At 39.9% G+C, this 57,671-nt stretch carries 54 protein-coding genes and 1 pseudogene (1 of these 55 running past the window's edge); 30 read left to right on the top strand and 25 right to left on the bottom strand.

Translation table 11 applies throughout. From position 1 onward, the window contains the following. Positions 1 to 413: 413 nt before the first annotated feature. The 6 genes from D0T60_RS07045 to D0T60_RS07070 form a co-directional block, all read right to left on the bottom strand. Positions 414 to 1,790 carry an aldo/keto reductase gene (locus D0T60_RS07045; protein ID WP_163217454.1) on the bottom strand — a complete coding sequence of 459 codons (1,377 nt, stop codon included), beginning with the start codon at positions 1,788 to 1,790 and terminating at the stop codon, positions 414 to 416. Positions 1,791 to 1,955: 165 nt separating this feature from the next. Next, positions 1,956 to 3,464: a 4Fe-4S binding protein gene (locus tag D0T60_RS07050; protein WP_163217455.1), complete on the bottom strand. Its 1,509-nt coding sequence runs from the start codon at positions 3,462 to 3,464 to the stop codon at positions 1,956 to 1,958. Between the two features lie 298 nt (positions 3,465 to 3,762). Beyond that, a complete protein-coding gene (locus D0T60_RS07055; protein WP_163217456.1) occupies positions 3,763 to 4,353 on the bottom strand; it encodes a hypothetical protein in 591 nt (196 codons plus the stop codon). Between the two features lie 10 nt (positions 4,354 to 4,363). After that, positions 4,364 to 4,942: a hypothetical protein gene (locus D0T60_RS07060; RefSeq protein ID WP_163217457.1), complete on the bottom strand. Its 579-nt coding sequence runs from the start codon at positions 4,940 to 4,942 to the stop codon at positions 4,364 to 4,366. A gap of 238 nt (positions 4,943 to 5,180) precedes the next feature. Beyond that, on the bottom strand, positions 5,181 to 5,606 hold the full coding sequence (locus tag D0T60_RS07065) for a hypothetical protein (protein WP_163217458.1): 426 nt from the start codon (positions 5,604 to 5,606) through the stop codon (positions 5,181 to 5,183). A 50-nt stretch (positions 5,607 to 5,656) separates the two neighbouring features. Next, entirely contained in the window at positions 5,657 to 6,805 is a 1,149-nt protein-coding gene (locus D0T60_RS07070; protein WP_163217459.1) for an SMI1/KNR4 family protein, read from the bottom strand. A 115-nt stretch (positions 6,806 to 6,920) separates the two neighbouring features. On the opposite strand from D0T60_RS07070, the gene D0T60_RS18800 reads away from it, so the two are divergent. Next, positions 6,921 to 7,316: a hypothetical protein gene (locus D0T60_RS18800; protein WP_239059514.1), complete on the top strand. Its 396-nt coding sequence runs from the start codon at positions 6,921 to 6,923 to the stop codon at positions 7,314 to 7,316. Then, on the top strand, positions 7,297 to 8,205 hold the full coding sequence (locus D0T60_RS07075) for a transposase (RefSeq protein WP_370524399.1): 909 nt from the start codon (positions 7,297 to 7,299) through the stop codon (positions 8,203 to 8,205). Before D0T60_RS18800 ends, D0T60_RS07075 begins: the two co-directional genes overlap by 20 nt. Before the next feature lie 211 nt (positions 8,206 to 8,416). Here D0T60_RS07075 and D0T60_RS07080 read toward each other — a convergent pair whose 3' ends face one another. The 8 genes from D0T60_RS07080 to D0T60_RS07115 all read right to left on the bottom strand — a co-directional run bounded on the left by D0T60_RS07080 (position 8,417) and on the right by D0T60_RS07115 (position 15,633). After that, positions 8,417 to 8,962 (bottom strand): hypothetical protein, encoded by a 546-nt coding sequence (locus D0T60_RS07080; RefSeq protein WP_163217460.1) that lies wholly within the window; start codon positions 8,960 to 8,962, stop codon positions 8,417 to 8,419. 332 nt (positions 8,963 to 9,294) lie between these two features. After that, a complete protein-coding gene (locus D0T60_RS07085) occupies positions 9,295 to 10,455 on the bottom strand; it encodes a sodium ion-translocating decarboxylase subunit beta (RefSeq protein WP_163217461.1) in 1,161 nt (386 codons plus the stop codon). A 2-nt stretch (positions 10,456 to 10,457) separates the two neighbouring features. Beyond that, positions 10,458 to 10,889, bottom strand: a complete 432-nt coding sequence (locus D0T60_RS07090; RefSeq protein ID WP_163217462.1) for a biotin/lipoyl-containing protein — start codon at positions 10,887 to 10,889, stop codon at positions 10,458 to 10,460. Between the two features lie 67 nt (positions 10,890 to 10,956). Further along, on the bottom strand, positions 10,957 to 11,868 hold the full coding sequence (locus tag D0T60_RS07095) for an OadG family transporter subunit (protein WP_163217463.1): 912 nt from the start codon (positions 11,866 to 11,868) through the stop codon (positions 10,957 to 10,959). 96 nt (positions 11,869 to 11,964) lie between these two features. Next, positions 11,965 to 13,518, bottom strand: coding sequence for an acyl-CoA carboxylase subunit beta (locus tag D0T60_RS07100; RefSeq protein ID WP_163217464.1), 1,554 nt, complete (start codon positions 13,516 to 13,518; stop codon positions 11,965 to 11,967). A 125-nt stretch (positions 13,519 to 13,643) separates the two neighbouring features. Beyond that, a complete protein-coding gene (gene mce / locus D0T60_RS07105) occupies positions 13,644 to 14,048 on the bottom strand; it encodes a methylmalonyl-CoA epimerase (protein WP_163217465.1) in 405 nt (134 codons plus the stop codon). A 188-nt stretch (positions 14,049 to 14,236) separates the two neighbouring features. Then, positions 14,237 to 15,217 carry a GNAT family N-acetyltransferase gene (locus D0T60_RS07110; RefSeq protein ID WP_163217466.1) on the bottom strand — a complete coding sequence of 327 codons (981 nt, stop codon included), beginning with the start codon at positions 15,215 to 15,217 and terminating at the stop codon, positions 14,237 to 14,239. A 23-nt stretch (positions 15,218 to 15,240) separates the two neighbouring features. Beyond that, positions 15,241 to 15,633 carry an AraC family transcriptional regulator gene (locus D0T60_RS07115; protein WP_163217467.1) on the bottom strand — a complete coding sequence of 131 codons (393 nt, stop codon included), beginning with the start codon at positions 15,631 to 15,633 and terminating at the stop codon, positions 15,241 to 15,243. Positions 15,634 to 16,172: 539 nt separating this feature from the next. Between D0T60_RS07115 and D0T60_RS07120 the strand changes: the two genes are divergently transcribed. From D0T60_RS07120 to D0T60_RS07145, 6 genes are all read left to right on the top strand, one after another. Next, positions 16,173 to 16,709, top strand: a complete 537-nt coding sequence (locus D0T60_RS07120; protein ID WP_163217468.1) for a nitroreductase family protein — start codon at positions 16,173 to 16,175, stop codon at positions 16,707 to 16,709. Positions 16,710 to 16,718: 9 nt separating this feature from the next. Then, a complete protein-coding gene (locus tag D0T60_RS07125) occupies positions 16,719 to 17,510 on the top strand; it encodes a Rossmann-like and DUF2520 domain-containing protein (protein WP_163217469.1) in 792 nt (263 codons plus the stop codon). Positions 17,511 to 17,727: 217 nt separating this feature from the next. Then, positions 17,728 to 18,249 (top strand): HAD family hydrolase, encoded by a 522-nt coding sequence (locus D0T60_RS07130; protein WP_163217470.1) that lies wholly within the window; start codon positions 17,728 to 17,730, stop codon positions 18,247 to 18,249. A gap of 30 nt (positions 18,250 to 18,279) precedes the next feature. Continuing rightward, positions 18,280 to 18,855 (top strand): Maf-like protein, encoded by a 576-nt coding sequence (locus D0T60_RS07135; protein WP_163217471.1) that lies wholly within the window; start codon positions 18,280 to 18,282, stop codon positions 18,853 to 18,855. A gap of 166 nt (positions 18,856 to 19,021) precedes the next feature. Next, positions 19,022 to 19,315 carry a type II toxin-antitoxin system HigB family toxin gene (locus tag D0T60_RS07140; protein WP_163217472.1) on the top strand — a complete coding sequence of 98 codons (294 nt, stop codon included), beginning with the start codon at positions 19,022 to 19,024 and terminating at the stop codon, positions 19,313 to 19,315. A gap of 12 nt (positions 19,316 to 19,327) precedes the next feature. Then, a complete protein-coding gene (locus D0T60_RS07145; RefSeq protein WP_163217473.1) occupies positions 19,328 to 19,693 on the top strand; it encodes a type II toxin-antitoxin system HigA family antitoxin in 366 nt (121 codons plus the stop codon). Between the two features lie 33 nt (positions 19,694 to 19,726). On the opposite strand, the gene D0T60_RS07150 is transcribed toward D0T60_RS07145, so the two are convergent. The 3 genes from D0T60_RS07150 to D0T60_RS07155 all read right to left on the bottom strand — a co-directional run bounded on the left by D0T60_RS07150 (position 19,727) and on the right by D0T60_RS07155 (position 21,334). Beyond that, positions 19,727 to 20,215 carry a DUF6169 family protein gene (locus D0T60_RS07150; protein WP_163217474.1) on the bottom strand — a complete coding sequence of 163 codons (489 nt, stop codon included), beginning with the start codon at positions 20,213 to 20,215 and terminating at the stop codon, positions 19,727 to 19,729. Next, positions 20,184 to 20,330, bottom strand: a complete 147-nt coding sequence (locus D0T60_RS18640; protein ID WP_203558302.1) for a hypothetical protein — start codon at positions 20,328 to 20,330, stop codon at positions 20,184 to 20,186. The genes D0T60_RS07150 and D0T60_RS18640 overlap by 32 nt, the downstream gene beginning before the upstream one ends. A 167-nt stretch (positions 20,331 to 20,497) precedes the next feature. Then, positions 20,498 to 21,334, bottom strand: coding sequence for a hypothetical protein (locus tag D0T60_RS07155; protein WP_163217475.1), 837 nt, complete (start codon positions 21,332 to 21,334; stop codon positions 20,498 to 20,500). 629 nt (positions 21,335 to 21,963) lie between these two features. Between D0T60_RS07155 and D0T60_RS07160 the strand changes: the two genes are divergently transcribed. The 8 genes from D0T60_RS07160 (at position 21,964) to D0T60_RS07195 (ending at position 25,801) form a co-directional block, all read left to right on the top strand. Continuing rightward, positions 21,964 to 22,287 (top strand): SH3 beta-barrel fold-containing protein, encoded by a 324-nt coding sequence (locus tag D0T60_RS07160; RefSeq protein ID WP_163217476.1) that lies wholly within the window; start codon positions 21,964 to 21,966, stop codon positions 22,285 to 22,287. Further along, the gene (locus tag D0T60_RS07165; RefSeq protein ID WP_163217477.1) at positions 22,287 to 22,589 is read left to right on the top strand and encodes a hypothetical protein; all 303 of its coding nucleotides are present in this window, start codon (positions 22,287 to 22,289) and stop codon (positions 22,587 to 22,589) included. The genes D0T60_RS07160 and D0T60_RS07165 overlap by 1 nt, the downstream gene beginning before the upstream one ends. Before the next feature lie 132 nt (positions 22,590 to 22,721). Then, complete coding sequence (locus D0T60_RS07170; protein ID WP_163217478.1) at positions 22,722 to 23,549, top strand: helix-turn-helix domain-containing protein; 828 nt, start codon at positions 22,722 to 22,724, stop codon at positions 23,547 to 23,549. Then, positions 23,485 to 24,183: a hypothetical protein gene (locus D0T60_RS07175; protein ID WP_163217479.1), complete on the top strand. Its 699-nt coding sequence runs from the start codon at positions 23,485 to 23,487 to the stop codon at positions 24,181 to 24,183. The genes D0T60_RS07170 and D0T60_RS07175 overlap by 65 nt, the downstream gene beginning before the upstream one ends. Before the next feature lie 126 nt (positions 24,184 to 24,309). Continuing rightward, positions 24,310 to 24,603 carry a D-Ala-D-Ala carboxypeptidase family metallohydrolase gene (locus D0T60_RS07180; RefSeq protein ID WP_370524400.1) on the top strand — a complete coding sequence of 98 codons (294 nt, stop codon included), beginning with the start codon at positions 24,310 to 24,312 and terminating at the stop codon, positions 24,601 to 24,603. Between the two features lie 296 nt (positions 24,604 to 24,899). Continuing rightward, the gene (locus D0T60_RS07185; RefSeq protein WP_163217481.1) at positions 24,900 to 25,409 is read left to right on the top strand and encodes an HU family DNA-binding protein; all 510 of its coding nucleotides are present in this window, start codon (positions 24,900 to 24,902) and stop codon (positions 25,407 to 25,409) included. A 61-nt stretch (positions 25,410 to 25,470) separates the two neighbouring features. Then, on the top strand, positions 25,471 to 25,677 hold the full coding sequence (locus D0T60_RS07190) for a DUF4248 domain-containing protein (RefSeq protein WP_163217482.1): 207 nt from the start codon (positions 25,471 to 25,473) through the stop codon (positions 25,675 to 25,677). 28 nt (positions 25,678 to 25,705) lie between these two features. After that, on the top strand, positions 25,706 to 25,801 hold the full coding sequence (locus tag D0T60_RS07195) for a smalltalk protein (RefSeq protein ID WP_370524401.1): 96 nt from the start codon (positions 25,706 to 25,708) through the stop codon (positions 25,799 to 25,801). Between the two features lie 114 nt (positions 25,802 to 25,915). Here the strand turns inward: D0T60_RS07195 and D0T60_RS07200 are convergent, their stop codons facing one another. Beyond that, positions 25,916 to 28,366 carry an FAD-dependent oxidoreductase gene (locus D0T60_RS07200; protein WP_163217484.1) on the bottom strand — a complete coding sequence of 817 codons (2,451 nt, stop codon included), beginning with the start codon at positions 28,364 to 28,366 and terminating at the stop codon, positions 25,916 to 25,918. 320 nt (positions 28,367 to 28,686) lie between these two features. Between D0T60_RS07200 and D0T60_RS07205 the strand changes: the two genes are divergently transcribed. The 3 genes from D0T60_RS07205 (at position 28,687) to dnaA (ending at position 32,545) form a co-directional block, all read left to right on the top strand. Beyond that, positions 28,687 to 29,868, top strand: coding sequence for an N-acetylmuramoyl-L-alanine amidase (locus D0T60_RS07205; RefSeq protein WP_163217485.1), 1,182 nt, complete (start codon positions 28,687 to 28,689; stop codon positions 29,866 to 29,868). Between the two features lie 11 nt (positions 29,869 to 29,879). Then, positions 29,880 to 30,782 (top strand): MlaD family protein, encoded by a 903-nt coding sequence (locus tag D0T60_RS07210; protein ID WP_163217486.1) that lies wholly within the window; start codon positions 29,880 to 29,882, stop codon positions 30,780 to 30,782. 353 nt (positions 30,783 to 31,135) lie between these two features. Further along, positions 31,136 to 32,545 (top strand): chromosomal replication initiator protein DnaA, encoded by a 1,410-nt coding sequence (gene dnaA, locus D0T60_RS07215; protein WP_163217487.1) that lies wholly within the window; start codon positions 31,136 to 31,138, stop codon positions 32,543 to 32,545. Positions 32,546 to 32,646: 101 nt separating this feature from the next. Here dnaA and D0T60_RS07220 read toward each other — a convergent pair whose 3' ends face one another. Next, the gene (locus D0T60_RS07220) at positions 32,647 to 33,384 is read right to left on the bottom strand and encodes an NADPH-dependent oxidoreductase (RefSeq protein ID WP_163217488.1); all 738 of its coding nucleotides are present in this window, start codon (positions 33,382 to 33,384) and stop codon (positions 32,647 to 32,649) included. Positions 33,385 to 33,727: 343 nt separating this feature from the next. On the opposite strand from D0T60_RS07220, the gene D0T60_RS07225 reads away from it, so the two are divergent. From D0T60_RS07225 to folB, 5 genes are all read left to right on the top strand, one after another. After that, entirely contained in the window at positions 33,728 to 36,265 is a 2,538-nt protein-coding gene (locus tag D0T60_RS07225) for an adenosylcobalamin-dependent ribonucleoside-diphosphate reductase (protein ID WP_163217489.1), read from the top strand. Between the two features lie 225 nt (positions 36,266 to 36,490). Beyond that, positions 36,491 to 37,708, top strand: a complete 1,218-nt coding sequence (locus tag D0T60_RS07230) for an AAA family ATPase (protein ID WP_163217490.1) — start codon at positions 36,491 to 36,493, stop codon at positions 37,706 to 37,708. Next, the gene (locus tag D0T60_RS07235; protein WP_163217491.1) at positions 37,705 to 38,223 is read left to right on the top strand and encodes a hypothetical protein; all 519 of its coding nucleotides are present in this window, start codon (positions 37,705 to 37,707) and stop codon (positions 38,221 to 38,223) included. The genes D0T60_RS07230 and D0T60_RS07235 overlap by 4 nt, the downstream gene beginning before the upstream one ends. A gap of 39 nt (positions 38,224 to 38,262) precedes the next feature. Next, positions 38,263 to 40,965, top strand: coding sequence for a 4-alpha-glucanotransferase (locus D0T60_RS07240; RefSeq protein WP_163217492.1), 2,703 nt, complete (start codon positions 38,263 to 38,265; stop codon positions 40,963 to 40,965). Between the two features lie 380 nt (positions 40,966 to 41,345). Then, positions 41,346 to 41,714 (top strand): dihydroneopterin aldolase, encoded by a 369-nt coding sequence (gene folB, locus D0T60_RS07245; protein WP_163217493.1) that lies wholly within the window; start codon positions 41,346 to 41,348, stop codon positions 41,712 to 41,714. Between the two features lie 3 nt (positions 41,715 to 41,717). Here the strand turns inward: folB and D0T60_RS07250 are convergent, their stop codons facing one another. After that, entirely contained in the window at positions 41,718 to 42,446 is a 729-nt protein-coding gene (locus D0T60_RS07250; protein WP_163217494.1) for an HAD-IA family hydrolase, read from the bottom strand. 125 nt (positions 42,447 to 42,571) lie between these two features. On the opposite strand from D0T60_RS07250, the gene D0T60_RS07255 reads away from it, so the two are divergent. Beyond that, positions 42,572 to 43,057 carry a DUF5035 family protein gene (locus D0T60_RS07255; protein ID WP_163217495.1) on the top strand — a complete coding sequence of 162 codons (486 nt, stop codon included), beginning with the start codon at positions 42,572 to 42,574 and terminating at the stop codon, positions 43,055 to 43,057. 57 nt (positions 43,058 to 43,114) lie between these two features. On the opposite strand, the gene D0T60_RS07260 is transcribed toward D0T60_RS07255, so the two are convergent. The 3 genes from D0T60_RS07260 to lysS all read right to left on the bottom strand — a co-directional run bounded on the left by D0T60_RS07260 (position 43,115) and on the right by lysS (position 47,279). Next, positions 43,115 to 44,452 (bottom strand): glucose-6-phosphate isomerase, encoded by a 1,338-nt coding sequence (locus D0T60_RS07260; RefSeq protein WP_163217496.1) that lies wholly within the window; start codon positions 44,450 to 44,452, stop codon positions 43,115 to 43,117. Positions 44,453 to 44,535: 83 nt separating this feature from the next. Next, a complete protein-coding gene (locus D0T60_RS07265; protein WP_163217497.1) occupies positions 44,536 to 45,531 on the bottom strand; it encodes an NAD(P)H-dependent glycerol-3-phosphate dehydrogenase in 996 nt (331 codons plus the stop codon). Positions 45,532 to 45,548: 17 nt separating this feature from the next. Beyond that, positions 45,549 to 47,279, bottom strand: a complete 1,731-nt coding sequence (lysS, locus tag D0T60_RS07270; RefSeq protein ID WP_163217498.1) for a lysine--tRNA ligase — start codon at positions 47,277 to 47,279, stop codon at positions 45,549 to 45,551. A gap of 206 nt (positions 47,280 to 47,485) precedes the next feature. Between lysS and D0T60_RS07275 the strand changes: the two genes are divergently transcribed. From D0T60_RS07275 to scpA, 4 genes are all read left to right on the top strand, one after another. Next, positions 47,486 to 48,850: an MATE family efflux transporter gene (locus D0T60_RS07275; protein WP_163217499.1), complete on the top strand. Its 1,365-nt coding sequence runs from the start codon at positions 47,486 to 47,488 to the stop codon at positions 48,848 to 48,850. 64 nt (positions 48,851 to 48,914) lie between these two features. Further along, complete coding sequence (locus D0T60_RS07280) at positions 48,915 to 49,556, top strand: AAA family ATPase (protein ID WP_163217500.1); 642 nt, start codon at positions 48,915 to 48,917, stop codon at positions 49,554 to 49,556. 158 nt (positions 49,557 to 49,714) lie between these two features. Continuing rightward, positions 49,715 to 51,610, top strand: coding sequence for a methylmalonyl-CoA mutase small subunit (gene mutA, locus D0T60_RS07285; protein ID WP_163217501.1), 1,896 nt, complete (start codon positions 49,715 to 49,717; stop codon positions 51,608 to 51,610). A 105-nt stretch (positions 51,611 to 51,715) separates the two neighbouring features. After that, positions 51,716 to 53,863: a methylmalonyl-CoA mutase gene (gene scpA / locus D0T60_RS07290; protein WP_163217502.1), complete on the top strand. Its 2,148-nt coding sequence runs from the start codon at positions 51,716 to 51,718 to the stop codon at positions 53,861 to 53,863. A 61-nt stretch (positions 53,864 to 53,924) separates the two neighbouring features. Here the strand turns inward: scpA and D0T60_RS07295 are convergent, their stop codons facing one another. Both D0T60_RS07295 and D0T60_RS07300 read right to left on the bottom strand, forming a co-directional pair. Next, positions 53,925 to 55,031: an MBL fold metallo-hydrolase gene (locus D0T60_RS07295; RefSeq protein WP_163217503.1), complete on the bottom strand. Its 1,107-nt coding sequence runs from the start codon at positions 55,029 to 55,031 to the stop codon at positions 53,925 to 53,927. 301 nt (positions 55,032 to 55,332) lie between these two features. After that, the gene (locus D0T60_RS07300; protein ID WP_163217504.1) at positions 55,333 to 56,331 is read right to left on the bottom strand and encodes a hypothetical protein; all 999 of its coding nucleotides are present in this window, start codon (positions 56,329 to 56,331) and stop codon (positions 55,333 to 55,335) included. A gap of 409 nt (positions 56,332 to 56,740) precedes the next feature. Between D0T60_RS07300 and D0T60_RS07305 the strand changes: the two are divergent. Further along, positions 56,741 to 57,671 (top strand): annotated as a pseudogene (locus tag D0T60_RS07305) (DNA topoisomerase 3) (its annotated part continues 963 nt past the right edge of the window); the annotation flags it as partial.

Raw genomic sequence — 57,671 nt, forward strand, 5'->3', positions numbered from 1 at the left:
AAGACTAAGGAAAGTGTGCTCAGACAGACCGTTAGCCTTGTGGGTGGAAACCCCACACAAGGCTAACGGAGACATTTATAGGAGAAACTTACATAAAAAGAATGATTTATAAACGGGTTGAATAAAAAATAATTAATAAACACGGAGTCACAAAGATACAGAGAAAGAATATAAACTCTGTGTCTTTGTGACTCTGTGTTCATTTTATTTATAGAGGAAAATTATATAGATTATTTCATAAGTGGATGTTCATAATTAGTTCGTATAGGTTCGGAAATGATTGAATTTGAACCGCAGAGTTACGCAGATTAACGCAGAGGATTAAGTTTTATACAGCATTGTATTAAAAACTCTGCGTTAATCTGCGTAACTCTGCGGTTCAATATAACTCAAAATTAAATTCAAAACGATTTTTATAACGTCTCCTGCTTCAACTGTTCCACAAACTTATCTATCCGTTGCAATTCTCTCACTATATTAATTTTTTGCGGACACGTAGGCATACACTTCTTGCATCCTATGCAATGGTTTGCCTGGCGAAGCTTCGGCACACTGCGATCATACCCCACAAGGAAGGCACGACGCGCTTTCTTGTAGTTATCATCTTCCTTACTTTTGGGTGTGTTTCCTTCGTTTACACATTTATTATAGTGCAGAAGAACGGCAGGAATGTCGATACCATACGGGCAAGGCATGCAATATTTACAATCATTGCAGGGAATGGTTGGGTATTTAAGCATTAACTGTGCAGTTTCTTCCAGAAAATCTTTATCATCGTCGGTTAAAGGCACGAGTGGCGAGTACGTGCGGATGTTATCTTGCAAATGCTCCATGTACGTCATACCGCTTAACACCGTTAGCACATGCTCCGGAGAACCTGCAAAGCGGAAAGCCCAGGATGCCACACTACCTTCGGGGTTACGCTGCTTGAGGCGAGTGATAATGTGATCGGGCACCTTAGAAAGACGACCTCCCAGCAACGGCTCCATGATAATGGAAGGTATATCGCGTTTCGTTAATTCGCTATACAGATAATCTGCATTCACATTTCTGCCCGTAGCATGTTTCCAGTCTGCGTAATTAAGCTGAATTTGCACAAAGTCCCAATGTATCTCATCGTGCAGAGTTAGCAAATAGTCAAACCCCTCTATAGTGCCATGAAAGGAGAATCCAAGTTTACGGATACGACCCGCCTCGCGTTCTTTGAGCAGGAATTCCAGCAAACCATTATCTACATATCGCTGCTTAAAAGCCTCTGCACCTCCATTACCAAGAGAGTGTAGCAGGTAATAATCAATGTAGTCCGTCTGTAAATCTTCCATCGACTTACGGTACATAGCCAGACCACTTTCTCGCGAATGATCGCGGAAGTTAGATAGCTTGGTAGCAATAAATATCTTCTCGCGCGGATGACGTTTCAAGGCAATACCTGTTGCCTTTTCCGACAACCCCTGAACGTATACAGGCGATGTGTCGAAATAGTTTACACCGTGAGCAATGGCATAATCTACTAACTCGTTTACAGTCTCCTGATCAACGATGTCTCCCTTTCCATTCGGCGAAGGAATGGTAGGCCAACGCATACAGCCATAGCCCAGAAGAGACACTTTATCTTTTATCTTGGGGAAAGTACGGTAAGTCATTTTATCTGTAGGCACGGGGGCAGAAGCATTATAAGCTCCTCCCGGTTCTCCTTTCGGACTGCATCCATAAAGCGCAGCCGTAGTAGTGGCTGTGCTGATACCTACAATCTTTAAAAACTCTCTACGGTTTATATTTTTGTTTTTCATTTTGGGTTAGTTATGAGTTACAAGTTACGAGTTACAAGTTACGGGTTACGAGTTACGGGTTACAAGTTATGATTATAAGTTCAAGTTTTTACAATTCTGCATAGAACTCGTAACTGGTAACTCGTAACTGGTAACTGGTAACTGGTAACTCATAACTCATAACTCCTAAATTACACGATGCATTCTGTTTCCTTCCACGTAAATGGCACTGAATGGGCGAGACGGACATAAATTCTCACATGCTCCGCAGCCAATACAACGCTCTTCGTTTACTACGGGTATTTTGGGAGAATTTTTCTTATCAGCATCCAAAGGAACCATCAGTATGGCTTCTGCCGGGCAATGACGGGCACAGTTACCACATTCTACCTCGTCGGTTAGTACCACGCAATTTTGTTTAATAAATACGGCACGCCCAATTTGTATGGCCGATTTCTCGGCAGTGTCTATCGGCTTTATCGCTCCTGCAGGGCATACTTCCGAGCATTTGGTACATTCGGGGCGGCAATAACCTCGTTCGTAAGACATTTCGGGCTGCATCAGTGTCATTAAGTTGTTCGAAGGGCGCAAAACCTGATTCGGGCAAGCCGATACACACAATTGACAACCGGTACAATGTTGAGCCATATTGCGCAAACTCAAAGCCCCCGCAGGCACAATAGGGGTGGTACGTTTGGGTATTTTCTTGTCGACGATAACCGCCAGTCCGCCATCTCCCTTTTCCTGCGCTCTCAATAGAGAGGTAGTTGCCATTAAAGCGGCTACAGAAAGAAAATTGCGACGGGTTTCGTTTTGTGGCTCAGAAGATTCTGAGCTGCCAACTACTTCTGCCTCTACCTGCTTTGTTGGGGTTTTAGAATAGCGAAATTTATAGCCGATGGCATCACGGTTACACTTCTCAAGGCAATTTCCACAGGCCACACAACGACTGTTATCTACTTTATATTCTTTAAAATTGATGCAGGAGGCTTTGCAGTTTCGGGCGCAGAGGCTGCATTTGTTGCATTTATCCGCATCAATCCGAATCTGAAATAAGGAATAACGAGAAAGGAAACCAAGTGTTGTACCTACCGGGCAAATGGTGTTGCAGTACGTACGTCCGTTTCTCCAAGCCAGTATAATAAGTACAATGAATGTGCCAACGGTAATCAGGAATGTTGGTATACTTTTGATCCACACATCAGTTCGATAGAAAGCATAACTATCGGCACGTTCGGCCAGGTAAGCCAGGAAGTTGTTCCCCCATTGCCAAAGAGGGGCAAAGAGGTTGTTGGCTATACGTCCGTAAGCACTGTATGGCTCCAACAAAGCGGCAACAGAGCCTATACTGGCCACCAGTGCCACGATGAACAGAGCAAGCATTCCATAGCGCAACCACGAAAGAGCAGGCGAGTAAGAGTAAGGAAGTTTTTTGCCTCTTTTCCCCATGCGTGCAATCACGTCCTGAAATACACCCAACGGGCAAATAACCGAGCAATAAATACGACCAAATACCAAGGTTAGCAATACCAACCCCACAAAAATGCCTACATGTAATGCCAACAGTGCGGGTACAAATTGTATTTTTGCCAACCAGCCAAACCACCCGTGTAGGATTCCTGTAAAGTCGAGAAACAGCAAGGTAATCAGGGTAAAGCAAAGAATAGCTAAAGTTAATCTGATTTTTCGTAGCATATTTATATTGTTTTTTATATAATGAAGGCGAATTAGTAGGATATGTTTCAAATGTACATAAAAAGAATGATTTATAAACGAGTTGAATAAAAAATGATTAATGAACACAGAGGAAATATAGCTATTCCCCAACCTCTTATGGGGCTTCTGACCAGGTTTTTGATTTAACCTATTAACGCCAAAGAGTAGAGCCGTCAAGTATAAAGAGTACACGCGTCAAGTATAAAGAGTAGAGCCGTCAAGTTTGGCAACTTGATAGCTGTAGTTTTCGGGGTGATATGGGGTTATTCACCCATATTTACTCCTCTACGCGAAACCATAAATTATTAAAATATCGAACAAGTTCATTTTCTTCGTTTTGTATATACCATATAGGATCGCATTCATTTAATAGAACATCTATTTCTTCATCTGCTCCTCTTTCTTTAAATCCGATAGAACTTTGAGTGCCTAAATTTAGATACATTTCAGCTTTTAAATTCATTTTGCTGCAACGACCTATAAAGATATAACCTACATAAGTTTTGTTATTATACCAACTATATGAATTTCTTCCACGAGGAATCATATAAGTATCTTCGCGACTTACTATCTCGTCGTCTGTAATACTAAAACGTTTCCTTGTTGCTCGCGTAGATTTTAAGAACATGCACGTTGTATATGTATGTAAAGTATCTATACGGGGAGTTAAGGATAGAAAATGGTGAATCATCAATTGTTTTAATTCCATTTTATCTTTCGGTACATTTTCTATCAGAATATAATTATTAAATCCACGAGAATCACTGTGTATTTTCTCCTTGCTATCTACTAATGTAAAAATAGGTTCTTTCTTTTGGCATGAAAAAAGCATGCATAACAAAATCAATACTAATAGTTTTTTCATCATATTGTTCTCTCTAATTATCGTTGTGTTCTTTTGATGTTTTGTCACAAGAAATATTTGATTCTATTTTAGTTTTTCTTATACTTAACAATAAGCGTTCAACAGGGATGCATATTTCATTTGTTTCGTGGACTGGAGCAAACATTTGAACAAAAAACACCTTGCAGTATACTGGTTCTTTTATCTCGGAAAGCGTCCCTTTTATATTAAACATAACTCTGTAAGAATATAGTTTTCCTATTTGTTTCTCGAAATATACATCACCTGTCATTATGATAATATTTGCACATTTATTTTTTTCTCTACAATGTATATCTTGATAAGTAAAATTGGGCTTATCTGTGGCCACAAAAAACAACATATATTCATATCCTGGATTGAATAACTCTAAGTTTTTATCTGATAATATTTCTATAACACCTTCTTCTCTTATATCTATCTTATCATAATCATTGACATCAAGTATGGTTTCAGATAGTTTTATATTTGGTGTTTTTTTTAATCCTATATAAAAAGGAATTGAAGTAAATGTATATAAAAATATAAATAGAAAAATAGTGAAAAGACTAAGTGATAATCTGTACTTTTTCATCAACAGACATAATATTGATATTGCAATATTCACAATGAGTATAATCAATATTAATAAAAACATTACTTCGAATTTTTAATGGATTCTTTTAAACATCCCCTTTGGATTCATCCCAATTATCATCATAGACCATTAGTAAGAGGCCTAAAATTAGGTAAACAAAGACATCCAGAGTGATGATTGCTGTACCGAGGAGAATATGTTTGGGGCATATTTTCATTTCAAACTCATCTATTTATCAAATATAGCTGATTTTCAACCAACAGTCTATTTCCAGTGTTTCGGTGGTGTATGGTTTAGCATAACCGTCTTCAACTACTATTCCTTTTATCGAAATATGAACACTTTCGTTGTGAATATCAATTATTTTCAACTGGTATTTGACAAAAGGCTCATGTTCGTAAAGATAAAATGTATCCTCTCGTTCATCGGATTCTTCAATGGTTGAAACCGTTACTTCCATTCCAATGAGTTCACTAATGTCGTTTTTTTCTGTTTCAAACCAGCGAATATCAATAGAAGGTGCATGCTCTTCGTTGTGATATTCTTTATCCTTTGTAGAAATATCCAGAGAAAATTGTATCAAATCATTTTCTCTATCAATATAAAAGCATGATTCGCTTTCGTCTATTTCAAAATCAGTTGAACCAAGTTTAAACATCATATTTTCAGTGTTATTATTTGAAGGTTATATATTTCTTCGGATATTATGCTTCATAACGTCATCCTTCTTTTTACCAGATTCTCAATAAATTCCTGATAGTTCTTATTTTCATTCTTTATATGTGGGAATCCGCCCCAGTCAAAGCAGAGGCGTAGATAGTCAATGAAATATAAATCACCGTATGGAGTGTTAAGCAGTCGGCTGTCGATTTGAGGTTCTCGAGTTATTTCGATTCCATAGGGCATCCCGCCGCTTACGTTGTCTTTATGGTAATAATCGGGGGAGATTTCAAGGTAAAGCGGAGAATCGTCTTCCTCCTCATCCCATTCGCGCGCTTCTGCCAGTACGATGATTTCGTCGATGTCGGCTATATATAGAGAGTCGGCGTATTGATAGGGTAATTTTGACTTCCACGAGGGGATGAAATTGACACTTCCTGCGTATCGGAGGAAAAACTCTAGTGACAGGGGGAGATAGCCGTAGGGTTTGATAAGGTTTTTCAGTGTTTCTATTTTACTTTCGATTTCCGCATCGGGTTCTTTTACTGAGGTTTCGGAGTTGAATTGATATCCACAGGCTTGCAATTGTCCGAAAATGATATTAATATTGATCTTTGCCATGCGTATGGTTTCTTTCAGTACTGCATGGATGTCTTTGAGAGGGAGTATGGCTTTGGATAAGTTATTGTTTGCCATAAGTTCTTCCCAGATTTCGGCTTGCCGTCCGTCCCGATACTCAAAGAGGTAATAATTGATTTGATTTAATCCTTCCAGAAATTCGGTGAAGCTGGCGCAATGGTATTCCCAATCGCCTTTGTGCAGGTTGTATTCTCCTTTTACATATTTGGGTACACGTACAAAGATTTGTCCGTAGTATTCTTCGCTAAGATCGATGCAAAATACATCTTCAATCTCTATGACGGCAAAGGGTATTTTTGTTCCATAGTTGAATCCTATATTATCAAACTCTTGCAGTTTCTTTTCAATGGTATCTTCTCCATAGGTTATGGGGAGGAATGATTCAAAGGGGTAGTTGATTTCTACTCCTGAACTCCAGTTCATATTCGGATAGCCGCCATTGTGTTTTTTGTAATGTGCCACGAAGTCTTCGGGAAGCTTGGCTCCTAAACGGTTCTCTAAGTTGGTGATATCTTGATCGGCCAATACTTGCTCGCATTTTCTGAAAGTTATTTTTTTCATTTAAATGGTGTGTTTGTTGGGTTTTTCATTGGCTCAAAGATAGTAATTATTTGATAAAATAGTATGCCACTCACAGCTAAACCAACGACACAAGATTCCACCCAACAACATATTGTTGAATGGTATCGAACTAATTCTCCATAAAGTTTTCAACCTCATAGGTTTTAATCAAATCCAGGATGAGGTACTCAGGCATCTGGTCACTACCCGCCTTTCCCAACCTATGAGTAAAGCAGCCACAGTGGATTATCTAAAATCTCATTTTGACCAGGATATACAGCTCCACAAGATATATCGTTACTTGGATAAGTTGGGCAACACTCAACAAGACCTCATTCAGCAAATCAGCGTAGAACATACCCGTAAGATTTTGGGCGGTAATATTGGTTTGGTGTTTTACGATGTGACTACCCTTTACTTTGAATCAGACTATACTGATGGTTTTCGTGAAACAGGTTTTTCTAAGGACGGTAAACATAGCCAACCACAGTGTGCTTGGTTTATTAGTTAGTGGTGGAGGGTATCCACTTTCATACTCTCTATTCAACGGTTCCCAATACGAAGGCAGAACCATGATGCCTATCATAGAAGATTTTGTTCACAGGTTCGATTTGGAGGATTTCGTTGTTGTTGCCGATTCCGGTTTGATGAATAAATCCAATCTGGAGCTTTTAGAGCAGAGCGGTTATAACTATATTATTGGTGCCAGAATAAAGAATGAGACTGATGAGGTAAAGCAATGGGTCTTTTCATTAGAGAAAGTTGATGGTGTGTTTTATGAGCACTTCAAAGGGGAAAGGAGATTAATCGTTTGTTATTCGGAGAAACGGGCAAAAAAGGATTATTACAACAGGCAGAAAGGAATCAGGCGTTTACAAAAGGCGTATAAGAATGGCAGTATAACAAAAGAGAACATCAATAAACGAGGATATAACAAGTTCTTAGACATCTCCGATGATGTGAAAGTAACTATTAATTCAGAAAAGATAGGCATGGATGAAAAGTGGGATGGCTTAAAGAGGTATATCACTAACACCAATCTTGCTCCGAAAGACGTTTATGCACAATATAATGAACTTTGGGTTGTGGAACGCGCTTTTCGTGTCACAAAGGGCACGCTTGAGGTCAGACCAATGTTTCATTTCAATCCTGTGAGGATAGAAGCACATGTCTGTATTTGCTTTGTGGCGTATAAAGTATATAAGGAACTGGAACGAATAATACGCCTAAAGCAAATCAATCTTAGCATAGACAAAGTATTGAGCATCGCCAGAACCATAACAACCATAAAAATTAATCTACCTACAAGTGGAAAGGTGATGAGTAAGACCATGATTTTGACGGAACAACAGAGAAGCATTGCCAGCCTTTTCGATGAAAAATTTTGGGAGAATTTATAGGGTGTCCCAGTGTCAAAGTCAGGAAAATATACTTAATCTATCCAGTGGTGATATTTCAAATTTATCAGCATCAATTGTTTCATTCCTAAATTTTCCCAAAGTATAAATTCGATAAAAAACAGTATTTTTGGATAAATTTATAGATTCCAAGCTTACTCAGTGATTAGGGATAGAAAAGATGTCTTTTTTATGATTGTGTTAGCATTAGCACCTAATCCTCATAAAAATCACAATTTTCACATTGTTTATAAATATATGTAATGATGAATTTTTTGCAGACTAAATTTTTAGGTATATCATCAGCTATGTTAAATTCCCAATCAGTCCACTTCAACAACAATTGATATTTAGAAATATCATACTCTGTTAAATACAATGTGTCATTCAATATTTTTATATTAAATTCCACAGTTGGGCTGTTCCTAACCAATTCTTTGTACAAAAAACGATCGTTGTCTAAGATATAAGAGATTGGATAATCAAAACTGGATTTATCTTTGGTATAAGCTTTACCATTCTCGTATGTGTGAAATTTGTATACTGTTTTTGCTTTCAATTTGGAAATCCAATCATCCAATACTTTAAATGTTAGAGAGTCAATCATCTCATAATTAGATTCTACCTCTGCTATAATATCTATATTCTCCCAACATCCAAGAATTTTTTTTGAATAGTCAATTTGAGATTGTGCAACTTGATTTTGCCCAAAGGAATAAGAAGATAATGATAATAGTATAAAAAGTAAATAACACTTCATTTTATATAGATTATTCAGAAACCGTTTTGATTTAATAAAAACATTTATCAGTAGGTAGTTTTTCTGTTTTAGTATCTTATTTGTAAGTACCACATTACTTAAATAAGATGCACCAAAAAGCTTACTCAACTGACCTGACTGATAAACAGTGGCAAGTTATATAAAAATGAGTAAATTCGGAAGCACGTAGACGAAAACATTCTTTACACTCTATCTAAGATGCGATATTTTATACTATTATTATCGCAAATAACACATCATTACTGATACATATATCAAAAAAAGCGGCCCCATCCGGAACCGCTTCTTTATACTATTTGATAAGTGAACTATTACATCAAGAATCCGAGTAAGATACCCGCAGCCACAGCTGAGCCGATTACACCTGCTACGTTCGGACCCATTGCATGCATCAACAAGTAGTTAGTTGGGTCATATTCCAAGCCAATTACTTGTGAGATACGCGCGGAGTCGGGCACAGCAGATACACCGGCATTACCGATAAGCGGATTAATCTGATTGTTTTTACCCAGGAACAAGTTGAAGAACTTCACGAACAACACCCCTGAAGCAGTGGCGATTACGAATGAAGCAGCTCCCAAACCGAAGATCAAAATAGAATCTAAAGTTAAGAACTGAGATGCCTGAGTAGAAGCACCCACTGTTAATCCTAACAGAATGGTGATGGTATCGATCAGCGGACCGCTGGCAGTGGTTGCCAAACGACGGGTTACGCCACTTTCTTTCAACAGGTTACCGAAGAACAGCATACCCAACAGCGGAAGACCGGAAGGCACCAGGAAGCAAGTGAGCAACATACCGATAATCGGGAACATTACTTTTTCTGTATGAGATACCACGCGGGGAGGTTTCATACGGATCAATCTTTCTTTGTTGTTGGTAAGCAAACGCATGATAGGAGGCTGAATCACAGGTACCAATGCCATATAAGAGTAGGCCGATACTGCGATAGCACCCATCAGGTTAGGAGCCAGTTTAGAAGAAAGGAAGATAGCCGTAGGACCATCAGCACCACCGATGATACCGATTGCCCCTGCCTGGTTAGGTTCAAAACCAATTAATAAGGCAATGATGTATGCTCCGAAGATACCGAATTGTGCAGCCGCACCAATCAGCATCAGTTTAGGGTTAGATATCAATGCCGAGAAGTCCGTCATGGCCCCAATACCCAGGAATATGAGTGGCGGATACCAGCCGGAAGTTACACCCTGATAAAGGATATTCAATACAGAGCCTTCTTCGTAGATACCTACCTGAAGCCCGGCATCCAGATTGAAGGGGATGTTACCGATAAGCATACCGAAACCAATAGGAATCAGCAACATAGGCTCAAATTCTTTGGCTACTGCCAAATAGATAAATAGAAGCCCTACCAGGATCATGATGATATGCTGGTATGTAGCATTCGCAAAACCAGTATAATCCCAGAAAGCAACTAAGTTATCTCCTAAAAACGATAAAAACTCTCCCATAATTATTCAATGATTATGAGGTCTGTACCTTCAAGAACAGAATCTCCGCTTTTAACATTAATAGCTGCTACTTTACCATCTTTGTGCGCGTTGATGTTGTTTTCCATCTTCATGGCTTCGAGGATAAGTACAGTTTGTCCTTTCTTCACTTCGTCTCCTTCTTTCACTTTGATATCGAGGATTACACCCGGAAGTGGAGATTTTACACCATCTTTTTTCGCTGCTTTCGGAGCGCTGGCTACCACTGGGGCACCGCTGCCTGTTTTCGGAGCAGAAGCCGGACGTTTAATCACTTTAGGAGCAGCAGGGGCAGGTTTGTCGAGTTCCACTTTATAAGGAGTTCCGTTTACCTCTACATGAGCGATATTATCTTCAACGTCTTTAATTACTACGTTGTAAGGGTTACCGTTGATTTTATATTTATATTCTTTCATTGTTATTTTCATTTATGATTCGTATCTCTCTGTTCCCTCTCCTTGGGAAAGGGTTAGGGAGAGGCTGTTATTTTCTTGGATTTTCGCGTAAAGTATAAATCTTCGAACTCCAGGGCGAGTAGGTACGTTTCACTTTATTGATGGTGATAATCATATCTTCAATATCGTGAACATCATCGAAGTACTCGTGCATAGCCATCGAGATAGCGGCAAATTCTTCTCCGGAGCGTTTTCCGAAGCCTTGTTCTTTCGCCTCTTCTTTATTTGTAATGCCATGTGCTTTCATTGCATTACGTTTACCCAGTTTAACGGAGATGTTACCCACGAGTTTAAACGATAGAAACAATAGAATTAAACCGGTAAACACAACGGTCATTGCCGTAAGAGCCATACCGAATCCGCCTGCGTCGTGTTCTTTGAACTTTTCTATCTTCTCGTTCTTGTCCAGCGTCAGGTTGTTGGTGCTTGGAGTTACATAGCTATTGCCACCTCCTTTTTGCATCCACTCTTTGCTACCATCTTCTACGCGTGCCCAAGAATGATCGGCAATTTGTCCGGCCGGAATGATAACTTCATCAATCAGCGTTTTACCATTCGAATCATACAATGCGATATAATTCTCTTTTGTGGGGTCTAACGTAAAGTTTACGTGGAATGTTCCCCGGCTGGGTTGTCCATCTGCCCAGAATAATGTGTGCTGACGTGGTTTGATGAGCGTCATCACATCTCCCTTAGGTATCGGATATTTTTTTGGATTGTCTTTATCATTCGTTAAATAGCAACCACCCATATTTACAGAAGCAAAAGAGGTGTTGAAGATTTCAATCCAAGCATTATGCAATCCGTAGTCGTCTTGATAGTTTTCTTCGTTGACTACCAGAATCTCATTAATGCGAAGACTTTTGGCACCTTGTGCCTGTATGTTCAGGCAAACGGCTGCTATTAACAAGATAAATATCCCAAGTTTTCTTTTATTCATAACTTCTTTTTAGTTTATAGTTCTGGAGTTTTTAGTTTATAGTTTTGGAGCTTTTTTCAACTTCAAACTATAAACTTATTAACTTCAAACTTAAATTTATAATGGAATATTACCGTGCTTTTTAGCCGGATTCAATAGTTTCTTGGTTTGCAACTGTTGTAGGGCGCGAATGATGCGGAAACGAGTGTTTCTTGGCTCAATTACATCATCAATATAGCCATACTTCGCTGCATTGTATGGATTGGCAAACAGTTTGGTGTATTCTGCTTCTTTTTCTGCCATGAATGCTGCCGGGTCTGGCGATTCTGCCGCACCTTTGGCATACAATACTTCTACAGCACCTGCACCACCCATTACGGCAATTTCCGAAGTAGGCCATGCGTAGTTCATATCACCACGAAGTTGTTTACAGCTCATCACAATGTGCGAACCACCGTAAGACTTACGCAGGGTAACTGTTACCTTAGGCACAGTAGCTTCGCCGTAAGCGTAAAGCAATTTGGCACCATGAAGAATTACACCGTTGTACTCTTGTCCGGTACCCGGAAGGAATCCCGGCACGTCTACCAATGTTACTAAAGGAATGTTGAATGCGTCGCAAAAACGTACAAAACGAGCGGCTTTGCGAGAAGCATTGCTATCTAACACACCGGCAAGGTATTTGGGCTGATTGGCTACCACACCTACCGATTGTCCGTTGAAACGAGCAAAACCGATGATGATGTTTTTAGCGTAATCTTGTTGTACTTCAAGGAATTCGCCATTGTCGACGATAGCACCTATTACCTCGTACATATCGTAAGGTTTGTTGGGACTGTCGGGGATGATTTCGTTCAATGAATCTTCTATACGATCGATAGGATCGGTACAGTTGAGTAGTGGAGCCTCTTCGAGGTTATTTTGTGGAAGGAAGCTGAGTAGGCGACGAATGGTAGCCAAGCCTTCTTCTTCGGTAGCAGCAGTAAAGTGAGTTACCCCCGATTTGCTGGCGTGTACGCTTGCGCCACCTAATTCTTCTTGGGTTACATCTTCGCCGGTTACTGTTTTTACTACTTTGGGTCCGGTAAGGAACATGTAAGAAGTACCTTCTGTCATCAGCGTAAAGTCTGTGAGGGCAGGAGAGTATACCGCACCACCGGCACAAGGACCAAAGATTCCCGAAATTTGCGGAATAACACCCGAAGCCATGATGTTACGTTGGAAAATCTCGGCATATCCTGCCAGCGCGTTGATACCTTCTTGAATACGAGCACCACCCGAGTCGTTGATACCGATACAAGGTGCACCCATTTTCATGGCCATATCCATTACTTTACAGATTTTCAGCGACATGGTTTCCGACAGCGAACCTCCAAATACGGTAAAGTCTTGAGCGAAAACATATACCAGTCTTCCTTCGATGGTTCCGTATCCGGTCACTACACCATCTCCCAGGAAATGTTTTTTCTCTTGTCCGAAGTTGGTGCATCTGTGTTCTACAAACATATCCAATTCTTCGAAGCTTCCTTCGTCCAGCAATTGGGCGATACGTTCGCGAGCTGTATACTTGCCTTTGGCATGTTGTTTTTCAATCGCTTTTTCGCCACCACCTATACGGGCTTTAGCGCGAAGTTCAATAAGCTCTCTTACCTTTTCAAGTTGGTTACTCATGATTTGATTAATGTTTAATTTTTATTTTTTAATGTTTAATTTCTATGATTGCTTTTTTCTTATGTCGTTTTCTTTTAGGGAGAATTCAACATTCAACATTTAAAATTCAACATTCAACATTGTATTCAGGCTTCACATAGTTCAGTCAATACTCCTTGTGTTGATTTCGGATGAAGGAAAGCAATGCTCAAGCCTTCTGCACCTTTGCGGGGGGCTTTATCGATCAGGCGAATTCCTTTTTCTTCGGCTTCGGCTAAGGCGTTGGCTACACCATCTTCTACGGCAAAAGCAATATGGTGCACTCCTTGTCCTTTGTTTTCGATGAACTTAGCGATGGTGCTGTCGGGACTGGTTGCTTCCAATAGTTCGATTTTAGTGTTTCCTACCTTTAGAAAAGCTGTTTTCACTTTTTGATCTTCTACAGTTTCGATGTTGTAGCACTTTAACCCTAAAACATTTTCGTAGTAAGGAAGAGCTTCTTCGATGCTGTTCACTGCGATGCCTAAATGCTCAATGTGTGAAATCTTCATAATAGAATTGTTTTAATCAATATTATAATGTGAGTTTTTAATGCAAAAAACTGCACAAAGAAAGTAAGAAAAAGCTGAATGGAGAAATATTTCCTCAATTAAGTTCTCGCGTATTATCAAATAATAACAGCGATTTGGAGGAATAGGCGGGGCTGCGGAAACTGCTGCTTTTTCTGTGGTTTATCGGGCTACGAATAAATCTTCCTCATCAAGTTATTAATCCACTTCCAGCGGATGAAGAACCATCGGCGGGTGCTGCTTTGTTTGCCGCCAAAATGCAGCACGAAGCTGCGAAAGCCATGCTTCTTGAAGGGTAGTCCTACGTCCATAAATTCGAGGTGGCGGTATTTTCTTTTTTTGGCATCTACCAAGGCGGCCCATACGGCAAGTACACCGGGGTATTGGGTTACGTATGATTTCGTCATTCCGCCCGAGAACCATAAGTAAGCATTCTGCCCGGAGTAGAGGCAGGTGGAGCCTCCGATGATTTTTCCTTTGTACTTTACTATAAATATTTTGGCCAGTCCTTTGCTGATCAGCCATTCGTCGGTTAGTTTAAAGAAGTTGCGCGAGGGGAAGTAGCGTCTGATTCGCGAGGAATATATTTTATGAAGCATACGCGAGAATTCTTGAATTTCCTCCGGAGAAGTGGCTTCGCTTATTTCGGCACCATTCGTTAATCCTTTTTTTATTTGTCTGATGCGCGATGCACTGAAGTACTCCTCTACGTGCTCTATGCTGTGGAGCGAGTTTCTGACTCTAAGCCAGTTGATGGCAAAATAATGGTTTAGCCTGAAATACTTGTGTCCGTCTAATGCATGCTCTAAATTACGGAATTCAATGATGAAGGAATGTCGCAGAGCATCTTTGGTGAGGTGAGAGAGAATTTCGCCAAAAATCAATTCTTTGTCTGCCGTTTCGTCCAGATATTCTCCAATGCCATACACTTCGCATCTTTTTCCTAAGAAGGGGAGTATATGGGTCTGTTTGCGCAAATTAGCCAGAAGCTTAGCCACAGGTTTGTCATCGTACGAAGCTACAATAAGTATAGGTGTGAATTCGGCGGCTTCGTATAAAAGAAATAAATCTTTGGAATGAAAAATATTACATCCCGGAAGGTCTTCCGGGATGTCTTTTCCGCGATAATATGATGTTAATTTCAGTGGCATTATCGCAAAGTTACGTTTTTTCTTTAAGCTTTACTTTTTTCCAGCCTCTTTTTTTCTTTTTCAGCCTTTTTCGCTTTTTTGAATTCGGCAGGTGATACGCCGATTACTTCCTTAAAAGTTTTGTAGAAAGTTGATTTACTGGTAAATCCGGCTTCTTTGTAAAAACCAAGTACGAAACGTGGGCTAATTCTCGGCTCAGAGAGTACGCGCACGGCTTCTTTCAGTCTGAAGCCATTTACGTATGTACTGAAGTTTTTGCCGGTCACATCGTTAATAGCTCTGGACAGTCTGTTGCGAGGAACATTCATGCGATCTGCAAGAGAATTAAGCGAGAGTTCCGGATCTTTGTACAGCTTGTGGTTTGTCATAAGGTTGCGAACTTCTGCAACGAGTTCTTTGTCAGATATAGTTCTCATAAGCGATTAATTGTAAAAATTGATAAATAAGCTTTTGCAAAGCTAAATAAATATTTTATATAATGTGCGTTTTGAGAAAGAAAATGCGTTTTTTTCCGAAAAAGAAAAAACGGGCTATTCCTCACGGAATTCCCGTTTCACCTTCACTTTAGCAATTTTTGGATTACTTACCTTTTCGCTACAAGATACCTTGTTTCCGGAGAAACATACAAGAGTAATGGTGAGAGAGAGTACCATGCTCTTTAGGTAGATTCCTGTAGGTTAGCTCAAGATATGCAGATGAACAACGATTAATCAAGCAATAAAAGACTTCTTTACATAGCTTGAGCTATAGGGTTTCAACCAATGAAGAAACAGTAAATTTTGTCATAGTTCATTCTAATGTTAGGTCAATCATTCATAACTAAGGTTAACATTACAAATGTACCTGTTTAAGATTCCTTTACAAAGAATATGCGACTGTATTTTTGGGGTCTTTTACGGATAAAGAATACGATATTTCTTATCTTTGCAAATGCTTGATAAAAATTATACTCAATATGAATAATTTTGATGAATTAATTAAAAAACGTCGCAGCACACGCAAGTTTACAAAGCAAGAACTTTCGCAAGAAGAAGTGGTTTTGCTTTTAAAGGCTGCCCTGATGTCGCCAACCTCGAAAAGAACCAATGCATGGCAATTTATTGTGGTGGATGACAAAGAAACGTTGCAGAAGTTGGCTCATTGCAAAGAGCATAGCGCCTCGTTTATTGCCGATGCTGCTTTGGCTATTGTGGTAACAGCCGATCCGCTGGTAAGTGATGTGTGGATAGAAGATGCTTCCATAGCCTCTATCATGATACAGTTGCAAGCCGAAGATATGGGATTGGGTAGCTGCTGGGTGCAAGTACGCGAGCGATTTACTGCTTCGGGTATTTCTGCCGATGAGTATGTGCATAATTTGCTTGAGCTTCCGTTGCAGTTGCAAGTGCTGTCTGTTATCGCTATCGGACATAAAGAGGTGGAGCGTAAGCCTTTTAACGAAGAGCATTTGCAATGGGAAAAGATACATATTAATAAGTATGGTGGACAATAATTAAACCGGATGGGAAATATAAAAAAAGATACTTCTATTGTTTTTATCGGTGCAGGCAACCTGGCTGTCAACCTGGCTAAGGCATTGTATGGGGCAGGCTTTTGTATCGATCAGGTGTATAGCCGTACGCAACAATCGGCCCAAACATTGGCCGACGCCGTGAATGCTACCTGGACAACTGATTTGGGCGCGGTAAATAAAAACAAGAGCCTCTACATTGTTGCACTGAAAGATGATGCGTTTCTCGAACTGCTCCCCGAAATTGTGAAGGGAAAGGAGGATGCTCTTTTTGTTCATACCGCAGGCAGCTTGTCGATGGAGGTGTGGAAAGGGTATGCAACCCGCTATGGGGTGTTTTATCCGTTGCAAACATTTAGCAAGCAGCGTGAGGTGCATTTTAAAGAAATACCTTTTTTTATAGAGGCACTTTCCGAACAGGACGGCGATTTGTTAAAGGAAATAGCCTCTACGCTCTCGGAAAAGGTGTATGACGCAAATTCCGAACAGCGTAAGAGTTTGCATCTGGCAGCCGTATTTGCTTGCAACTTCACCAATCATCTGTACGCACTGGCCAATGAATTGCTGAAGAAGTACAATCTTCCTTTTGAGGTTATTCTTCCGCTGATCGATGAAACAGCCCGGAAAGTTCATCTGTTATCGCCCAAACAGGCGCAAACGGGTCCTGCCGTACGCTATGACGAAACTGTTATAAATAATCATCTGGCCATGCTCGAAGATGAACCTTCTATGCAGGATATTTATAGGATGTTGAGCCAGAGTATTTATCAAATTAAGAATTAGGAATTAGGAATTAAGAATTGGTTGGGTGGTGATTGAATTTGAACCGCAGAGTTACGCAGATTAACGCAGAGTTTTAATTAATACAATGCTGCATAGAACTAAAACTTAATCCTCTGCGTTAATCTGCGTAACTCTGCGGTTCAATATAACTCTATATGATATAGAACTAATTACGAATATCTACTCACATAATTTTCATTCTAAATTGAAATAAACTATGTCAACAATCAACTACGATTTAACTCAAATTAAAGCTCTTGCCTTCGATGTGGACGGAGTGTTAAGCAGTGATGTTATGATGCTGCATCCGAATGGAGAACCGATGCGCTCGGTGAACGTAAAGGATGGCTATGCAATGCAACTGGCAGTAAAGCAGGGCTTGCATATAGCTATTATTACCGGAGGGAAGACGGAATCTGTACGTAAGCGTTTTGCTTCGTTGGGTGTTAAAGATATCTATATGGGGTCTTCTGTGAAGATTCATGATTATCGTGATTTTCGCGACAAATACAATCTAAAGGATGAAGAGATTCTGTATATGGGCGATGATGTTCCCGATATGGAGGTATTGCGCGAATGTGGTTTGCCTTGTTGTCCGAAAGATGCAATTCCCGAAGTGAAGTCTATTTCCCGTTACATTTCTCACTGCACCGGAGGAAACGGTTGCGGACGCGATGTGTTGGAGCAGGTAATGAAAGCTCAGGGGTTGTGGATGGCAGGTGATGCTTTTGGCTGGTAGTAATAAGAAACTTTTCTAAGAATAAACAAAATGTGGAAAAACAACTATAAACTAATACTTGCCTCTAACTCTCCGCGTAGGCAAGAATTATTAAAAGGGTTGGGGGTTGACTTCGAGGTGAAGGTGCTTCCCGACTTGGACGAATCATTTCCCGAAGAGCTGGTTGGCGAAGAGATTCCTCTCTATATAGCCCATTCCAAAGCGGAGGCCTATAAATCTTCCATCCTTGCAGATGAGCTGGTGATTACGGCAGATACCATTGTCTGGCTGCATGGAGAGGTGTTGGGAAAGCCTGTTGATGAAGAAGATGCCCGCCGGATGCTTCGTAAGCTTTCCGGCAATGTGCATCAGGTAATTACGGGTGTTTGTCTCACCACCTCCGCCTGGCAGAAAGGGTTTGCAGCAGTAACCGAAGTGACTTTCGCTACACTCACGGATGAAGAGATTGATTTTTATGTCGGCAACTATCACCCAATGGATAAAGCCGGCTCTTATGGTATACAGGAGTGGATCGGGTTTATCGGGGTCGAAAAGATAACGGGTAGTTATTTTAATGTGATGGGATTGCCGGTGCAGAGGTTGTATAGGGAGTTGGGGGAGATATAGTATATTAAAAACATAGATAAAACAAAATGTAATTTCTGGTTTTATCGTGTATAAAAGGTGGTAGTTAAGTGTGGCTATCACTTTTTTAGTATCGTATTGAAAGATGAAATATAATTTTGAATTATAAAATAACTATGCTATATTTGTATTGAAATAAACATAGATCATGAGAATATTTACAGAGCAAGCGTTAAAAGAGTACTCAGAAAATCATCCAGATGCTAAAGTGGCTCTTCAAGAGTGGGCTTTAAAAGTTAAACTAAGTGAGTGGACTTGCTTTGCAGATGTTAAGAATACATTTAATAGTGTTGATAGCATTGGTGATCAGAGGTATGTGTTTAATCTTAAAGGTAATAATTATAGACTGGTCGTCGTTATAAAGTTCACTATAAAGTTTGTTTATATTCGCTTTATTGGTACCCATTCGGAATATGATAAAATTGATTGTTCAACAATATAAAGTAATCGAACTATGACAAAAATTGAAAATGAAGCTCAATATAATTGGGCTATTAAAAGAGTTGAAGAGTTGATTCCATTGGTGAATGATGATACTCCTTTGGATAATCCTAATAGCATTGAATTGGAACTTCTTTCTAATTTAGTAGCAGATTATTCTGAAGCGCATTTTTCATTGGGAGAACCATCACTTGTTGACATACTTAAACTACGTATGTATGAGATGGGAATAACCCAGAAAAAGCTCTCAGAATTGCTTAATGTTAGCCCATCCAGAGTAAGCGACTATCTTACAGGTCGGAGTGAACCTACATTGAAAGTTGCCAGGGAGATGAGTAAAAAATTGAATATTGATGCAAATATAGTTTTGGGAGTATGAGTAGTGCAGAAGAATAAAATTCAAAACAGTTTTTTAGTTGTAGAAATTATTTTTCAATAAATTATCAAACTGTTTTTCTATTTCATCGCAGTTTTTGTGAGAAGATGAATACATAACTATTGCATAAGTTTCACTGTTAGAAGAGTTAAAAGAACCTTCCTTTTTGGCTATACTTCCATTGTTAAACTCGTTATACCATTTATCAAACAATCTTTTTCTGTATAATTGCCTACCATCTATACTGTCATATATCACCACAAGTGCAGACTGATTGTTCTCAAAGAACTTAGATAAAATAACTAAAATTGTATTTCTTACTTTATTTTCGATATCTTTACTTTTCTTGTTTCCCGGATATCTATCAATTATAAAAGAATAAATTGGAAATTTTACATCCATTGCTCCGGAATAATCAAGAAAAGTTATAATATAATCTACTCCATCGTCAGTTTTGAATACGTATGCATTCTCTGAATAAGAAAAATAGAAATCAAAATGGCTTACCGAATTTAATAGTTTCACTCTTGAATCCTTTTAATGTTCCATTCTTTTTTATGTACTCGCGAATAGCCTTTTTATCATCCACCATTTGTTGGATAACATTCTTTTTTTCTTTTGTAATGCTATTGGCTTTCATTATATACCCCTTTCAATTAAATGTATTTGCTGATATGTTTTGGTAATACAAAGATAATCATCAACCACGAAAATATTTAAAATTCCTTTTAGTTTAACGAATAAAGACTTTTATTTATACGTTTTCTAAATAATATATGGATATATAATAAAAGTCTCTTCATTCCATTAAAAATTCACCGCCCTTGGTTTTTTCTGTATTACATTATACAGCTTACGCACCTGATTTAAGTTGATCACAAAATCGGAATACTCCGGAGAATTATTCAGAGAGTGGCAGGTGATATCGCCATTTTCCATGTTCTGATGGATGATTTGCTTAATCATCACAGAGTTTTCGTACACAATTACCCAAAAAGGATATTTGTTAAGCCTTAAGCCATCTTTCCAATATATACTGTCGAGTTCGCGTGCCAGCACTTTGTCGCCGGGTTCAAATCCGAAACGGGTTTGGTCGTCCATGCTGTCGCCTTTGATTTCGAATGCCAGATAGTTGCCGCGGGCAAGTTGGTTCACTTCGAAGTTTTCGGTGTACCAATCATCCAAATTTTTTTCCAGTTTGTCGGATTCATTTGCAAATCTTCCGTAAGCGTAGTAAGGTACTAACGGTACGTTCATTCGGTATGATCCATTCCCTAAATCGTAGAATTTGATTCCGTGGGAGTTTACAGAAATAAGTTCGCCTTCCTCTGCTGAGTTAGTGATAGCGTCAATTGTTTGAGTGCCATTAAGCTTCGGTGCCTGAACAGTAGGTGTAGGAAGGTTGATAGGAACGATTTCTCCCGGTTTTGCATGAATATCTCCAGTTCCGGTCAGTATCCAATCGAGGTTGTACTGCGGAAAGCGTTTCGCAATTTTTTGAATGGTAGACCAGGAGGGTTTTCTTTTTTCGTTGATAATTCTTGTTATGGTAACATTGTTCCCTATCCCAATGGCCATGCTGAAGGAGTTCCTGTTCAGGTTTAGCTCATTTATAATATATTGAATTCTTTCCCACGGTTGCATAGTAAGTGTTGTTATTAAGTTTAGAAACGAAAATGCTAATGCTTAAAGCACAAAGTTAATAGTTATTGTTTTGTTTTGCAAATTATTGGGGAACGAAATGTGTTAAGGTTAGTGCTCTTTTGGTGTATGTCGAATCTTTTATCTGTCTGTTTATTAGCGACTTTTGTTTTGCTGCATGAATAGTTATTTGTCTCTCCTTTATATGTTAAAAGATGTATTTCGTGGATTCTCTTTCGAATCTTTTGCTTTTCAGGTAAATCTATTTGATTGACTGTTTTCATTATATATGCTTCTTTTGACGATTTTTTATTGCTAAGTGTTTTATAGCTAATAAATTGAGTTTCCATTGAAATTCTCGCTGTTTACTTCGAATTGCTGTTCGTTTCTTTATTAATATTCCAATTATAAAGTGATTTATTGTGTGGCAATCGAAATATATTCGTTAAATAGTGATAATGAGCGAATCTTTTTTAGCTTGATATAGTTTGCGATAAAATTTAAGTTAGTATGTTTGCACTGTCGAAACGATGAAGAATTGTCGAGTAATCTTTCTTAAGATATTTGAAAATGAATCATCGAAATCGCCAAGATAATAAATGCAAAATAGATAACTATTAAAAAAGAAACAAATGAAAACTACTCAACCTCTACAGAAAGTAATGAACCTGGCTTGGCAGTTTGTGCGTAATGATCATTATACAATGAGCGAAGCCTTGAAATGTGCCTGGCTAAATAGCAAGTTGCAAGCAGAAATGGAAAAACGTGTAGTGTGTTTCTTCTTTCAACGGGTGGATGGAAAGCAACGAATGGCATTCGGCACGCTGGAAGAAACCTTGCTACCACCCCTGAAAGGAACAAATAAAAAGCCTAATGAGGGTTTGCAAGTGTACTTTGATATCGAATTTGGCGAGTTTCGCTCTTTTAGAAAAGCTAACCTTGTGAGAGTAGCCTAATGACGCTCATAAACAATCCTATCGCCAACACCCGCAGAAGCATTGACTTTGTCGTTCGAAAACTCATTTCCCGGTTGGAATTCGAAGACGTCACCGTGGAAGAAGACCTGAACGAATGCTGTACCGTTTTTGTGGATATTGCCATTTGCAACTATGACTCTTATCCCGAAATGGAAATTACAGCCGTGGAAGTAATAAAAGACGGAAAGAATCACGAATGCTCCCTTCCAAATATCGCCGATTATATAGGTGGTCGGTTGGATGCTGCTGCGAAGAGGATGAATGCGGAGGAATTGAATTAAAACCACAGATTAACACGGATTTTCACAGATTAAACTATTCCACTACAAGACCAAAAAGGACAGATTTTTTAATTAATAATCTGTGAGAATCTGTGTTAATCTGTGGTGAACTCACTCAAAACAAAACAAAATATGAATGGATACAAATTAACCAAAAGACTAAAGGAAGTAAGAGAGAAAACACCCTTATCGGCAATCGACCAGGTTTTATTTCATGAACTGGCCTCTATCTGTAATGAAAAGATGTGGGAAGAAACATTTAATGTACGGACATCAAAGTTGGCAGATGCATTGAATATATCAAAGAAAACAATTCAAAAATCGAGAAAAGAACTCGCTAAGGCCGGACTAATTGCTTATACCACCGCTGCCAATAATCAGTTGGGATGTTCGTACTCATTAATGGAAAAAGTAATAAATGATGAGCCAACCAGGGTAACAGTTACTCCAGTTACCTCATCGTTGATACCTGTAACCAGGGAAGCTACTTCCTCGGTTGACCCCCTAACTGAGGAAGTTATTACCCCGGTTCCCCCATTTTCACCTATTATATATAATAAAACAATATATATAAAACATAAAGATACTGCGCCTAAGCGCAAATCTACTTCTTTAGAAAATAAAAAGAGTAAACAGATAGATAAAAGGGATCTTTCGACTTTAGATTATCCCCATACCTCGGAAGAGTTTATGGCAATATGGGAGGAGCTTGCCGGCACTGCCAAATGGAAAACCAAGAAGAATGGATCTTTGCAGCGCTCACTTAACAAGCTGGCAAAATACGAAGAAGCCTTCGCCATCGAACAAATGGAAAGAGCTATCGAGTGCAACTGGATGGGAGTAGTATTCCCCAATACCGATAAATATTACGAAGAATGGAAAAAAGCCAAAAACGATGAATATAAAAGAAATAATCAACCAGAGAAAAAGTCGGCCGGAATCATCTCTTTCGAGTTCTGACAAAACATACCAACTGCATGGCAAACCCATAGACCTGAATACATTCGACGCAGAGAGATTTTGGAAGTTTGAATTCGTAAAATCAATGAAGAAAGTATGTCCTTCTTTTGTGATAGATGATCAGAATAAAGCACTATTAAATACCCTTTATAAATATGCCTGGCGAATGGAAACGGGTACTCTGAACCCTACCAAGGGGCTGTTGTTGTGGGGAGGGTTGGGGGTAGGGAAGTCGACTTTGCTAAAAGGACTCCAAGACTACGAAATGAAGATGAACCGATATGTTTATCATTCTGAATGCCCCATCTTAGGGTTTCATCTGACGTCTGCCACCGAGATTGCTCTGCGCTATGCCGAAAAAGGAGTCGATGCCATTGTAGCCTATACAAGCAAAAGAAATCTGGCTATTGATGAGGTGGGGCGCGAACCTTTGGCTGCCAAACATTATGGAACTCAGGCAAATGCCATTCAGCTCATACTGCAACTTCGGTATGAAAAAAGATTCGAAGGGAACAGTCATCTGACAACTAATCTGGACCCCGATAAGGAATTCGATGTTTATGGCAATTTCGTGGTCGACAGAATTAAAGATATGTTCAATGTGATTAGAATAAACGGAGAAAGTAGGAGGTAGGTGTTAATTAAGAATTAAAAATTAAGAATTAAGAATTGAAATTGGGGGGATAAGATTATGATTACGAGCAAACATTTTAAAGAATTAGAATTTAAACGGTGTATTCCAACTTGTAGCTTACAGGATATGAATCAGCATTTTATGAACAAGTTAGATACGCTTCGCGATGTAGCCGGGATGCCGATTATCATTAACAGTGCATACCGCAGTGAGGGTTGGGAGAAATCTAAAAACAGGAACGGCAAAGGAGATCATTCTCAGGGGAGAGGAGTAGATATTCGTTGCCATACCTCGACCGATAGATACCGAATTTTGCAAGCGGCTATTCAAGTAGGGTTCACACGCATCGGAATAGCCAAAACATTTATCCATGTAGGAGAAGGGGAAAATTTACCCCGAGAGGTTATTTGGATGTATTGATAGTTGAATAAACCGTTCTTGGCTTTTTGCCGCGGGCATAAGAGTAAACTCTTGCGGGCGATCCAATAATTTGGCACGGGCGATTCAACAATTTGCCACGGGCATTTGAATATCTTGTTGCGCCCGTATAAGATGCACATACTTGCGAATGCGGCAATTTGCGGACGTAAGCGGACGTAAGCGGACGGCAGCGGACTTTGGCGGAATGAGCCGAAAATGACTTCTCTATCTTTGTTTCGGATTAGGAAAATAGAGAGCCTGATCGATTAAAGTATTTATTTAAAAACAATTTAGTTATGTCATTATTTTACAAAGCTTATCAAAGTACATTGAAGTCGCAAGATGGAATTCGCAAATTCTTTCCGCGAGTAATTAAAACAGGAGGAACGGTAGAAACTGCCGAGCTTGCCGAAGAAGTAGCCGAACGATCGTCTCTCACCCCGGGCGATACACAAAATGCTATCAACAACCTGATTCCTGTGATGCGTCGGCATCTATTGAACGGTTGCGCTGTGAAGCTGAACGGGTTGGGAACGTTCATCGTAGTTTCCAAATCAAACGGCAAGGGAGTGGACACGGAGGAAGAGGTGAGTGCCTCGCAGATCACCGGTTTGCGTATTCGTTTTACGCCTTCTTACACCCGTAATAGTATTGAAGGTACTACCCGTGCCATGTTTGGTGGGGTAGAGTTTCGCAAGTGGGGAGACAAGAATGCAAAAGCGGAAACAACCAATCCCGGTGGTTCGAACCCCGGTGGTGGTAACAACCCGGGTGGCGGTGATGAATTTATCGATCCGTCGGCTTAAAAAGTAGGCTTTTGGGGAAGCTCAAACCTATGAATTATAAACTTAAAAACGCAAAATTGAAATGAGTAAAGTATATACAAAAGGAGAATTGGCTTCCCTGTACCTGCCAAACGTGTCGATAGATACAGCCCGTAAAAAGTTGCGGGTTTGGATAAAAAACTGTAGGGATTTAGAGCAAAAATTAACAGAGATAGGGTATAGCCCATGCGCCAAATTATTGACACCTGCACAGGTGGAACTGATAATGGAGTATTTGGGGGAGCCTTAAAAACAAAAAAAACAATACGATTATGAAAATGAATAGTAAAACATGGGATGTGATTCTGAAAGCAATTATTGCAGTGGCAAGTGCGGTGCTTGGGGCGCTGGGGGTGCAGGCGATGAATTTGTAAGGAGGAGAGGAGTGTGAGGGAGTTTTCACCACAGATTAACGCAGATTTCACAGACTAAAATTCAAAAAAGCAATAAATAATCTGTGTTAATCTGCGAAATCTGTGGTGAACTCTTTACACAAACAAATTCACATTCGCCCCCTCAGCCCGTTCCATATAAGTAGCTACACCTCCAATTGTTACTCCATCCAGAAGTTCCTCTTTTTTCACTCCCATGACATCCATCGACATTTGGCAAGCAATAAATTCCACACCCTGCTCGATGGCTTGATTTCGCAACGATTCCAACGAATCGATTCCTTTTACTTTCATTATATGCCGCATCATTCGGCTGCCCATGCCTCCCATATTCATTTTAGATAGTTTGAGCTTGCGGGAGCTGGATGGAAGCATCATGCCAAACATTTTACCGAAGATATCTTTGGAAACATGAGGCTTTTTCTCCTTTTTGATAGTATTCAACCCCCAGAAAGTAAAGAAGATGGTTACCTTTTCGCCGGTAGCGGCAGCGCCGTTGGCCAGTACGAAGGTAGCCAGTGCTTTGTCGAGATCGTCGCTGAACATGATGAAGGTTTTGCCCTTGCCGCCGGTGTTGGGAGAGGAGGGAAGTGTGCAGGAAGGAATCCCCTTTTCGATGACTACTGTATACTTCCCTTTTTCTTCATTGTTAGATATCAGCCTATTGCCGGTGGTATTGCACCAGGCTTGTGCATCACGGGCAAATCCGGCGTCGGTGGCAATGATTTCCAGGCGTTCGCCCGGGCTCATGGTGTCGATAGATTGTTTCATACGTAGCACGGGGCCCGGACATTGCAAGCCGCAGGCATCTACGCGGATGGTTTTTATTTCAGTAGACATGGTTGCTTGAGGGGTATTGTTTTTATTGTTTTCTGAGGTTGATGTTGGGGTATTTGTAATGGGGGCAATGGCGGCCGAATAGGTTTTATAGCCTCCCAATAGGTTTTTGATGTTACTAAAACCTTTGGCAACTAATATCTTAGTGGCCTGATAACCACGCAGCCCAACAGCACAGTAGATGAAAACAGGCTTGTTGGTAGGCACCTCGTTTACTCTACTTCGCAATTCCTCTACAGGGATGTTTATAGCTCCGGAAATATGACCCATCGAAAACTCATCCCTTGTGCGTACATCCAATAGTACGCTTTCGTTTGCATCTGCTTGCTGCACTTCGCGCCAGGTGATAGAGGGCATTTCTCTGTTAATGATATTGGAAGCCACATATCCGGCAATTGCAATAGGATCTTTTGCAGAAGAGAAAGGGGGAGCATACGTATGTTCCACGCGCGTGAGGTCGTAGATGGTACCACCGTTTTTTATGAGTAACGCAATTTGGTCGATGCGCTTGTCTACACCATCATAGCCAACGGCCTGGGCGCCATAAAGTTTTCCGCCGACAGGATCGAACGTAAGCTTTATACTTAAAGGCAAGGCATCCGGATAGTAACCCGCGTGAGAACCGGAATGTGTCCAGGAACTTTGATAGGAAATTTCCATCTGCTTCAGGCGCTTGGCTGCAAGTCCGGTAGAGGCTACGGTTAGATCGAAAACCTTGGCGATACTTGTTCCGATGGCACCTTCATAGTGGGTTTTATTGCCGTACACCATGTTGTCGGCTACAATTCTTCCTTGTCGGTTGGCGGGGTTAGCGAGGTAGTTTAGCCAAGGCTTTCCGGTGAGTGGATGCGGAAATTCAATGGCATCACCCACGGCATAAATATCTTCTTCGGAGGTTTGCAGGTGTTCGTTTACCCAAATGCCTCCTGTTTCTCCTATTTTAAGATTTGCTTTTCGGGCGAGGGTTGTCTCCGGCCTTACACCAATAGAAAGGATAACGATATCGGCAGGAATCATTTCTCCGCTTTTAAAGTGCACCCGGATTTGGTTATCGTCTGAAGTAAATCTCTCCACGCTTTGTTCCAGATAGAGCGAAATTCCTTTCTGTAAAAGGTGTTGATGTACTTGCGATGCCATCGAAAAGTCGATCGGCGCCATTACCTGATTGCCCATTTCTACAATGGAGACGTGCGCTCCCGCATGATGCAGATTCTCCGCCATTTCCAATCCAATGAATCCGGCTCCTACTACCACTGCCTTTTCTATTTTCCGATCGGTAATGTACTTCTTTATCCGGTCGGTGTCATTAACATCCCGAAGAGTGAAAATGCCATTGAGGTTAAGCCCTTCGAGGGGTGGTCTTACGGGTGTTGCTCCCGGAGAAAGTAATAGCTTATCGTAACTCTCGGAATATTCGCTTCCATCTGCTTTTCGTATCTTCACGGTTTTGGCAGATGGATCAATATCTATCACCTCATTTTCAACCCTCACATCTATATTGAATTGATTACCAAACGATTCGGGAGTTTGTAGGAAAAGTTTTTCCCTTTCGTCGATTACTCCACCTATATAATAAGGTAATCCGCAATTGGCGTAAGATATGTATTTTCCTTTCTCCAGTAAGATGATTTGTGCTTCTTCATCTGCCCGACGGATTCTTGCTGCTGCAGTAGCTCCGCCCGCTACACCTCCGATGATAATATGTTTCATGATATTATATTATTAAGTTTGATGCAAAGATAGAGTAAATATTCGAAAGGAAGAAATTTCCAATGGAAAATTGTTCTTTTGTTGAATTGTTCCTTGTTGGGGCGGTTCTTTTTGCTATCAATTGCCGTCAGTTTTAACTGACGGATAGAAAAATATAAAGCCAGATCAGGGGATATCTTAGTTTGTTTCTTGTCCGTCAGTTAAAACTGACGGCAATTGATAGAGAAGAGGTGAGGTTTTATTTCGTAAAAAAGTGAAAACTTGTAGACGAAAGATCAGTTTTCTATTATTTTGTACTATTTTTGCACATGTTTTTGATCATGAAATTAGATGGACATTATATATTGTATGCCTTTATAGGCATTTGGCTATTCATTTCCCCGATGGCGTTTAATACTGTCTGGGCAAAAGATTTTATAGTAGTTATTGATGCCGGGCATGGAGGAAAAGATCCGGGAGCAGTCGGAAAGATATCTAAAGAAAAAGATATTAATCTGAAAGTAGCCTTGAAGTTAGGTGATCGGATTAAAAAGAATTGCCAGGATGTTAAAGTGGTATATACCAGAGATAAAGATGTGTTTATTCCTTTAGATCGCAGGGCCCAAATAGCCAATGAAGCGAAAGCAGATTTGTTTATCTCCATTCATACAAACTCGGTGGCTTCTCCTAAAACGGTGAAAGGTACTTCGACGTGGACGCTGGGACTTGCCCGCTCTGATGCGAACTTGGCGGTGGCCAAGCGAGAAAACTCGGTAATTATGTACGAAGGTGATTATCAAACCCGATATGCAGGCTTTAATCCGGACTCATCGGAATCTTACATCATATTTGAATTTATACAAGATCAGTACATGTCTCAAAGCGTTAGGCTGGCTTCTCTTGTGCAGCAGCACTTTAAGGGAACTTGCAAACGCGGAGATCGGGGAGTGCATCAAGCCGGCTTCCTGGTGCTGAAGAACACGGCAATGCCGGGTATATTAGTGGAACTTGGCTTTATTTCAACCCCCGAAGAAGAAAGATATCTGAATACAGAAGCAGGTGCTAATAATTTGGCAAATGGTATTTATTGTGCTTTCCTTAACTATAAAGAAGAACAACAAGCACAATCTGCTTCTATTATATCTGTTTTCGATGAAGTAAAAGAACAACCGAAAGAGCAACCCAAAGAACTACCTAAAGAGCAGCTCAAAGAACCTTTAAAGCCATCGACCCCGGTGGTTGCTACAAACGAAATTATTTTTAAAGTGCAAATACTCACAGCTTCTTCCGTGCTGAATAAGAACGATAAACGTTTTAAAGGTTTGAAAGACGTTGACTACTATAAAGATGGCAAAATCTATAAATATACCTACGGAGCTTCTGCCGATTATAACGAAGTTCTTAAAACGCGCCGTCGGTTGGCCGGTAACTTTAAAGGTGCCTTTGTTGTGGCATTTAAAAATGGCAAAAGAATAGATACGAACAAAGCTATTGAAGAATTTAAAAAGAAGAGAAATAAATAACAAAAGAATATATGAACTTACAGAAATACTTTACTAAAGAAGTCAGAATCGGAATAGCCGGAATTGTGGCTTTATGTCTTTTAGTATACGGAATTAATTATTTAAAGGGAATCCGGATGTTTCATCCTACCAGCTATTTTTATGTGAAGTACACAAATATAAATGGGCTGACGAAATCGAGTCCTGTTTTTGCCGATGGCTATAAAGTAGGAATTGTGAGCGATATTATATATGATTATAATAGCCCGGGAAATGTGATTGTAGAAGTAGATCTTGATCAGGATATGCGCATCCCGAAAGGTAGTTCGGCCGAATTGGAGACGGAAATGTTGGGAGGAGTAAGAATGAATATTCTGCTGGCCAACAATCCTCGCGAAAGACATGAAATAGGAGATACCATACCCGGAATATCAACAAGTGGACTAATGGGAACGGTTACAAACCTGATGCCTAAAGTAGAGATGCTGTTGCCAAAGATGGACTCTATCTTGGTGTCGTTGAATAAAATATTGGCAGATGAGAATATTCCTGCCACTCTTCAATCTCTTCGTAATATGACGGCAAATTTAGAAGTAACTTCTACACATATCAATACGTTGGTAGGCAGAGATATTCCTCAACTTACCAGCAAATTAAATACGATAGGAGATAACTTTGTGGTGATAAGCGATAACCTGAAAGATTTTGATTATTCGGCCACCCTTCATAAAGTAGACTCTACGATTAGTAATGTAAAAATGCTTACAGAGAGATTGAACAGCAGAGAGGGCTCAATTGGGATGTTGCTCAATGATACTCAACTATACAATAATCTGAATAGCACTACAGCTAATGCTGCAAGTTTATTGGAAGACCTCCAGAAGAACCCAAAACGCTATGTTCATTTTTCCCTTTTCGGGCGAAAAAATAAATAGAAAAAAAACTCTTATATAGATTTTATCTAAATTAGCGTGGGGATAAAAGAAGAATTTAAAAAACCCATTTAGAGATAACTAAAGGAACGAAAAGGCAACTTTTGGTTCCTTTTTTCTTTGTTGTAAAGAATGGTTGTTGTATGGGTTAATTTGCAGTATATCAGTTATTTGTGTCTTGCAAGTGGAAGAAAAATGTGTTTGTTGTGAACAATTCCATAACTCGCTGAAATTAAATGCTTTATTTTAAATGTAATAAATACAAGAAAAAAGCAATTTGTTTTTTTGAAATAAGATTCTCAATTTTGCATTCGTAGAAGTTTCACTCATTTATTAATTGTGTATTTACTGTTGCTATGATAGAATCTGATCATATCAGGTTGTGGAATTCATGTCTTAAAGTGATTAAAGACAACATTCCGGATACCACATACAATACTTGGTTTGTCCCTATTGTTCCCATGAAATATGAGAACAAAACTTTAACATTGCAAGTTCCAAGTCAATTTTTTTATGAATTTATAGAAGAGAAGTTTGTCGACTTGCTCCGCACCACCTTATATAGAGTGATTGGAGAAGGAACCAAACTAATGTATAACGTGATGGTAGATCAAAGTTCTCAAACTACTGTGAACCTTGAGGCTACCAATCGTATTGTTTCTTCGAATCCTAAACCAACCGCACAAGCGGGTAATAAAGCACCTAATATATTAAAAGCGCCTGCCGTGCAGGACTTGGATTCTCAACTGAATCCGGAATATAATTTCGATAACTTTATTGCAGGTTCCAGTAACGTGCTTTCGCGTAGTGTGGCAGAGGCCGTAGCAAAGAGTCCGGCAAAAACTGCCTTCAACCCCTTGTTTGTTCACGGAGTGTCGGGGGTAGGTAAAACGCACCTCTCTAACGCTGTGGGTAATAAGATTAAAGAGCAGTATCCTCACATGAGGGTTTTGTATGTATCTGCCCATTTGTTTCAGGTGCAATATACCGACTCTGTGCGTAACAATACCACCAATGATTTTATCAATTTCTATCAAACAATTGATGTGTTGATTATTGATGATATTCAGGAATTTGCAGGTGTTACAAGAACTCAGAATACATTCTTCCATATATTTAATCACCTACACCAGAACGGAAAACAGTTGATTTTGACTTCCGACCGCGCACCTGTACTTTTGCAGGGAATGGAGGAAAGACTTTTAACCCGTTTTAAATGGGGAATGGTGGCCGAATTAGAGAAACCTTCGGTTGAGCTAAGGAAAGATATTCTCCGCAATAAAATTCACCGTGACGGGCTTCAATTCCCGCCGGAAGTAATCGACTATATTGCAGAGAATGTAAACGAGAGTGTGCGCGACCTGGAAGGGGTGGTTATTTCTATCATGGCACATTCTACCATTTATAATAAAGATATCGACTTGGAGTTGGCTCAACGCATTATCCGTAAAATCGTTCGTTGCGAAACAAAAGCCATCACAGTAGATAATATTGTGGATACAGTTTGCCGCCATTTCGAAGTGGAGCCTTCTGTAATTCATACCAAATCAAGAAAAAGAGAAGTGGTACAAGTACGTCAGATTGCTATGTATCTGGCGAAGAAACATACAGATTCATCTTCTTCTAAAATCGGACAACTAATTGGAGGGAAAGATCATGCCACTGTTCTGCATGCTTATAAAATAGTAAAAGAGCAGTGCGAAGTTGATAAGAATTTCCGTGCCGATGTGGAAAGCCTGGAAACACAGTTGAAGAGGAGGGGGTGAATTGAGAATTAGGAATTAAGAATTAGGAATTTGAGAGATTTCCTTATGTAGCTTTTTTAATTTTCTTAATTCCTAATTCCTAATTCTCAATTCCTAATTACTCACTCAAACCCTTGTTCACGAATCACCTTAAACAAGTTTTCGGTAATTGCTTCATTATCTTTTTTGCTGTAACGAATATCCGTAAACACCTGAGCCAATGTTTCTTTTTGATTTTCTTCTATGAATTTCTTATTGATAGCTAATGACTCTTTGAAGCTGTATAGCCTGTCGATATCTGCCGGACTATAATCTTTATACGTTTCTTCGTGAATGATGCCTTCGATTGGTAAGCGATCTACAAGTTCGGGGCATTCGTCGGGATAGCCTACGGTAATAGTGGCAATAGGGAAAACTAATTTCGGCAGTTGAAGCGTTTTAATAATCATCTGAGGATTATAAGTGGTGGTGCCCAGGTAGCAAATGCCTAACCCTTTATCTTCGGCAGCGGTGCAAAAGGTTTGGGCAACGATTAAAGCATCCATGGCGGCATTCATAAAAGACTGGAAATTGTTGTAACCGGGAACGGCTTTTCGCTCTTCGCACCATTTGCAAAAACGATTGAAATCTGCACAAAAAGTGAGTACAACGGGTGCAGTTTGTATGGGTTTCTGGTTGTAATGAGCAGGAGATAATTGAGCTAACATTTCTTTATCTCGCGTTACTACAACGCTATAAAGTTGCATGTTTCCGGTAGTGGAAGCTCTGAATGCTGTTTCGAGTAAATCATTTAACAATTCGGAGGAAATAGTTTCCTGTTTGTACTTCCTGATTGTTCTTCTGTTTTTCATTGATTCCATAATAAAAATGTTTTTTGCAAAGATAGTTTAAGATCTGCATATAATGCATTTGAAGCCTTTTTATTCTTGTTAAATTTTCCTTTTTGGATAACTTCAAATGCATTTATCTATAATTAACTTTTCTTTTTGGAGAACTTTTTGTAGTCTCAGTTGTTGTTATTTTATTGATAATTAGCAATTTGTATGTTGGAAATGGAAAACTTAGTTGTCTGTTCATAAATACTTCTGTATTTGTTTTGATATAATAAAAAACATTCATAGTTTTGTGTCGCATATTCAATGAAAGGGGTAACTTCTACAAATTTGCTCTTAAAGATAAAAAACCATCAAAGAAATATTAAAAGTGGAAAAGCAGATTTATTCTTATGACGAAGCTTTTGAAGAATCTTTACGATACTTCCAAGGCGACGAGCTTGCTGCGAGGGTTTGGGTAAACAAATACGCAGTAAAAGACTCTTTCGGAAATATTTATGAAAAATCTCCGGCAGATATGCATTGGAGAATTGCTAACGAAGTTGCACGTGTAGAAGCAAAGTACCCTAACCCGTTGAGTGCTAAGGAACTTTTTGAATTGCTCGATCATTTTAAGTACATCATTCCCCAAGGAAGCCCGATGACGGGAATTGGGAACGACTATCAGGTAGCCTCTTTATCTAACTGTTTTGTTATTGGGGTAGATGGTGCGGCCGACTCTTACGGAGCCATTATTAAAGTAGACGAAGAACAAGTACAATTAATGAAGAGACGCGGAGGCGTAGGGCACGACCTTTCTCACATTCGCCCCAAAGGATCTCCCGTTAAAAACTCGGCGTTAACCTCTACAGGTATTGTGCCGTTTATGGAAAGATACTCCAATTCAACCCGCGAGGTAGCACAAGACGGTCGCAGAGGCGCACTTATGTTGAGCGTATCTATTAAACACCCCGATTCGGAATCATTTATTGACGCTAAGATGACGGAGGGCAAAGTAACCGGTGCCAACGTATCCGTGAAACTGGATGACGAATTTATGGCAGCAGCAATCGAAGGTCGCCCTTACCAACAAAAATACCCGGTTGACTCAACACAGCCAACGGTAACAAAAGAAATCGATGCTTCGAACTTGTGGAAAAAAATAGTTCACAATGCCTGGAAATCGGCCGAGCCCGGTGTTTTATTCTGGGACACAATCATCAAAGAATCTGTTCCCGATTGCTACGCCGATTTAGGATATCGTACCGTTTCTACCAATCCTTGCGGAGAAATACCGTTGTGTCCTTACGATTCTTGTCGTTTGTTGGCTATCAACCTTTATTCTTATGTGGTAAATCCGTTTACTAAAGATGCTTACTTTGATTTCGATTTATTTAAGAAGCATGTAGCATTGGCACAACGCATCATGGATGATATCATCGACCTGGAATTGGAGAAAATCGAGCAAATCCTTGAAAAAGTAGACGAAGATCCCGAAGAGTCTGAAGTGAAACGCACAGAACATGTATTGTGGGAAAAAATATATAAGAAGAGCGGACAAGGTAGACGCACCGGAGTAGGTATTACTGCGGAGGGCGATATGCTTGCAGCACTGAACCTGAGATACGGAACCGAAGAGGCTACCGAATTCTCCGAAAAAGTACACCGTGAAGTTGCACTTTGCGCATATCGTTCATCGGTTGAGATGGCTAAAGAACGCGGCGCCTTCGAAGTGTACAATGCGGAAAGAGAAAAAAACAATCCGTTTATTAATCGTCTTCGCGAAGCTGATGCCGAACTATACGAGGAGATGAAGAAATACGGACGTCGTAATATCGCTTGTTTAACCATCGCCCCTACGGGCACTACCAGTTTGATGACTCAAACTACTTCGGGCATTGAGCCTGTGTTCTTGCCTGTGTACAAGCGTCGTAGAAAAGTAAATCCGAACGATGCGCAAGTGCGTGTGGATTTTGTAGACGAAACAGGAGATGCTTTCGAAGAATATATCGTATTCCACCATAAATTTGTAACTTGGATGGAAGCCAATGGTTACGATCCTTCCAAACGATATACGCAGGAAGAAATCGACGAATTGGTAGAAAAATCACCTTATTATAAAGCTACGTCCAACGATGTAGACTGGTTGATGAAGGTGAAAATGCAAGGTAGAATCCAGAAATGGGTAGACCACTCCATCAGTGTAACCATCAATCTGCCAAACGATGTAGACGAAGAACTCGTAAACCGTTTGTACGTAGAGGCTTGGAAATCGGGTTGTAAAGGTTGTACTGTGTATCGCGACGGATCTCGTTCGGGGGTTCTTGTTTCGACAAAAGATGATAAAGGCGGAGAACTGCCTCCATGCAAACCGCCTACAGTAGTGGAAGTGCGTCCGCAAAGTCTGGAAGCCGATGTGGTAAGATTCCAAAACAACAAAGAAAAGTGGGTAGCTTTCGTTGGCTTGCTCGATGGCAGACCTTACGAAATCTTTACCGGGCTTCAGGATGACGACGAAGGTATTTTGCTTCCCAAAACCGTGGTTAGCGGAAAGATCATTAAAAGTGTAGATGAAAACGGAGCCAAAAGATACGACTTCCAATTCCAGAACAAGCGCGGTTACAAAACCACCATCGAAGGACTTTCTGAAAAGTTCAACAAAGAATACTGGAACTATGCAAAATTGATTTCCGGCGTACTTCGTTGGAGAATGCCAATCGAACAGGTTATTAAATTGGTAAGTTCGCTTCAGTTAGACAGCGAAAACATTAATACCTGGAAGAATGGGGTGGAACGTGCCTTGAAAAAATATATTCAGGATGGCACCGAAGCCAAAGGAAAGAAGTGTCCGAACTGTGGCAATGAATCCTTGGTGTATCAGGAAGGATGTTTGATTTGTAAAACTTGTGGATCATCCCGCTGCGGATAATCGAATATAGAAAACATATTTTTAAGAGTAGAGCCGTTAAGTCCACAAACTTGACGGCTCTACTTTTAAGAGTACACGCGTCAAGTTCAAAGAGTAGACGTGTCAAGTGTAAATTCAAAAAATATTCATCACAGAAGAAAGATAGGGGGAAAGTTTGTTATTGATAATTTAATTCCGAAGAATAATAGCTACATTTGTATGGTTGTAAATTAATTATTCAACAGTATGGGAAAGATTAAAATAAAATATTTCGGTCCTATCAGAGAAGGTTATTTAGAAGATGATGGTTTTATGGACATCTCTAAAGTGACGTTTTTTATAGGAAATCAGGGAAGTGGTAAAAGTACTGTTGCTAAACTTATATCCACTTTTTCATGGATCGAAAAGGTAATATTCCGAGGTGATTATGAAGAAGAATGGTTCACACGGGAAGGAATATTAAGAGAAAACTATTGTACTTATCATCGAATTGAAAACTATTTTCGTCCTGATACATATATTGAGTACCAAGGAGATGCATATACTATAAAATATGAAAATAATGGAGTAAGTATCTCTAAAACCGACAATAATGAATATGAACTGCCGCAGGTAATGTATATTCCGGCTGAACGAAATTTTCTGGCTTATGTTGAGGACCCGCGAAAATACAAAGATATATCAGAGTCGTTGGTAGAATTTTTGGGTGAATATATAAAAGCATATCGAAAATCGGAAAAGGCTGTATCTCTTCCTATCAACGGAGTGACTATTGAATATGAAAAGTCGAATGATCTGGTTTACATCAAAGGTCGTGATTATCGTATTAAGCTTTCTGAAGCATCAAGCGGTTTTCAATCAGTAGTTCCACTTTATTTGGCATCAAAATACCTTTCAGATTCAATCAAAGATTTTAAAAAGAATGTTTCAATGAGTAGTGAGGAGGAAGAACGCTTTGCTAAACTAACAGCGGATGTTCTTGCTGATTCTTCGCTCACTGATAAGCAAAGGCGAATTGTGCTCTCTCAGTTAGGTAAAAGATTTAATAAAACGGCTTTTATTAATATTGTAGAGGAGCCGGAGCAAAATCTGTTTCCTACATCACAGTGGGAGATGTTGCAAAGTTTGTTGTCGTTTAGTAACGAAGAGAAAGGGAATAAACTAATTGTTACTACGCATAGTCCTTATCTGATAAATTATTTAACGCTGGCTGTGAAGGCTGCAATTCTGAATAAGAAAATTGAGAGTGATAAATTGAGAGAGGAACTCGGGCAGATTATTGCATTGAATTCTGTTGTTGCCCCGGAAAACTTATCTGTTTTCGAACTGAATGAAGAAAACGGAACAATCAGAAAGTTGGAAACTTATAAGGGGCTGCCTTCCGATGAGCATCAACTGAATGAGAAATTAGAAGAGAGTAACGATTTATTTGCTGCTTTACTGGAAATTCAACAGAAATTATGAGTACAGTTTTTTTTCCAATTGATAAGAAGGCTGTTTCTGATAAAAAACGTTTTGGTCTTTGCGATAATCCGCCACCACCACATAATCCGGCCTATTTAGATGAAAAGAATGGTGAATTGTGGATTGCGGTTGTTGAAAATGATTCGTTGGAATCAATTACATTTTATCCTTTGGATAATTGTATTGTATTAAAACGTGCTGATGAAAAGAAAGCTAAATGTTGCGACGCAGTTCTGGTGCATGATTCTACGGTTATCTTTGTGGAGTTAAAGCAGAGAACAGAGCGTGGAAAGACTTGGATTGTAGAGGGCGAAGAACAGTTGAGAAGTACCATAACTCACTTTAACGAGAGTAGTGAAGCAGAGAATTACGAAATAAGAAAAGCATATATAGCTAATAGTGAACGGCCAGTTTCTAAAAAGTCATGGTTGCTACGTATGGAGCGTTTCTTTGATGAAACAGGATATATCTTGAGAATAGGAAACAGGATAAAGATTAACGAAGCAGCTTTATAGGTGTCGTAAACTAATTTTGAACATATACTTATATCTGATATGATACTATCATTCCATATAGAATATAAAACAAACTGGGGAGAAGAAATTAAAGTAATAGGTTCTATTCCCGAATTAGGCAATGGCGATATTCAAGAAGCTGTTACTTTGCACACAGAAGATGGTGTGTATTGGTGGATTGAATTGGAAGCTCAACACCCTGCCAACCACCTGATTCAATATAATTACTATCTATATAGAGGAAACGAAATTATTCGTATGGAATGGAAAGCCCTTCCTCGTTTCATTCATCTATCGAGCGATATAAACAAAGAGTATAAAATGCACGATCATTGGCGCAACTTGCCCGATCAGCAATACTTTTATAGTTCGGCGTTTTCAGAGTCTCTGTTGGCTCGTACTAATCGGGAGAAAACGACAGAGAGTTACCGGAAGGGGCTTGGTATCCGAACCATGTCTCCTCGTATCAGTAAAGATTATTGCCTGGCTATTTGTGGTAATCAGGATGTATTGGGCAATTGGAACCCGGATAAAGCCTGCTTAATGAGCGACGCAAACTTCCCGGAATGGGAGGTAGAGCTGGATGCGCACTCATTAAAATTCCCTATCGAATACAAATATGTTCTTTATAATAAAAAAGAGAATAGAGTAGAAGAATGGGAAAGTGGCTCGAACCGACAGATATCCGACCTTGAAATACGGGAATATGAAACGCATATTATTTCGGATCAATATGTAAACTTCGATTTTCCTACATGGAAAGGGGCTGGTGTGGCTATTCCTGTTTTTTCGTTACGATCGGAGAATAGTTATGGAGTAGGAGATTTTGCAGATTTAAAGAAGATGATTGACTGGGCGGTTGTTACCAATCAAAAGGTTGTACAAATTTTGCCTGTTAATGATACTACCATGACTCACACATGGACGGATTCTTACCCTTATAATAGCATTTCTATTTATGCTTTCCACCCCATGTACCTGAATCCGGATAAGATGGGTGTTTTAAAAGATCCTGAAAGAGCAGCCGGCTATGAGCAAAGGCGAATAGAATTGAACGCATTGCCCGTTATAGATTATGAAGCAGTGAATGCACTGAAGTGGGAGTATTTTTATGAACTTTTTGCGCAGGAAGGAAATGAAGTGCTTGCTTCCGATTCTTTCAGACTATTCTATATGGCCAATAAAGAATGGCTTCAACCATACGCGGCATTTAGCTATTTGCGCGATCGGTATAATACGCCCAACTTTCATAAATGGCCCGAGTATTCCAACTACAATGCTCATGAAATAGAAATGCTTTGTCAACCGGGCAGTGCTTATTATGCTCAGATATCAATTTATTATTATATTCAGTTTAACTTGCATATACAGTTGAAAGAGGCTTCCGAATATGCACGTGCCAACGGAGTGGTGCTGAAAGGAGATATACCAATCGGCATCAGTCGCAACAGCGTAGAGGCTTGGACGGAACCTTATTACTTTAACCTGAACGGGCAAGCAGGTGCTCCCCCCGACGACTTTTCTGTAAACGGACAGAATTGGGGGTTCCCTACCTATAATTGGGATGTTATGGAGAAAGACGGCTATAAATGGTGGATGAAGCGTTTCCGCAAAATGTCGGAGTACTTTGATGCTTATCGTATCGACCATATTTTAGGCTTCTTCCGTATTTGGGAGATACCGCTGAATGCCGTCCACGGATTGTTGGGGCAGTTTGTTCCTGCACTTCCGATGACTCGCGAAGAGATTGAAAGTTATGGTTTGCCATTTCGCAACGACTTCCTGGAACCTTATATTCATGAATCTTCCTTGCAACAAATATTCGGGCAGCATGCCGATTACGTAAAGCAAACCTTTATTGAATGTACTGATAAGTGGGAGGTGTACCGTATGCGACCGGAGTATGATACCCAACGCAAAGTAGAGGCTTTCTTTGCCGGTAAAACAGACAGTGACAGTATTTGGATTCGCGACGGACTGTATTCGCTGATTAGTGAAGTGCTGTTTGTGCCCGATCATCGGGAACCTTTCAAATATCATCCTCGCATCAGCGTACAAAAAGATTTTGTTTACCAATCACTGTCCGACTCGGAAAAAGGGGCTTTTGATTATTTGTATGATCAGTATTTCTACCACAGGAATAACGAGTTCTGGCGCGGGCAAGCCATGAAAAAGCTACCCGGGTTAACGCAATCTACCCAAATGCTTGTTTGCGGAGAAGATTTAGGGATGATTCCCGAAAGCGTGCCTCAGGTGATGAACGATTTGCAAATTCTGACTTTGGAAGTGCAAAGAATGCCAAAGAAAGCTTTTCAGGAGTTCGGTAGCTTATCCGAATATCCTTACACCTCTGTTTGTACCATTTCTACACACGATATGTCTACCCTGCGAGGATGGTGGGAAGAGAATTACCAACAAACGCAGCGCTATTTTAATGAGGTGCTGGGGCATCATGGCATAGCTCCTGTTACTGCCGATTCTGCAATATGCGAAGAAGTAGTCAGCGCTCATTTGCGTAGCCATTCAATGTTGTGTATTCTGATGTTTCAGGATTGGATGTCTATTGATGAACAGTGGAGAAATCCGAATGTACAAGAAGAACGGATAAATGTGCCGGCTAACCCCGAAAATTACTGGCAATACAGAATGCACATTACGCTGGAACGGTTAATAGAGTTGGATAACTTCAATGAGAAGGTCAGAGAGTTGATAAATCAATCCGGAAGAAACCCCGAAAAGTAGTCTGGAAGTAGGAAAATGTTTTCATATTTGTTGTGCCTGGTATTGTTGCGGCCGTGGCAAAGTTCTGTTGCGGCCGTGGCAGAATCTTGTTGCGGCCGCGGCAAAATCTTGTTACGGCCGTTGCGAAATCTTGTTGCGGCCGTGGCAAAATCTTGCTAAAGCAATCAAAAATATGCCGCAGGGGGAAGTTTATTCAACGAAGATTGAATAAAATCGGTTAGTTGATGTTATATTTGCGCAGGTATTTTGAATACGTAACGGTTTCATCTTTGTGAAGATTATGCCTCAATTTGTGGCGCAGAAAGATTTAATTCCACCCCCTCGCAAACCGAAAGAAAAAGAAGAAAAAGACAAAATAACTATAAATAACAATTGAAATTATGAATATAAAAGATTCCTATATCCTATTGAATAATCTCTCGTTTCATGCGTATCATGGAGTTTCTCCGCAAGAAACGAAAGTAGGCAATGTTTTCATTCTCGATCTTAAGCTTAAAGTAGATTTACGAAAAGCCATGAGAACGGATTTGGTATCGGATACAGTGAGTTATGCCGATGTTTTTCAATCCGTTTCGGAAGAGATGGCAATCCCTTCTTTATTATTGGAAAATGTGTGCGGACGTATTGCACAGCGTATCTTTATTGATTTTCCTGCTGTAGAAGAAGTTAAGATAAAACTGTGCAAACGGAATCCACCTATGGGAGCCGATATAGAATCGGCAGGGGTTAAGGTGCGTTGTATCAGATGATTCTTAGCTGAATGCCCGGTAAAGCGCTTCCCAATTCTTAGCCAACTCTTCCATAGAGCTAAACAGTACATCGGCACCTGCATCAAGCAGAATATGGTCTTCCAAAGGTCCGGTATTTACTGCTATGGTAAATACTCCTGCTGCAACGGCTGCTTCCACACCCAGAGGGGCGTTTTCTACTACAATGGCTTCGCTGGCTTGGAAATTACCTTTTTTTAGTGCCATCAGGTAAGGTTCCGGATGAGGCTTTCCGTGTTTTACATCGAATGCCGTAACCATTAATTCTTTTTTGAATGTATGCGGGAAGTTTTGTTCCAAACGACTTAGCAAGGAGGTTTGTCCCGATCCGGTTACAATCATGGGAGTGAGATTTTCCTTCTTTACTTTAGCAAGTACCTCTGCTGCGCCTTCCATAGCTTTGGCTTCGGGATAGCTATTAAAGATTTTACTTTTAACGGCATATATACCTTCAACCTCTTCGGCAGAAACCGATTTCCCGAATTGACGCTGACTAACGAGATTAATAGTGCCGGCTCCTGTGCGTCCTTCATGAAGATAGGCTTCCGCTTCGCTGAAATCGAAACCATAATCAGTCATTACCTGATGCCAAGCTTTGGCATGGTAGGGCATGGAGTTAAACAATACGCCGTCCATATCGAACAGTACGGCTTTTAAGTCAATTTTATTATAGGAATGTTTTTGAAGATATCGTTGTATAGCTTGCTGATACATTATTTCATAATTTTTTTGGATGTGCAAAGTTAGTTATTATTGCTTATATTGCTGAGTATCTTCCTCTTTTTTTGTGATTCTCAAGATAATGTGTATTTTTGCAGAGTTATCAACCAATATACTTTATGAAAAACCAGTTGATATTAATTCTTTTTTCGATATTGCTTTATGGTTGCTCAGAAGCTGAGGCAGAAACTCCGATACTTGAATTAACAGGAGTATATACCAATGAAAGTGATACTAATTATGCGAACACTTTAGATCAATTGCCTACTTTAAGTGTGGGAGATGAGATAGACATAAGTTTTTATCTAAATGGAAATGGAAACAATTTAAGAAGTTTTGTTTTAAAGAATAATAACTCGGCTATTAAAACGAAATTCTTTTTTTATGGAGATGATATCTCCGATGATTTTTCCGATCTTACTAATGGAGTTGTTGGCTTTGTAGATATTCCTGAAACAGAGATTGCCGTAAAAGCAACCATTCTGGAGGTTACTGAAGAAAACCCTGTATTATCTTTCTATTTATCTTCTAAGGCTGTGAATTGTGAAGGGGCTTCCTTTAAACTGGAAATACCTGTGGGAGAGAAAGTTGTAAATAATGAGTGATCTATAAATGGTGGAATGGGGGTGTGTCATGACTTTATGAAACACCCCCAATGTTTTTTATAATCTTGCTTGTATCGCTTTAGATTCTTCTTCGTATCCCGGTTTGTTTAACAGGGCAAACATATTCTTCTTATACGCTTCTACACCCGGTTGATCGAATGGGTTAACCCCCAACACATATCCGCTTATTCCGCAACCAATTTCAAAGAAATAAAGAAGCTGACCGATATTGTATTCGTTAAGTTCGGGGATGGTGATGCGTAAATTAGGCACTCCACCGTCTACATGAGCAATTTGTGTTCCTAATTCGGCCATTTTGTTTACTTCGTCTACACGTTTACCTGCAAGGAAGTTCAAGCCGTCAAGGTTAGCTTCATCAGAAGGAACAGACAGGCTATGGTTTGTTTTCTCTACAGAAATAACGGTTTCGAAAATGGTGCGTTCACCTTCCTGAATCCATTGACCCATAGAATGTAAATCGGTAGAGAAATCTACAGCAGCGGGGAAAATACCTTTGTTTTCTTTTCCTTCCGATTCTCCGTATAATTGTTTCCACCACTCACTTACATAATGCAGTTTGGGGTTGTAGTTAACTAAGATTTCAATTTTCTTTCCGTTCTTATATAGCTCATTGCGGGTAGCAGCATAAATGGCAGCGGGATTCTTTTCGAAAGGAACATCCATTCCGCAAGACTTTTCCATATCGACAGCTCCGGCAACCAGCTTTTCGATGTCATATCCGGCCACGGCAATAGGCAATAAACCTACCGGAGTAAGTACAGAAAAACGTCCGCCTACATTGTCGGGGATAATGTATGATTTGTAACCTTCCTGATCGGCGGTGATACGTGCAGCACCTTTTTTTTCGTCGGTAACGGCTACGATAACCTTTTTAGCCATGTCTTTACCTCTTTGATCTTCGCATTGTTTTTTGAGAAGACGGAAAGCCAAAGCTGTTTCGGTAGTAGTACCGGATTTGGAAATATTGATTACCCCAAACTTTTTGTCTTTTAAGAAAGTAGTCAGTTCATATAAGTAATCTTCGCCAATGTTATGTCCTGCATAAACAATTACCGGATTCTTTTTATCTTCCTGCAACCAGCTAAAGCTGTTGGCAAGCGCCTCAATTACGGCACGTGTTCCCAAATAACTTCCACCAATGCCGGCTACAACTACTATTTCGCAGTTTTCCTTTAAAACCTGAGCTGTAGCTTTAATGTCTGCCAGAAATTCTTTGGTAATAGAAGAAGGGAGATGCAACCATCCTAAGAAGTCGTTTCCTTTACCGGTTCCTTTTTCAAGAGCTTCCTGAGCTGCTTTCACTTTAGACTCGTATGAAGCAACTGCTTCTTTAGAAATAAATCCAAGAGTTTTTTCAATGTTTAAAGTAATCATATTATATAGTTTAAGTTGAGAGTTGAGAGTTGAGAGTTGAGAGATTCGATGCCGCATGGTAACTTTCAACTCTCAACTCTCAACTACCTAAATGAATCCGTCAACAACTTGATTTCAATCATTGGGGAAATTCGTTCATATAGAATATTGTACACCGCATCAAGAATCGGCATATTTACATGATGATGCTTGTTTATTTCCTTGATACATTTAGTACCGAAATAACCTTCAGCAATCATTTCCATTTCAATCTGGGCACTTTTTACCGAGTAGCCTTTACCTATCATGGTTCCGAATGTACGGTTGCGGCTGAAATTGGAATATGCTGTCACTAAAAGGTCTCCCAGATACACAGAGTCGTCCACATTTCGGTCGATAGGATGCACGGTATTCAAGAACCGGTTCATTTCCTGTATGGCGTTTGCTATTAATACGGCCTGAAAGTTATCTCCGTATTTAAGACCGCTGCAAATACCTGCGGCTATGGCATACACGTTTTTGAGTACAGAGCCGTATTCAATGCCGGTTACATCATCGCTGATAGATGTTTTCACAAAACTACTGCTCATTCTACGAGTCATGGCACGTGCTTTGTCTTTATCCGGGCAGGCCACTGTAAGGTATGAAAGTCGCTCAAGCGCAACTTCTTCCGCATGACAAGGCCCTCCGAGAACAGCAATGTTTTCGGGAGGCACTCCGTATATTTTGGTGAAATATTCGGAAACAATTAAGTTTTCGTCGGGAACTATACCTTTGATGGCAGTTAGGATAAACTTATCTTTCAGCTTTACCTTTAGTTTCTTGAGATGTGCTTTCAGGTAAGGAGACGGAGTTACAAAGATGAGTGTATCCGACTCTCTTACTACATCATTAATATTGGAACTAAAGTTAATCCGCTTAACGTCAAATTTGACACTTGTGAGATAGGAAGGATTATGTCCCAAGCGTTTAAAATCGGCAATACGATCATCTCTTCGCATATACCAATTTATCGAATCTTCCTGAGACAGAATAATTTTGGCAATCGCTGTTGCCCAACTACCGCCTCCCATAATGGCTATCTTACCGGGTATTTTCATCTATCCGATCTAAGAGTTTATGAGTTGAGCTTGTTCACCCATCCGGTAACGTCGTTAACCGAAAGGCTGCTTAGTTCCAATTTATATTTCTTGTTGATTCCGGAGATATCCTGATGCAATTTCTGAGGATTTACATCTTTCATCTCTTCTACGGTATTGTAACCTGCTTTTTGAATGGCAGGCACCCACTCTTCGGGAATACCCAGTTCCATATATTTGTTGGCAGAATCTTTCTTAATCGTTTTTTCGGGACGCATTTGCGGGAAGAACAATACTTCCTGTATGGTGGTTTGTCCGGTAAGCAGCATGGTTAAACGGTCCATACCGATACCCATTCCCGATGTTGGAGGCATACCGTATTCCAAAGAACGAACGAAGTCCATATCTATAAACATAGCTTCATCGTCTCCCTTTTCGCTTAATTTAAGTTGATCTTGGAAACGGCCTAACTGGTCGATCGGATCGTTAAGCTCAGAGTATGCATTACACAGTTCTTTTCCATTAACCATCAACTCGAAACGTTCGGTCAGTTCCGGATTGTTGCGATGGCGTTTGGTCAATGGCGACATTTCAATCGGGTAATCTGTAATGAATGTGGGTTGTATGTAGTTTCCTTCGCAGAATTCTCCAAAGATTTCGTCAATGAGTTTTCCTTTACCCATTGTTTCGTCAATCTCCATCTGGAGAGTTTTGCAGATTTCGCGAATTTCTTCTTCACTTTTCCCGGTTAAGTCATGACCGGTGAATTCTTTAATAGAATCCAGCATAGTAACTCTTTTAAAGGGAGCTTTGAAGTTGATAACATTATCGCCCACTTTAATTTCGGTAGTGCCGTTTACGTCGGTAGCTATTTTTTCGAGCATATTTTCCGTAAACTTCATCATCCAGTTATAGTCTTTGTATGCTACGTATATTTCCATGCAAGTAAATTCCGGGTTATGCGTACGGTCCATTCCTTCGTTGCGGAAGTTTTTGGAGAACTCATACACACCTTCGAAACCACCTACGATAAGACGTTTCAAATAAAGTTCATTGGCAATACGCAGATATAGAGGCATATCCAGTGCATTGTGGTGGGTGATAAACGGACGTGCTGCCGCTCCTCCCGGTATGGATTGTAAAACGGGGGTTTCTACTTCAATGTATCCTTGGCTATTAAAGTATTCGCGCATGGAGCTATATACTTTTGTGCGCTTAATGAATATGTCTTTCACTCCTTCGTTTACAGCCAAATCTACATAGCGTTGGCGATAACGAAGTTCGGGATCTTCAAAGGAATCATAAGCTACACCATCTTTGTACTTCACAATAGGAAGAGGCTTAATAGATTTAGCCAATACGGTAAGCTTTTGGGCATGTACACTGATTTCGCCCATTTGAGTTCTGAATACAAATCCTTCGATTCCTACAAAATCGCCTAAGTCGAGCAAACGCTTGAAAACGGTATTGTACAATTCTTTATCTTCGTCCGGACAGATGTCATCACGTGTAATATACACCTGAATACGTCCTTTGGAATCTTGGAGTTCGATAAATGATGCTTTACCCATTACACGACGACTCATGATACGCCCGGCTATAGATACCTTGCGGGGTTCGTCTTCGTCTTTAAAATCCTGTTTTATATCTGTAGAGAAAGCATTGGTTATATACTCTGCAGCCGGATAAGGCTCGATACCCATTGCACGGAGTTCGTTCATACTGTTCCGACGAATAATCTCCTGCTCACTAAGTTCTAATATATTCATTTTAAACAAGTTTGTGGGTTTTCAGGTTTTCAGGCTTCTAAAGTTTTTGCGGTTGTGAGGCTTCTTATTTGTAAGGTTGGTTAACCCAACAAAGAACCTGAGAACCTAAAAACAGACGGACCTAAAAACTAAAAACTCAAATCCATTTTGGGGCAAAAGTACGAAACATTTCCTTAACTTTGCACACTTTTATAAAAAATAGGTGTATGTCAGGTCAAAAAATTCCCACAGCATTAGGTACGGAAAAGATTGGTAAGTTATTAATGCAATATGCGATTCCTGCAATTATTGCTATGACGGCCGCTTCTTTATATAATATGGTCGATAGTATTTTCATCGGACAAGGAGTAGGTAAATTGGCTATTTCAGGATTAGCATTAACTTTTCCTTTAATGAATTTAGCAGCTGCATTCGGTTCTTTGGTTGGAGTAGGGGCTGCTACATTGGTATCGGTGAAGTTGGGGCAGAAGGATTATGATACAGCACGTAACGTATTAGGGAATGTTGTATTGCTGAATATTTTGATTGGGGGAGTATTTACTGTTGTATCGCTTATCTTCCTGGACCCGATTCTTTACTTCTTTGGTGCCAGCGAGTTTACCATCGATTATGCCCGCGATTATATGCAAATTATCTTATTGGGTAATATTGTTACGCATTTATATTTAGGGCTTAACTCTATACTTCGTTCTGCCGGACATCCTCAAAAGGCGATGGCAGCTACCATTTTCACAGTTATATTGAATACGATATTGGACCCTATCTTTATCTTCGTATTTGATTGGGGAATCAAAGGTGCGGCTATTGCAACCATCTTGGCGCAACTTCTGGCTCTGTTATGGTTAGTTAAGCAATTTATGAATAAGAATGAGTTGATTCATTTCGATAAAGGGATTTTCAGACTGAAAAAACGTATCGTAAAGGATTCGCTGTATATTGGTGCTTCTCCTTTCTTAATGAATCTGGCAGCTACTTTCGTGGTTATCTTTATTAATAAGGGATTGAAGGAACATGGAGGAGATTTAGCAATTGGTGCTTACGGCATTGTGAATCGCATTACCTTCCTGTTTGTAATGATTGTGATGGGGATTAACCAAGGTATGCAGCCCATTGCGGGGTATAACTTCGGAGCCAAATTGTATAGTAGGGTGACTTCGGTTCTTAAACTTTCTATTTATGCGGCAACGGCTGTTACTTCTTTAGGATTTATTGTCGGAATCTTTATGCCTGAACTGGCCGCATCTGTCTTTACTTCGGATGAAGAACTTATAAAATTGGCTGCCGACGGGATGAGAGTCGTTGTTATTTTCTATCCTATCATTGGTTTTCAAATTGTTACGGCTAATTTCTTCCAGAGTATAGGTATGGCAGACAAAGCTATCTTCCTATCGCTTACACGGCAGTTGTTGTTCTTGATACCTTGTTTATTAATACTTCCGCATTACTTTGGAACATTCGGTGTTTGGGTGAGTATACCCGTAGCGGATTTAGCTTCGAGCCTTATTGCAGGCATTATGCTATGGCATCAGTTCAGGGTGTTTAAAAGTGGAAAAGTAACTAATACATTATAATCTTCGGAAAGATTTTTTAATTTTGTAGATGTAATGAAAAACAGATACTCTAAAAGATAATAGTATGAAAGATAATCACTTTGTTATTAATATAGGACGTCAGTTAGGTAGTGGCGGGAGAGAAATTGGTACAAAACTTGCCGAAAAGTTGGGTATTTCTTTTTATGATAAAGAATTGATCAATCTGGCCTCTAAAGAAAGCGGTTTATGTAAAGAACTCTTTGAAAAAGCAGATGAAAAACCCTCTCAAACAGTTGTAGGAAGCTTTTTGGGTGCTCGGTTTTCATTGTTTACAGACGCTTCGGTACCTTATGCCAATTATTTAAGTAACGACACCTTATTTAAGATACAAAGTGATGTAATCAGAGATCTGGCTGCTAAGCAATCTTGCATTTTTGTAGGACGATGCGCAGATTATATTTTGCGAGACTTTCCTCGTTGTGTCAACGTATTTATATCGGCACCTACCGAAGACCGGGTAAAACGTCTTTGTGCCACAGAAAATCTTTCGGAAGAAGAAGCGAAAGAGGTTATTCGGCGCACGGATAAAAAACGCTCCGAATACTATAATTATTATAGCTATAAAACCTGGGGCGCTGCCGAAACATATCATTTGTGTATAGACTCTTCTATATTGGGAATGAATGAAACCATCCTTTTTATTGAGGAGTTTGCGAAGAAGAAGTTGAAGCTCTTCCCCAAGTAACATACTGTTACATAAAGATCCCTTTCACTGCGAAATTTCTCTAAAAAAAATCCCTTGTTCTAAGTTATTCTGTATATTTGTAGCTCGTTTTTAGACATTTGGAAAGAATTAAAGAAAAAAATCAATAATTAATCTGATTTTAAATTTTAATATAAACTATGGCAGACAAAAAAGAAAAACTCTTCTCGGATTTTTCTCCGGTATCTACAGAGCAGTGGATGGAGAAAGTGACAGCCGACCTTAAAGGCGCTGACTATGAGAAGAAACTTGTTTGGAAAACAAACGAAGGATTTAAAGTAAAACCTTTCTACCGGATGGAAGATATTGAAGGACTTGCAACCCTCAACGCACTGCCCGGTGAATATCCTTACTTAAGAGGTACCCGTAAAAACAACAATTGGCTGATCCGTCAGGAAATTCGTGTAACAGATCCTAAAGAGGCAAATGCAAAGGCGCTGGATCTCTTAAACAAAGGAGTCGACTCCCTTGGTTTTAGCATAAATGCGAAAGAGCTTTCGGCCGAATATATAGCCACTTTATTGGAAGGTGTTCATGCACCGGCTATTGAGTTGAACTTCTCGACTTGTCAGGGACATGTGGTAAAGTTGGCCGAGTTATTGGTAGCCTATTTCGATAAGAAGGATTACGATGTGAAAGAACTGAGAGGTTCTATCAACTTCGATTATTATAATAAAATGCTTACCAAGGGTAAGGAAAAAGGCGATGTGGTTCAAATAGCTAAAGCGTTGCTCGAGGCTATTCAGCCGCTTCCGTACTATCGGGTATTAAACGTAAATGCATTAACATTGAATAATGCAGGAGCGTATATCTCTCAGGAACTTGGTTATGCATTGGCTTGGGGTAATGAGTACATGCAGCAACTAACAGAAATTGGTATACCTGCCGGGCTGATTGCCAAAAGAATTAAATTTAACTTCGGTGTAAGCTCCAACTATTTTATGGAGATAGCTAAATTCCGTGCTGCACGTATGTTGTGGGCAAATGTGGTAGCTTCTTACAAACCCGAAAGCCTCTCGGATTGCGAAAACAGAGGTCCTAACGGCGAATGTCGTTGTGCAGGACGTATGCAAGTACATGCAGAAACTTCCTCTTATAACCTTACTTTATTTGATGCTCATGTGAATTTGCTTCGTACACAAACCGAAGCCATGAGTGCTGCATTGGGTGGAGTAAATTCAATGACTGTTACTCCGTTCGATAAAACTTATCAAACTCCGGATGAATTCTCAGAACGTATGGCACGTAATCAACAATTGTTGTTGAAGGAAGAATCTCATTTCGATAAAGTAGTCGATCCGGCTGCCGGTTCTTATTATATTGAAAACCTAACTGTTTCTATCGCTAAGCAAGCATGGGAAATCTTCTTGAAAGTTCAGGAAGAAGGTGGTTTCTATGCAGCACTGAAAGCAGGAAGCGTTCAAAAAGAAATTAACGAAACAGGTAAAAACCGTCATAAAGCAGTAGCGCAACGCAAAGAGATTTTATTGGGTACCAACCAATATCCTAACTTTACGGAAGCTGCTAACGGAAAAACTCCGGTAGGATCTACCTGCTGCTGCGGTGGAAATGATAATTGTGAGAAAGACGTACAGACCTTGAACTTCGATCGTGCTTCGAGCGAATTTGAAGCCTTACGTTTGGAAACCGAAGCTTCCGGCAAACGTCCGAAAGCATTTATGTTGACGATCGGTAATTTGGCTATGCGTCAGGCACGTGCTCAGTTCGCTTGCAACTTTCTGGCTTGCGCCGGATATGAAGTGGTAGATAACTTAGGATTCCCAACTGTTGAAGAAGGAGTAGAGGCTGCCATGAAAGCGAAAGCAGATATCGTAGTGCTTTGTTCGAGCGATGATGAATACGCAGAATATGCTGTTCCGGCATTCAAAGCATTGAATGGTCGTGCTATGTTCATTGTAGCAGGTGCTCCCGCCAATATGGATGAACTGAAAGCCGCAGGTATTGAGAACTTTATCAATGTTCGTTCCAATGTATTGGAAACATTGAAGTCTTATAATGCACAATTATTGAAATAACATTTTCTACCACAGAGGACACTGAGGACACAGAGTTTTTATGTTCTTAGTTATATTTACTCCGTGACCTCTGTGTACTCTGTGGTGAATAGAAATCATAAAACAATGAAACCGGATTTTAAAAATATAGATATTTTCGCCGGATTTCAGCCCGCAAACGGAGCTGAATGGCAAAAGGCAAATAACATTGCTGCGAACTGGGAAACCCCGGAGCATATTAATGTGAAGCCTGTTTATACCAAAGAAGACCTGGAAGGAATGGAGCACCTGAATTATGCAGCCGGACTTCCTCCGTTTCTTCGCGGACCTTATTCCGTAATGTACACCCTTCGTCCCTGGACGATCCGTCAGTATGCCGGGTTCTCTACTGCCGAAGAATCGAATGCTTTCTATCGTCGTAACCTGGCTTCCGGACAAAAAGGTCTGTCTGTAGCATTCGACTTGGCTACTCACCGCGGATACGACCCCGACCACGAACGCGTAGTAGGTGACGTGGGTAAAGCAGGTGTATCTATCTGTTCATTGGAAAACATGAAAGTTCTTTTCGATGGTATTCCATTGAATAAGATGTCTGTATCCATGACAATGAACGGTGCAGTGCTTCCTGTATTGGCTTTCTATATCAATGCAGGATTAGAGCAAGGTGCTAAATTGGAAGAACTTGCAGGTACTATTCAAAATGACATCCTGAAAGAATTCATGGTGCGTAATACTTATATCTACCCGCCTGCATTCTCTATGAAGATTATCTCTGATATCTTTGAATATACTTCGCAAAAGATGCCTAAGTTTAATTCAATCTCTATTTCAGGTTATCACATGCAAGAAGCAGGAGCAACCGCAGATATTGAGTTGGCTTATACATTGGCAGACGGTTTGGAATATCTTCGCGCAGGTACTGCCGCAGGTATTGATATTGATGCGTTTGCACCTCGTTTGTCCTTCTTCTGGGCAATTGGTATGAACCACTTTATGGAGATTGCCAAGATGCGTGCCGCTCGTTTGCTTTGGGCTAAGATTGTAAAACAATTCAATCCGAAGAACCCGAAATCATTGGCATTGCGTACACACTCGCAAACTTCCGGATGGTCTTTAACAGAGCAAGATCCATTTAATAATGTAGGACGTACTTGTATCGAAGCCATGGGAGCTGCGTTAGGTCATACCCAATCTTTGCACACCAATGCATTGGATGAGGCTATCGCTTTACCTACCGATTTCTCTGCACGTATTGCTCGTAATACACAGATTTATATTCAGGAAGAAACATACATCACCAAAAATGTAGACCCATGGGGAGGTTCTTATTATGTAGAATCTTTAACCAATGAAATAGCTAATAGAGCATGGGAACTCATCGAGGAAGTTGAGAAACTGGGTGGTATGGCCAAAGCCATCGAAACCGGTATTCCTAAAATGCGTATTGAAGAAGCGGCTGCCCGTACACAAGCTCGTATCGACTCCGGTTCGCAAACCATTGTAGGAGTAAATAAATACCGTTTGGAAAAAGAAGATCCGATTGATATTCTTGAAATTGACAATACAGCCGTTCGTAAAGAACAGATTGAGCGTCTGAAAGAATTGAAAGAAGGTCGCGATGAAGCCAAAGTACAAGCTGCGTTGGAAGCCATTACCAAATGTGTGGAAACCAAAGAAGGTAACTTGCTGGAGTTAGCCGTAGAAGCTGCTCGCGTACGTGCCACATTGGGAGAAATCTCTTATGCATGCGAAAAAATTGTAGGACGTTATAAAGCAATAATCAGAACGATATCAGGCGTGTATTCATCAGAAAGTAAAAATGATCCGGACTTCAAGAAAGCTACTAAGCTGGCCGAGAAGTTTGCGAAGAAAGAGGGACGTCAACCTCGTATTATGGTTGCAAAAATGGGACAAGATGGTCACGATCGCGGTGCCAAAGTAGTTGCAACAGGTTATGCCGATTGTGGTTTCGATGTGGATATGGGACCTTTGTTCCAAACTCCGGCAGAAGCTGCTCGTCAGGCTGTTGAGAACGATGTAAACGTAGTAGGGGTATCTTCACTGGCTGCCGGACACAAAACACTGATTCCTCAAATTATGGAAGAATTGAAGAAGTTGGGCCGCGAAGATATCATTGTAATTGCAGGGGGGGTAATTCCTGCTCAGGATTACGATTTCTTATATCAGGCAGGTGTAGCGGCTATTTTCGGACCGGGTACTCCGGTGGCAAAAGCTGCTTGTCAGATTCTTGAAATCCTGATGGACGAAGAGTAAGATTGAATGTATCTCTTATAATAATAGTAAAGGATCGGCTGATGTGTCGATCCTTTGTTTTTTATTCAAAATCCCACCAAACATCCCTTTTAGCAGGCGTGCCTATGGTGTAGGGTTCTCCGATTTTAGGAACCGTTACAGGAATACCGACAGCATCCATTAAAGGTAGAAACTCCTTAATAGGCTCGTTCCAAATATGATAGGCAGCAGCAAAACGACTCCAATGTACAGGCAGCACCATTTTTGCTTTTAATTCTTGCGCAGTATGAACTGTTTGTTCCGGAAAAGAGTGATTAGGAATCCAATCTACATTATACTGTCCGTTTTCCAGAAAGGCAAGATCGAAGGGACCGTATTTATCTCCGATATCTTTGAAATGTTTGTTGTAACCTCCGTCACCTCCAATGAAGATGCGGTGTCCGTGTATATTGAGTACATAAGATGTCCAGAGAGTTCTTCCTTTCTTTTTGAAACGTCCGGAGCGATGTTGTTGTGGGGTAGAGATAACCTGAATATCCTGATTGAAAACCACAGTATCTCCCCAGTTTACTTCCTGGTAGTTGCCGGATTTCCATCCCCATTGATCCAATAAAGTACCTATCCCCAACGGTACAATGGCTTGTGTATCCTTTTTACGATATTTGCGAACGGTATGGCAGTCCAGATGATCGTAATGATCGTGTGTAATTAGAATTAAATCAATAGGAGGGAGGTCTTTTACTTTGTAGATATGACTACCCGGCATGCTTCGGTTAAAATAAAACATGGGAGAGGCGTAATCGCATAACACAGGATCTACTAAAATATTGAATCCTTTCGACTGAATGAGGTAAGAGGAATGTCCGAACCAAACAACCGTAGTTTCCTCGAAAACAGTATCTTTCAGATTTGTTTTTACGGAAGGTATATCTTGCGATAGTTTGGGGCGTTTTCTGAATTTTCGATCTGTTTTCTCTTTGCGGATACGTTCATTGATGTACATAACACTATCCGTATTGTATAGATTTTGAAAAGATCTGTCCTTATAATTAGGTAATAAAGCATATTCTGCTTCTTTCTTTTTGGAAGGATATCTCCCTACGGAGCGTATAACAGAACAACTTGAGAGTGTACCAATGCACACTAAAATCAAAAAGGTTGGAATAATCGTTTGCTTTAGGTTAGGCATAATTGGTTAGCAATAACTGTTTATGTAAAGATAACCAAAACTAACTGATCTTACCCAATCTTCGTTGAACAATTTTTCTCTGCGATATATTTTTGATTGCTTTAGCAAGATTTTGCCGCGGCCGCAACGAGATTCTTCCACGGCCGTAACCAGGTCTTGCCACGGCCGTAACAAGAATTTGCCGCGGCCGCAATAAAACCTTGCCGCGGGCGTGGCAAGGTTATTTAAAGAGTACACGTGTCAAGTATACACATGCTCAGGTTATTATTTCTTACAGGATATGCTTAGCGTTGCTTAGATGTTATTTTGTAGTTCTCAATCTGATTCTATATGCTACATCAATCGTTATTAAGTGTCCATAACGAAATTCGGTTTTCGGATTAATATGAATCAATTTGGGAAAATACATAATGCCTAAACTAAAATTCTTTGTAGGTGTATAGTAGGCTGACAATATGAATCCTATATTCTTTTCTGTAAGCTTTTTGTTCGGAGGGCGAATTCCATTGTGAAATGTTTCAAAATCGTCATTATCTCCATAATAATTATGTCGCCACGTGTCTTTAGAAAAAGATAGGCCATAACCATAAATAAAAGATTTATATCGATGGTTATTGGTTAATCCCACATATATTGAATTTGCGAATTCTTTTTCGCCGGAAGAGTAATCAACGGGAGCTGGAAGAGGAAGGAAAAAATCTAATCCTCCTCCTGCAAAAAGACTTAAATACATTTTGTCTGTATGGTAATAATCAAGTCCGATTAATGCTCCTATAAAACCTATAGAGTTTTTTGTTTTTTCATTATGCAAATTAAGTGTAAACTGATTTATGTAGGGCAAAGATAATCTCAAATCAATTGTTCCTTTTTTATAAGTTTCTAATTTACTGATAATTCGCTTAGAATGAAAAGAGTCTATAGGTGCTAAAAAATCATGAACTTTCAGCATTTGAGCTTTTAATCTAATATCGGAATTGAATAGGGTTGGCTTCTTATATTTATTCACTAATAGGGCATTTCCTCCAATTTTTCGGGTTTCGTTTTCAGCAAACATAAAGATTGAAGACGAATCACAACTTTTATTAATACCATCTATACAGCTAATTTCCAGTTTTCCCAATATCTCATAATTAATAGGTATATCATGAGGCTTTTGATAAAAAACAATTGTATCTTCTTCATTTGTAGGTGAATAACTCTTCTTTATTGATCTGTGTATTTGAGGCGAACACGATGATAATAAGACTAAAATGCTTATTGTAATTGTTTTATTCAGAAAAGCAGTGACCAATTTACTCATATTCCAAGCTTTACATAGTATTGATACGCAGTATTTAGAAACCGTTTTGAGTTTCTTAAACTACAAATTAAGCAAATATTTGATACAAGTAAAAGTTGTGGCATAAAAAAATGCCTTTCTCTCCCACAGAATCAGGCAGCTTTCTCTTATAGACTTAGAAATTGTTTTTAATAACTCTAAAATTGAATAAACAAAATATTAAATACTGTTATAAAACATCTGTTTTCGCACACGGAATTTGCTAATATCAAAAAACTCCGTATCTTTGTACTGTGTTTTTCATAGTATTAGATTTAAGGTTAACAAAGGTTGGGGTCAGGCGTGATCCCTTTTTTTATACCCATACGTAATCTTAACACTTTATACTTTCCTGCTTTTTGCCTACCTTTGCTCATCTAAAGTAAAATCAATGATAGTTTGTATTGCCGAAAAGCCCTCTGTGGCACGTGATATAGCCGATGTTCTCGGTGCCCGAAATAAAAAAGACGGATATATAGAAGGAAACGGATACCAGGTGACTTGGACATTCGGACATCTGTGTACCCTGAAAGAACCTCATGAATATACTCCTTCCTGGAAATCGTGGAGTTTGAGTAGTTTACCTATGATTCCTCCCCGTTTTGGGATTAAGTTGATAAGTAATCCTACTTATGAAAAGCAATTCCGTGTAATAGAAGAGCTGATGAAGAATGCTGATGGCATTATCAACTGCGGGGATGCCGGGCAGGAGGGAGAGCTGATACAACGTTGGGTGATGCAAAAAGCCGGAGCCAAATGCCCTGTAAAGCGTTTATGGATTTCATCGCTGACCGAAGAGGCCATTAAAGAAGGATTTGTAAAGCTGAAAGACCAAATAGAATTTCAACCTCTTTATGAGGCGGGCCTTTCAAGAGCTATTGGCGACTGGCTACTGGGAATGAATGCTACTCGCCTTTATACCCAAAAGTATGGGCAAGGTAAGCAAGTGCTTTCTATTGGTAGAGTGCAAACTCCTACATTGGCTCTGATTGTAAATAGGCAATTAGAAATACAGAATTTTGTTCCCGAACCTTATTGGGAGTTGAAAACAATTTATAGAGACACTACCTTTTCTGTAACTAAAGGTCGGTTTACTAAAAAAGAAGAGGGGATGGAATTTCTGGAAACAGTAAAGAATGCTCCTTTCTTTGTAACAGATATTTCGGCTAAAAAAGGAACTGAGTATGCACCACGTCTCTTCGACCTGACTTCTTTACAGGTAGAGTGTAATAAGAAATTTGGTTATTCGGCAGATGAAACATTGAAGTTGATTCAGTCTTTATATGAGAAGAAGGTCACTACCTATCCTCGTGTAGATACTA

Origin of the sequence: Bacteroides sp. 224 (assembly GCF_010500995.1) — a bacterium.
In the GTDB taxonomy this organism is placed as follows: domain Bacteria; phylum Bacteroidota; class Bacteroidia; order Bacteroidales; family Bacteroidaceae; genus Bacteroides.

Coding starts and splice junctions, on each gene's coding strand:
- D0T60_RS07160 (WP_163217476.1), top strand. CDS start 21,964: ATGAAAACTACTCAACCTCTACAGAAAGTAATGAACCTGGCTTGGCAG.
- D0T60_RS07175 (WP_163217479.1), top strand. CDS start 23,485: ATGAATATAAAAGAAATAATCAACCAGAGAAAAAGTCGGCCGGAATCA.
- D0T60_RS07260 (WP_163217496.1), bottom strand. CDS start 44,452: ATGATTACTTTAAACATTGAAAAAACTCTTGGATTTATTTCTAAAGAA.
- lysS (WP_163217498.1), bottom strand. CDS start 47,279: ATGAATATATTAGAACTTAGTGAGCAGGAGATTATTCGTCGGAACAGT.
- D0T60_RS07045 (WP_163217454.1), bottom strand. CDS start 1,790: ATGAAAAACAAAAATATAAACCGTAGAGAGTTTTTAAAGATTGTAGGT.
- D0T60_RS07110 (WP_163217466.1), bottom strand. CDS start 15,217: ATGCCACTGAAATTAACATCATATTATCGCGGAAAAGACATCCCGGAA.
- D0T60_RS07125 (WP_163217469.1), top strand. CDS start 16,719: ATGGGAAATATAAAAAAAGATACTTCTATTGTTTTTATCGGTGCAGGC.
- D0T60_RS07095 (WP_163217463.1), bottom strand. CDS start 11,868: ATGAATAAAAGAAAACTTGGGATATTTATCTTGTTAATAGCAGCCGTT.
- D0T60_RS07195 (WP_370524401.1), top strand. CDS start 25,706: ATGAATAGTAAAACATGGGATGTGATTCTGAAAGCAATTATTGCAGTG.
- D0T60_RS07085 (WP_163217461.1), bottom strand. CDS start 10,455: ATGGGAGAGTTTTTATCGTTTTTAGGAGATAACTTAGTTGCTTTCTGG.
- D0T60_RS07080 (WP_163217460.1), bottom strand. CDS start 8,962: ATGAAGTGTTATTTACTTTTTATACTATTATCATTATCTTCTTATTCC.
- D0T60_RS07130 (WP_163217470.1), top strand. CDS start 17,728: ATGTCAACAATCAACTACGATTTAACTCAAATTAAAGCTCTTGCCTTC.
- D0T60_RS07170 (WP_163217478.1), top strand. CDS start 22,722: ATGAATGGATACAAATTAACCAAAAGACTAAAGGAAGTAAGAGAGAAA.
- D0T60_RS07300 (WP_163217504.1), bottom strand. CDS start 56,331: ATGAGTAAATTGGTCACTGCTTTTCTGAATAAAACAATTACAATAAGC.
- D0T60_RS07235 (WP_163217491.1), top strand. CDS start 37,705: ATGAGTACAGTTTTTTTTCCAATTGATAAGAAGGCTGTTTCTGATAAA.
- D0T60_RS18640 (WP_203558302.1), bottom strand. CDS start 20,330: ATGAAAGCCAATAGCATTACAAAAGAAAAAAAGAATGTTATCCAACAA.
- D0T60_RS07205 (WP_163217485.1), top strand. CDS start 28,687: ATGAAATTAGATGGACATTATATATTGTATGCCTTTATAGGCATTTGG.
- D0T60_RS07135 (WP_163217471.1), top strand. CDS start 18,280: ATGTGGAAAAACAACTATAAACTAATACTTGCCTCTAACTCTCCGCGT.
- mce (WP_163217465.1), bottom strand. CDS start 14,048: ATGAAGATTTCACACATTGAGCATTTAGGCATCGCAGTGAACAGCATC.
- D0T60_RS07295 (WP_163217503.1), bottom strand. CDS start 55,031: ATGCCTAACCTAAAGCAAACGATTATTCCAACCTTTTTGATTTTAGTG.
- D0T60_RS07265 (WP_163217497.1), bottom strand. CDS start 45,531: ATGAAAATACCCGGTAAGATAGCCATTATGGGAGGCGGTAGTTGGGCA.
- D0T60_RS07050 (WP_163217455.1), bottom strand. CDS start 3,464: ATGCTACGAAAAATCAGATTAACTTTAGCTATTCTTTGCTTTACCCTG.
- D0T60_RS07115 (WP_163217467.1), bottom strand. CDS start 15,633: ATGAGAACTATATCTGACAAAGAACTCGTTGCAGAAGTTCGCAACCTT.
- D0T60_RS07180 (WP_370524400.1), top strand. CDS start 24,310: ATGAATCAGCATTTTATGAACAAGTTAGATACGCTTCGCGATGTAGCC.
- mutA (WP_163217501.1), top strand. CDS start 49,715: ATGGCAGACAAAAAAGAAAAACTCTTCTCGGATTTTTCTCCGGTATCT.
- D0T60_RS07240 (WP_163217492.1), top strand. CDS start 38,263: ATGATACTATCATTCCATATAGAATATAAAACAAACTGGGGAGAAGAA.
- D0T60_RS07230 (WP_163217490.1), top strand. CDS start 36,491: ATGGGAAAGATTAAAATAAAATATTTCGGTCCTATCAGAGAAGGTTAT.
- D0T60_RS07185 (WP_163217481.1), top strand. CDS start 24,900: ATGTCATTATTTTACAAAGCTTATCAAAGTACATTGAAGTCGCAAGAT.
- D0T60_RS07210 (WP_163217486.1), top strand. CDS start 29,880: ATGAACTTACAGAAATACTTTACTAAAGAAGTCAGAATCGGAATAGCC.
- D0T60_RS07065 (WP_163217458.1), bottom strand. CDS start 5,606: ATGATGTTTAAACTTGGTTCAACTGATTTTGAAATAGACGAAAGCGAA.
- D0T60_RS07140 (WP_163217472.1), top strand. CDS start 19,022: ATGAGAATATTTACAGAGCAAGCGTTAAAAGAGTACTCAGAAAATCAT.
- D0T60_RS07060 (WP_163217457.1), bottom strand. CDS start 4,942: ATGAAAAAGTACAGATTATCACTTAGTCTTTTCACTATTTTTCTATTT.
- D0T60_RS07165 (WP_163217477.1), top strand. CDS start 22,287: ATGACGCTCATAAACAATCCTATCGCCAACACCCGCAGAAGCATTGAC.
- folB (WP_163217493.1), top strand. CDS start 41,346: ATGAATATAAAAGATTCCTATATCCTATTGAATAATCTCTCGTTTCAT.
- D0T60_RS07090 (WP_163217462.1), bottom strand. CDS start 10,889: ATGAAAGAATATAAATATAAAATCAACGGTAACCCTTACAACGTAGTA.
- D0T60_RS07250 (WP_163217494.1), bottom strand. CDS start 42,446: ATGTATCAGCAAGCTATACAACGATATCTTCAAAAACATTCCTATAAT.
- D0T60_RS07200 (WP_163217484.1), bottom strand. CDS start 28,366: ATGAAACATATTATCATCGGAGGTGTAGCGGGCGGAGCTACTGCAGCA.
- D0T60_RS07255 (WP_163217495.1), top strand. CDS start 42,572: ATGAAAAACCAGTTGATATTAATTCTTTTTTCGATATTGCTTTATGGT.
- D0T60_RS07280 (WP_163217500.1), top strand. CDS start 48,915: ATGAAAGATAATCACTTTGTTATTAATATAGGACGTCAGTTAGGTAGT.
- D0T60_RS07275 (WP_163217499.1), top strand. CDS start 47,486: ATGTCAGGTCAAAAAATTCCCACAGCATTAGGTACGGAAAAGATTGGT.
- scpA (WP_163217502.1), top strand. CDS start 51,716: ATGAAACCGGATTTTAAAAATATAGATATTTTCGCCGGATTTCAGCCC.
- D0T60_RS07190 (WP_163217482.1), top strand. CDS start 25,471: ATGAGTAAAGTATATACAAAAGGAGAATTGGCTTCCCTGTACCTGCCA.
- D0T60_RS07070 (WP_163217459.1), bottom strand. CDS start 6,805: ATGAAAAAAATAACTTTCAGAAAATGCGAGCAAGTATTGGCCGATCAA.
- D0T60_RS07220 (WP_163217488.1), bottom strand. CDS start 33,384: ATGGAATCAATGAAAAACAGAAGAACAATCAGGAAGTACAAACAGGAA.
- D0T60_RS07155 (WP_163217475.1), bottom strand. CDS start 21,334: ATGCAACCGTGGGAAAGAATTCAATATATTATAAATGAGCTAAACCTG.
- D0T60_RS07100 (WP_163217464.1), bottom strand. CDS start 13,518: ATGAGTAACCAACTTGAAAAGGTAAGAGAGCTTATTGAACTTCGCGCT.
- D0T60_RS07120 (WP_163217468.1), top strand. CDS start 16,173: ATGAATAATTTTGATGAATTAATTAAAAAACGTCGCAGCACACGCAAG.
- dnaA (WP_163217487.1), top strand. CDS start 31,136: ATGATAGAATCTGATCATATCAGGTTGTGGAATTCATGTCTTAAAGTG.
- D0T60_RS07055 (WP_163217456.1), bottom strand. CDS start 4,353: ATGATGAAAAAACTATTAGTATTGATTTTGTTATGCATGCTTTTTTCA.
- D0T60_RS07145 (WP_163217473.1), top strand. CDS start 19,328: ATGACAAAAATTGAAAATGAAGCTCAATATAATTGGGCTATTAAAAGA.